Genomic DNA, 57,671 nt, shown 5'->3' on the forward strand with positions numbered 1-57,671 from the left:
GCTCCGGAAACGGCGGTTGTTCACTCTTCGTTCTACGCGATTCCGGACCACCTGTCACCACATGATGTGGTCCCGGACTCAAAGGGATAAGCCTCTCCCATCGAAATGCTTTTTGCAAAAATCAAGGCCGTTGTCCGAGCGATCGCACCTCGGGATTTCGATGCCCTCTGCAAGGCCCTGAAAGAAGCGCTCGACAAAGTTATGCCAACAGAGTGCAGCAGCTATATGCGGCATTCCGGCTATGGCCCAACTTGATCTCGGATTACTCTAGGGCACTGATCCAGACAAAAGATGCGGTCAGCATTCTTTTGTCTGGATCGAAAGTGCACTAGAGAAAATCCCGAGCGATCCGAACCGGATCGCGACGACGATTTGCTTTAAAAACAAAAACGCAGAGCGTTTTGGGTGAGTCCAAAATCACGCAACACGCTCTAAGAACAATGTCTTGTGCGGTGACGTCTGCCGTCAAGGATGATCTCCTTGACGGCGTTGCGGCACTGGGGCCGGGCACTGGTAACGATGGCGCCGTCAGGGGGGCACTCTTGACGGCGTCGGTCGCGGCGCGACGCGGTGAACATCGTGGCGGAGGCGGGCGACCCCGTCCGCCCGCGCCCTGGCGCGCGTCGATGATGTTGCCTCGGGTCAGGACGGCGTGAGGTCGGTCGGTCCAGACGAAGGGACACGGGGATGCGCGCCCTTTGTCTGGATCCGTATCCGGGAGCGGCCGGGACGATGGAAGACGCGCCCGCCACGCCCACATGCCGACGGCCGCCAAGAAGCACCGGGGCCGCCCCGGGGCCGCGTCACGGCCCCGGGTGACGGGGTCCGGGATCAGGTCGCCGCGTGCCGTGACCGGGCCGTGCTCCAGGCCGCCCGGCAGTGCGCGTAGCGCTCGGTCATCATCGCCTTGGCCTGGGTATCGTCGATCTCGCCGGCCAGCCAGGCCTTGGCCGCCGCCCCGAAGATCGTCCGGCCAATCGCGAAGCCCTTGCAGACCGGCTGCGCCGCCGCCCGTGCCACGGCGGCTTCCAACACGTCCATCGGCGTGTCCAGGCCCAGCAGCAGCACGCCCCGGCAGAAGGGATCGTGCGCCTCGATCACCCGGGCGATGGCCCGCCAGCCTTCCGTCGACTGATCGGCCAGCTTCCACCAGTCCGGCCGGATGTCGGCCGCGTAGATGTCCTGCAACGCCCGGGCCATGGTGTCCGGCGCGGCGGTGTCGTCGGGCTCGTGAACGATCTCCAGCAGCAGTTCCTTGCGGTTGCCGCGCGCGGCCATCAGCACACGCCGCATGCGCTTGATCAGCTCGGCCCGATGGTCCTCGGGCGCGTCGGGGTGATAGCGGACCAGGCACTTGACCACGTGGTCGTCGGGCCACTCCCGCAGCGCCACGCCCAGGCTGTCCCCGACCTCGAAGTCCAGCGGATCGACGCCCGGCGCCTCGACCGGGCGGCCGATCCACAGATGCGCCCGCGAGGCGTCGAACAGCGTGTCCTCCGCGTAGCGCCCGTCCAGCAGCATGCCCGGGGAGAAGGCGGGATCGGTGGTCTCGACCACGACTTCGAAGGCCAGCCGCTTGAAGGCGGGGATCCGCGCATGGTCCGCGCCCACGGCATCGGCCATGGCCTCCAGCTGGATCCGGTGATCGATGGCCAGGGTGGCGATGTCCTTCCAGACGTGCCGGCGCGTGGTCGCCCAGTGGACATGCTCCATCCAGCTGTCCTCGCGCACCCGGGGATTGACCACGCCGCGCTTCAGGAAGATCTCCAACTCCGTCCAGGTGGGGTAGGCGGGGGCGCAGCCATGCCGAGAGACCGCCAAGGCACCGCAGGCGTTGGCGAAGCGGCAGCACTCCTCCAGGGGCAGGTCGCGCAGGTAGCCGCGCAGGAAGCCGGCCATGAAGCCGTCTCCGGCACCGAGGACATTGAAGACCTCCACCGGGAAGCCCTCGGAGGACACGCCTTCCTCGATGGTCTCGGGGATGGCACCGGGGAACATCACGCAGCCCTTGGGACCGGCCTTGAAGACGATCAGGGCGTCCGTGTGGCGTCGAATGTTTTTCAGGGCGGTGATGGTGTCGGTGTCGCCGCCGGCGATATGCACCTCCTCGTCGGTGCCGACCACCACGTCGCAGTCCGGCAGGACCGATTGCAGATGGGCGGTGATGCTGGCGGACCGCACGAAGCGGTCATGGCCCTTGCCCATGCCCAGCAGGCCCCAGAAGCTGGGCCGGTAGTCGATGTCCAGGATGACCTTGCGGCCGTTCTCGCGGGCGACGCGGATGGCCTTGCGGCTGGCGGCGTCCAGGTTCGGCTTGGAGAAGTGGGTGCCCGTGACCACGACGGCCTTGGCCGAGGCGATGAACGCCGGGTCGATGTCGGCCTCTTCCAGGCCCGCGTCGGCGCAGTCGGTGCGCACGAACAGCAGTGGGAAGGACGTCCGGTCCTCCAGGCCCAGGATCGCCAGCGCCGTGAGGCGCTTGGGGTCGGTTTTCAGGAAGCGGGTGTCCACGCCTTCCCGGTCCAGGGTCTCGCGGATGAAGCGTCCGAACTGCTCGTCCCCGACGCCGCTGATCAACCCGACCTTCAGGCCCAGGCGCGCGGCACCCGTGGCGATGTTGGTCGGGCATCCGCCGATGTACTTGGAGAAGCTGAGGGCGTCCTCCAGGCGGCATCCCACTTGATCGGCATAGAGATCGACGCAACTCCGGCCAATGGTGATCGCATCAAGCGTCGGCGCGGTGGGGGAAGGTTCGGCGGACATGGTCGTTTCCTTGATGAACCGTGAAGGCCTTGGTCGCAGATGGCCCGTCATGGCGGCGGGGTGCCCCATGACCGACCCGGGGCGCGTGGCGTCAGCGGGTCCCGTCCGGCGCGTGGCCCTCGCGAAGCTGGCCCACGCGCAGTGCCAGGATCAGGGCCAGGGACATGGTCACGTTCAGCGATCGAAAGTCCGTCACGCTGGCTTCCGCGACCTCGAACAGGATGTCGGCCTCGTTGAACGGGGCCCGGGGAGCGTCGGTGATCACCACCGTGCGCGCGCCGCGCTTCAGCGCGACGTCCATGGCCAGGCGGCTTTCGGGGGCGCTCGGCTGGAAGGAAATGGCGACCAGCACGTCCTCCGGCCCCACCAGGGTGAGTTGCTGCTCCATGGTGCCGCCGACGCCGTCCAGCAGGTTCGCCGGAACCTCCAGGCGGTTCAGGTTGTAGGCGAGGTAGAAGGCCGCCGGGAACGTCCGGCGGCTGGCCACCAGGTGGGTGATCCGGGCACCGGCCATCAGGGTGGCGGCCTGTTCCAGCGCCGCGTGAGGCAGCGACTCGCGCAGGTGGCGCAGGGCCTCGATGGCGGCGTCCGTGAACAGCGCTCCCAGGGCTTCCGGTCCGGCCCCGCCGCCGGTTTCGGCGGCGGTGAGGTGGCGGATCCGGTCCCGATAGCTGGGCGCCATGTCCGACAGGCGCGCCTGGAAGACCCCCTGAAGCTCCGAGAAGCCACTGTATCCCAGGGTCTGGGCGAACCGGATCAGGGCCGAGGGCGCCGTTCCGCACGCCTTGGCCACGTCCGCCGCCGTGTGGAAGGCAAAGTCGTTGGGATGCGTCATGGCGTGGTCGGCGATCTGCCGGAGCCGCCGGCTGTAGCCCTCATAGTCCCGCGTGATCCGGGCCTTCAGGTCCTCGAAGGTCGCGGGGGGCTTGAAGGCGTCATCCCGATCCTCCCGGTCGATCATGGGCGATCCTGGTCGGTCTTGGGTGGTGATCCTGATCGCGGATTTTAGAACAAGAATTTCATTCTTGCAACATCGTGGATGACGTGTTCTAATTTCTGCCAACAAAGATCGAAAAACGCTGGGATCGGGAGTGGAACGCCATGCGCGCCTGTGTCTTGCATGCTGCGGGGGATCTCCGCATTGAGGACTGGCCCGAGGCCGGTCTGGCCCCGGACGAGGTGCGCCTCACGTTCGGTCACGGCGGCATCTGCGGATCCGATCTCCACTATTTCGCCCACGGGCGGGTCGGCGACTCCATCGTCCGCGATCCCATGATCCTGGGTCACGAGTTCACCGGGACCGTGCTGGAAACCGGACCGGCGGTGACCGACGTGACGCCCGGCGACGTGGTCGTGGTGAATCCCTCGCGACCCTGCGGCGACTGCGCCTATTGCCGCGACGGTCGCGTCAATCTCTGCCTCAACATGCGCTACATGGGGTCGGCCGCGAAACGGCCCCATGAGCACGGGGGCTTCGTCGAACGCCCGGTGGTGCGCCGCGCCAACTGCGTGGTGCTGCCGCCCGGCACCGACACGCGTCTGGCCGCCGTCGCCGAGCCCTACGCCATTGCCCTGCATGCCCTCTCCCGCGCCGGCGATGTGACCGGTCAGACGGTCCTGGTGACCGGCGCGGGCACCATCGGTGCCCTTTGTGCCGTCGCCGCCCGTCGCCGGGGCGCGGCCCGCGTCATCGCCACCGACGTGGAGGACGCGACCCTTGCCCGCGTCAAGACCCTGGGCGTGGACCGCTGCATCAACGTCGCCACCGACCCCGAGTCGGTGGCCAGCCTGATCGCCGAACAGTCGGTGGCCGCCGTGCTGGAATGCTCGGGGGCGGCCAGGGCCCTCGAGCTGGCGGTCCAGGCCGTTCGTCCCGCCGGACGCATCGTCCAGGTCGGGTTCCTGCCGATCGACCAGGGTCTGTCGATCAATGCCCTGCTGACCAAGGAACTGGCGATTGTCGGGTCCTACCGGTTCGTCGACGAGTTCGAGACCGCCGTCTCCGACATCGTCGACCGCCGGGTCGACCTGTCGGGCGTGGTGACCGCGGTCCATGGGATCAACGCCCTGGACCTGGCGTTCGCCGAGGCCGCCGACCGGCGCCGAAGCCTTAAGGTCCTGGTTCACTTCTAGACCACGGGAGACGAGGATCATGACGCGCCAGCGGGGGATCCTCGATCCCGGCTACGATCCCGACAAGCTGTCCATCGGCGTTCTTCACCTGGGCGTGGGCGCGTTCCACCGGGGGCACCAGGCGGTGTACCTGGACGATCTCGCCCGCCAGGGCGAAACCGGGTGGGGCATCCTGGGCGTGAACGTGACCGCCCCCGACTGGACGGATGCCTTCGCCGCCACCGGCGGGCGGTACACCGTCCTGGAGGGCGAGGGCCAGGGCTGGAGCGCGCGGCGCATCGGCGCCATGCGCGGGTTCCTGTATCGCGATGGCGGGGAGACGGGACTGGACCTGCTGGCCGATCCGGCCCTTCGGCTGGTTACGCTGACCATCACCGAAAAAGGCTACTGCCATTCTCTCGGCACGCGAAGCCTCGACGAGGACGGCCCCATCGCCGGGGACCTTGACCAACCCCGCGACCCCCGCACGGCCATCGGCTATCTGGTGGAGGCCCTGCGCCGCCGCCGGGCCGCCGGCCTGCCGGGCCTGACCGTGGCCAGCTGCGACAACATTCCGGACAACGGCCGCCTGCTGGCGGGGGTGGTCCTGGACTACGCCCGCCGTGTGGATCCGGCCCTGGCCGACTGGATCGCGGACGCCGTGGCCTTCCCGGTCTCCATGGTCGATCGCATCGTACCGGCGGTGGACGACGCGGCCCGGATCCTGATCGCGGCGGAGACCGGGCTGGATGAGCCCCCCGGCCACGCCATGGGCATCGTGACCGAGACCTTCCGCCAATGGGTGATCGAGGACCGCTTCGCCGGTCCCCGTCCGCCCCTGGAGTCGGTCGGGGTGACCGTCACGCGCGACGTGACGGTGTTCGAGCACATGAAACACCGGATCCTGAACGGCGCCCAGACGGCGCTGGCCCATCTCGGGCATCTGTCGGGGTTTTCCACCACGGCCGCCTGCATGGCCGATCCGGTGATGGCCACCTTCGCCCGCCGCTTCATGGAGCGCCAGGCGGCCGTGACCACCGAGCCGCCCGGCGAGAGCCTGGCGGCCTACGTGGACCGCAGCGTCGCGCGCTTGACCAACCCGGGCATCCACCATCCCCTGCCTCAGATCGGCACCGATTCCGCGTTCAAGATCGGCCAGCGGATCGGCGGGGCGACCGCCGACCTTTTGGTGCGGGGCGGGCCGATGGACTTGCATGCCTTGATGATCGCCGGCTGGATCCAATACGTTTGCGGGCGAGGTCGTGACGGCCGGCCCATCCCCGTCAACGAGCCCGGCGCCGTCCGCTTCGCCGCGCTGGGTGCGCTGACGGCGAGTTCCCCCCGGGATCGGGCCCTGGCCTTCCTGGCGCTGGACCCCTTCCCCCGGGCGTTGGCCGCCGACGACGGCTTCGTGGTGCTGGTCGAGGATATGGTGCGGCGGCTTTCGGCGCGAACGCCCCGGGCGATCCTGGTCGACCTGCTGGCGACCCGGGGACAGGAAGGAGCCGTCGCATGATGGGTTGGGTCAAGACCCGCACGCCCGAGGAGTGGATCGCCGCCCTGTTGATGACCCTGGTGGTGGCGCTGCTCGGTTGGCAGGTGTTCTTGCGGTTCGCCTTCGGGGACACGCTCTCCTGGCTGGAGGAAACGGCGCGGTTCGCCTTCGTGTGGGCGGTCTATTTCGGCTTCATCATCGCCGCCGAGAAAGATCGGCACATCCGCGTGTCCCTGCACATCATGATGATGCCGCCACTGGCCAAGAAGGTCATCATGACGATTGCCGATCTTATCTGGTTGTTCTTCAATGGCATTGTCATCTGGTATGGCACGACGTTCGTCGCCTCCATGTTCAAGTTTCCCTACATCTCGCAGACGACGGGGATCAACCTGGTCTGGATTCAGATGATTGTGCCCATCGGGTTCGTGTTGATGTCGATCCGCATTCTCCAGGTCGTGGTGCGACGCTGGCGCGCGCCCGAGCCGCTGGTGGTTGACGGCCGGGTAGACGATTAGGGAGACGGCAACCATGGATCCGACCCTTGCCCTGACCCTGGTGTTTGTCGGTGCCCTGCTTCTGGGCGTGCCGGTCGCTATCGCCATCGGCCTCGCCGCCGTGACCGGCATGACCCTCTCGGGCCTGCCCATGTCCTATCTCGCCCAGACCGCCTACACGGCGGTGGACGAGTTCACCATCATCGCCGTGCCCATGTTCATCCTGGCCGGGGCGCTGATGGAAAAGGGCGGCCTCACCGAACGGCTCATCGGCTTCTCGCGCAGTCTGGTCGGTCCGGCGCCGGGCGGGCTGGCGAGCGTGACCATCATCGCCTGTACCCTGTTCGCCGCCATCTCCGGATCCGGCCCGGCCACCACGGCGGCCATCGGCTCGATCATGATCCCGGCCATGCTGCGCGACAACTATGGACGCGGCTTCGCCTGTGCCGTGCCCTCGTCGGCGGGCGGCATCGGCGTGGTCATCCCGCCGTCGATCCCCATGATCATCTACGGCATCACCTCGGAAACCTCGATCACCGGCCTGTTCGTCGGCGGCGTCGTGCCCGGCATCCTGCTTGCCCTGGCCCTGTACCTGACCGTGCGCGTGATCGCCCGGCGCAAGGGGTTCTCGTCGCTGGACGGGCAGACGCGCACCACCCGGGACATCCTGGCCAAGGCGCGCGAGGCCAAGTGGGCGCTGGCGGCGCCGGTCATCATCCTGGGCGGGATCTACATGGGGGTCTTTACCGTCACCGAGGCTTCGGTGGTGGCGGTGTTCTATGCGCTTTTCGTGGGTATCTTCATTTACAAGGCCATCCGCCTGCCGACCTTCGTCGACGCCGTGGTCTACGCGGTGCGCATCACCGGCACGGTGATGCTGGTGCTGGTCACCGGCCGGATCATCGGCCGGCTGTTGTCCATCTATCAGATTCCGCAGCAGGTCTCCGCGTTCCTCATCGGCGCGGTGGGCGACCCCACGATGCTGATCCTGGTCATCGTCCTGATGCTGATCTTCATCGGTATGTGGATGGAAACCCTGACCCAGATCATCATTCTCACGCCGCTGCTGTTGCCGGTGGCGATCAGTTGCGGCCTCGATCCCATTCAGTTCGGCATCATGTTCGTCATCGCCTGCGAGATCGGTTACTCGACGCCGCCTCTGGGCGTTAACCTTTTCGTTGCCAGCGAGATAGGAAACTCCTCGGTGGAAGAGGTCAGCAAGGCGTCTTTACCTTTCATCTTCGCCGAGACGACCGTGCTTCTTATGGTTGCCTTTATTCCTCAGCTCACCATGACATTACCCCGGTGGCTGGGATTCGTGGGGTAGGGTCCGTCCCTATCCCATTCCGCGAGACGGAACGAACGACGGGAGAGTTCGATGCTAAAGAAAACCCTTTTGGCCAGCGTGGCCCTGGGCATGTTGGTGATGGCGCCGGCGGCGTCCTGGGCGGCGGACTACACCATCCGCCTGTCTCACGGCGACAACGAGAACAATCCCACCCACTTCGGCGCCCAGAAGTTCGAGGAGCTGGCGGAAAAGTACACGGACGGGCGCGTCGATGTTCAGATCTTCCCGGCCAACCAGCTGGGGACCGAGCAGGAAGTCGCCCAGGCCCTGCGCATGGGCGCGATCGAGGCGGAGATCCTGTACACGGGCAACCTGGTGCCGCTGGCGCCGTCGGTCGGCGTGATGATGCTGCCCTATGCCTTCACCAGCAACGAGGAAGTCTGGGCGGCCATGGACGCCCTGAAGGAGCCCCTGAACGGGCGGCTGACGGAAGAGGCCGGCGTCCGGGTGCTCGGCTACTTCGAGAAAGGGTTTCGCGTCCTGACCAACTCCCAGCGCCCGGTCGAGACCATGGAAGACCTGGACGGGCTGAAGATCCGCGTGTCCAAGAACAACATCGCCATCGAGACCTTCAAGGCGTGGGGCCTGAATCCCATTCCCATGGCCTGGGCCGAGGTGTTCCCGGCGCTCCAGCAGGGGGTGATCGACGGCCAGGAGAATCCGTACACGACCTCCATTTCCTCGAAGTTCTACGAGGTGCAGAAGTACATCACCGAGATCCACTACATGATCTGGTCGGGTCCGTTGATCATCAGCGAACAGTTCTATCAGGAATTGCCGCCGGACATTCAGGAAGCCCTGAATCGCGCCGGCGAGGAGGCCGCCGACTATCAGCGGATCGTCTCCGGCGACCTGACCGAGGAAGCCAAGACCAAGCTGGTCGAACTGGGCATGGTGCTCTCCGGTCCGCCGAAGGACGAGGAGAAGTGGCAGGCGGCCGCCCAGGCCATCTGGCCGCAGTTCTATGACGACATCGGTGGCGAGGCCTGGGTGACGGAAGCCCAGGCGGTCATGCAGCAGGCCATCCAGGGGAACTGAGGGTTCGTTCCCGTCCTTGACGCTGTTTGCCCCCGAACCACCCCGCCGTCGACCTCCGGCCGGGGTGGCTCAGGCCCTGGCCCGCCTTTCCTCCCCCTCCGGAAAGGCGGGCCCTTTTTTTGCCGCCCCTTTTTTTGCCGCTGTCCGGGGGCGTCACGGCGCCCCCTCCGCCGACGGCGCCGGGGTCTCGTCGATGAACAGGCGCCGTTCCTCCCGGAAGCGCCGGGCGAGGTAGGTCCGGCAGAAAGCCACCCGCGCCAGCGCGTGGGTGTCGCGATGGCTGAGCAGGTGGTACGCGCGACGGAAGGTCACGGCCGGCAGGATGCGCACCAGGCCCGGGATCCCGCGCGCCACGAAGTCATGCAGGATGCCGATCCCCACCCCCGCCTGGACGGCCTCGATCTGGCCGGCGACGCTGGCGCAGCGGAAGTGCCGGCGGGTCCACCGGGCGAGCGCCCGCGCGTAGTCCAGCGAGGACGTGTAGGCATAGTCGTCAACGCCCGTCACCAGCACATGGGTGGCGAGATCCTCGTCTCGTGCCGGCGTGCCCCAGGCCGCCAGGTAGGCGCCGGCGGCATAGACGCCCAGCGTGTAGTCGGTCAGGCGCGAGACCAGGAGCTTTCCCTCCTTGGGCGGATCCAGGCAGACGGCCAGGTCGGCCTCCCGTCTGGAGAGGGAGAACACGCGCGGCAGGGGCACCAGTTCGATCACCAGATCCGGATGGTCCTGTTGCAGGCGGCCCAGTTCGGCGGCGAGGAAGTAGGTGCCCAGTCCGTCCGGCGCGCCGATCCGCACGGTGCCCGCCAGCCGGGCGCCCCGGGCGCGGGTGTCCTCGGTGATTTCCAGGATCTCGGTCTCGATCCGCTCGGCGACCTCGACCAGCCGCTCGCCCGCCTCCGTCGGGATGGATCCGGATGGCCGCCGCTCGAACAGGGGGACGCCCATCGCCGCCTCCAGCGCGTCGAGCCGGCGCGCCACGGTGGCGTGGTTGAGGCCGAGCGCCTGCGCGGCCGCCAGAATCTGGCCCCGCCGGGCGACGGCGAGAAAAACCCGCAGATGATCCCAGTTCATGACGACCGAGTCCGCACGACAGGTTCCGCGCAGCATTTTCCGCACAATGGTTCCTCGAACACTATCGTTTCTGTGCGGAACTTCATAGGAGACAGTGGGACCCTGATCCGTTCATCCGAAGGGAAGCCCCATGGTCCACGCCATCCAGCACTTCATCAACGGCCGTCTCGTTCCCGGCACCGGGACCCGCACCGCCTCCGTGTTCAATCCGGCGACCGGCGAGCAGACCGGCGCCGTGGCCCTGGCCAACGCGGCGGATGTGCGCGCCGCCGTCGATGCGGCCCAGGCGGCCGCCCCCGGCTGGGCCGAGACCACGCCGCTGCGCCGCGCCCGGATCCTCAACGGCTTCCTGCGCCTTCTGGAAGAGCGGATCGACGATCTGGCCGCCGTCATCACCGCCGAACACGGCAAGGTGCTCTCCGACGCCAAGGGCGAGGTCCAGCGGGGCATGGAGGTGGTGGAGTTCGCCACCGGCGCGCCCCACATCTTGAAAAGCGAGTTCACCGAGACCGTGGGCACCGGCGTGGACAGCCACGCCGTGCGCCAGCCGCTGGGCGTGGTGGCGGGCATCACGCCGTTCAACTTCCCGGCCATGGTGCCGATGTGGATGTTCCCGGTGGCGCTCGCCTGCGGCAACACCTTCATCCTCAAGCCCTCGGAGCGCGATCCCTCCGCCGCCCTGCTGCTCGCGGCATGGCTCAAGGAAGCGGGCCTGCCGGACGGCGTTTTCAACGTCGTGCAGGGCGATAAGGACGCCGTCGACGCCCTCCTCGATGCTCCCGCCGTCCAGGCCGTCAGCTTCGTCGGCTCGACACCCATCGCCCGGTACATCTATCAGACCGCCACCGCCAACGGAAAGCGGTGCCAGGCCCTGGGCGGGGCCAAGAACCACATGATCATCCTGCCGGATGCCGACCTGGACCAGGCCGTGGACGCGCTGATGGGCGCCGCCTACGGGTCGGCCGGCGAGCGCTGCATGGCCGTCTCGGTGGCCGTGCCGGTGGGCCAGGACACCGCCGACGCCCTGATCTCCAGGCTGACGCCCAAGATTCGGGCCCTCAAGGTCGGTCCCGGCACCGATCCGGAGTCGGAGATGGGGCCGCTCGTGACCGCGCCGCACCGCGACAAGGTGCATGGCTACATCGACCGGGGCGTGGCCGACGGCGCGACGCTGGTGGTGGACGGCCGGGGCCTGCGTCTTCAGGGGTACGAGAACGGCTACTTCCTGGGGCCCACCCTGTTCGACAACGTCACCACCGACATGACGATCTACCAGGAGGAGATCTTCGGTCCGGTGCTGTCCGTGGCGCGGGCCAACACCTACGCCGAGGCCGTCGACTGGATCAACGCGCATCCGTACGGCAATGGGACCGCCATCTTCACCCGCGACGGCGACGCCGCGCGCGACTTCGCGCACCGCATCCAGGCCGGCATGGTCGGGATCAACGTGCCCATTCCGGTGCCCATGGCATTCCACTCGTTCGGCGGCTGGAAGGACTCGCTGTTCGGCGACCACCATATGCATGGTCCCGAGGGCGTGCGCTTCTACACCCGCCTGAAGACCATCACCACCCGCTGGCCGACCGGCATTCGCGCCGGCGCGGAGTTTGCCATGCCCACCATGGCATAGCGCCGACGGTCCTTGCGACGGATCGGGGCCGCCGATCCCTCGGGTTGCCGCCGGCCGGAGGATGAATCCCGCGTCCTCCGGTCCTGGCGGGCGACGAAGCCCCAGGAACCCCGGCGCCCTCAGGGCTTGGAAAACAGGGTGTCCAGGAGCGGCGACACCGTGGCCTCCAGCGCGAACCGTTCGGAGAACGCGGCGCGCGCGCGCTGGCCCAGGGCGGTCGCCGTGTCCCGGTCCTCCAGCAGGTCGGCGAGGGCGCGGGCCAGCCGGGGCACCTGCCGGGGCGGAACCAGCCGGCCGGTCTGGCCGTCGATCACCGCTTCCCGGCATCCGTCGGCGTCGGTGGCGACGATCGGCAGGCCGCAGGCCATGGCGCCGAGCAGCGCCAGCGGCAGGCATTCCATGATCGACGTCTGCGCATAGATCTCGGCGTCCCGGTAATGGACGTCCAGCTTGTCCGGTTCCACCGTGCCCACCAGTCGCACCGCGCCCCTCAGGTCGTCCTCGCTGACCCGGCGCAGCAGGTCCCGGGAAAAGGCGTTCCAGGACGGCGGATGGCAGCCGACGATGCGCAACTCCACGTCGGCGGGGATCCAGCCGTCCCGGCGTCCCAGGGCGAAGGCCTCCAACAGGGTCCAGGTGCCCTTGCGGGTGCCCGTGGCCTGAACCGAGAGGATGACCCGGCGGGGCTTGTCGGCCGTCGCGGGGACCGCCGGGGCCTGCGGCCGGGGCATCCCGCTCCAGTACCGCACGATGCCGTCGAAGCCGGCGTCGGCCCAGACCGCGCGGGTGGCGTCCGACCCGAACAGCAAGGTCACCGCGCCGGTGGTCACCAGGGACTGGAACCGCTGATAGTACTTGGGGGAGCGCATCAGGATGCGCGGATCGTAGGTCTCGTGGATGTACCAGTACGCGGGCACGTCCCGGCAGCGGTCCAGGAGGTCCGCCGCGACCGACCAGGAGGCGAAGGAATTGATCAGGATGGGCCCGCGAACGGTCCGCGCGTAGGCGCGCAGGCGCAGGCGGCGCAGCCGGTTTTCGGCGACCAGGCCGATGCGCGCGCCCAGGCGCAGGATCCGGCGGGCGATGGACGGAATCCGGCCGTCGTGGCTGAGATGCGCGAGGAAGCGTCCGCTCCGGCCCATGAAGATCGACAGCCCGCCCTCGCTCATCACCGCGCATCCGATGTCGGTGAACTCCTTGGCCAGGGGGCCGGTCCGCAGGCTGATGACATTACTGGTCACGCCGTCCCGCCGCATGGCCAGGGCCACGTCGCGCAGCAGCACCGGCGCGCCGGAGTAGCTGAGTTCATGGCTGACCAGGGTGACGTGCCGCCCGTCGGCGGGCGGCAGGGTCGGCACCGGTCGCGGCGTCCGTGGGCGCGAGACCGGCGCGGGCTGGCCGGGCTCGCTGGCCACCAGCCGATCCACGGCGCGGGCCAGATGGGGCAGCCAGGGTGTCGACGACAGGCTGAAGGTCCAGCGGTCGAGACTGGGCGCGAAGACGTTGCGCGGGGGGGCGCTCAGGGTCTTGCTCAGGTACCGGTAGACGATTTCCTCGTATTCCTCGCCGATCTTCTGGTCGTTCTCGGAGATCGTGTTGTCCCCGTGGAAGCGGTAGAGATACAGCCGCTCGCGCAACAGGACCGGTTCCTCGATCAGGCTCGCGCGCAACAGGAAATCGACATCGTGGGCGTAGCGGAAGTCGTCGAAGGGACCGACCTCCTCCAGCAGGCTCCGATGGAACACGAAGTTTCCGGTGGACACCCCGATGTTGTAGTGGAGCAGCAGGGACGACAGGGACGGCGCCAGGTCCAGCTCCTTGAGGATGACGTCGCCATACCAGTGCCGCCACGGATGCCCCACATCCAGGGGACGGCCGTCGCCGTCCACCGGCTCCACATGCGAGAAGACCAGCCGGGCGTCATGCTCGCCGGCCGCCGCCAGGCAGCGCGCCAGCCGGTCGGGGTGGTACGCGTCGTCGGAATTGAGGATCGCCATGTAGGCGCCGGTGGCCCGCGCCAGTCCCTCGTTGAGGGTGGCGTGGGCGCCCTTGTTCGGACGGGACTCGAACTGGACGGTGACGCCCTCGGGTGGTGGCGTGGCGGCCAGGTGCTCGCGAACCGTTCGCGCGCTCCGGTCGGTCGAGCCGTCGTCGATGATCACGAACTCGATCGGCCAGTGCGTCTGGGCGAAGACGGACTCGATGGCCTCGACCACATACCGTTCATGGTTGTAGACCGGCATGATGACCGAGACGAGAGGGCTGTTCCGCATGCGTTTGTGTCCAGGGCTCCGATGCCGGGGGAGCGCGGACGCCGCCGGGGGCGGACCGTTCCACGCCGGTTCCGACGGGTCAATCGGGGAAGAGGGTCGAGAAGGTGTCGCGGCCGGCGCGCAGGTCGTCCAGCATCCGGGCGCAGCCGTCGGCGAACCCGAGGCGGGGCGCCCATCCCAGGACCTCGCGGGCCGTGCGGATGTCGAGGACGCTGGCGGGCACGTCGAAGGGACGGCCGGGCAGGGTGCGGACCCTGGGGGCGAGGCCCAGGCGGTCGCGCAGCGTGTCCAGGATCTCGTTCAGCGATACGCCGGCGCCGCTGCCCAGGTTGTGGACGGGCAGATCCGTCTGCCCGGTGGGGGGGGCCTCGGCCAGGGCGATCAGGCCGCGGGTCAGGTCGGCCACGTGGATGTAGTCGCGAACCACGCTGCCGTCGCCCCAGATGGTGATTTCCTCGCCGTCCAGGGCCTTGAACAGGAAGGCGCTGACGGCGCCCTGCTGCTTGCGGCGCGCATCCTGGCCGGCGCCGAAGGGGTTGGAGATGCGGGCGACCCGGCAGTCCAGGCCGTGATGGGCCCGGTAGAAACCCAGATACAGCTCCACGGCGGCCTTGGAGACGCCATAGGCGGTGATCGGCGCCAGGGGGTGGTCTTCCGGCGCCGGAACCTGCCTCAGGCGCCCGTAGACGGTGCCGCCGGAACTGGAAAAGATGAGCCGGGAGCCCGCCCGATGGCGCAGCGCCTCCAGCAGGCCCAGGGTGGCCCGGACGTTGTCGTCCAGGTCGCCGAGGGGATTGTCGTTGGCCGTTTGTGGAATGGTCGACCATGCATAGTGATGGATCACCGTGTGATCGGCGATTAGCGCCTCCCAGTCGATCCGTCCCGGGGTCACCGCCGCGTAGCCCACGGACAGGTCCGCCAGCGCGGCGGGGGGCGGCGCCAGGTCGGCGATGGTCACGCGCGCGCCCCGGCGGGCCAGGCCCAGGGCCACGTGGCGTCCGATGAAGCCGCTTCCGCCGAGAATGAGATGCTGGGTCATGAGGGCTCTGCGTCCGGGGGGTCAGCGGGTCACGCCAGGCAGGTGCGTGGTGGCGAAGGACAGGCCCGCCTGCTCGGCCGCGACGGGAATCAGGCGTTCCAGCGCATGCAAGAGGGTGCCGTCCACGGGGGCCGGTTCCTCGGGGTAGTCCTCCCAGTCGAACCCCAGGGCGAACAGGGGCGCCAGCGCCTCGCGGCGCGCCCAGAACATGGTGCCGTTGGGCCAGTCCGGGAACCGGGGCAGCGGGGCGTCCCGGCCCATGCGTCGCGCCACGTTCCGGGCGATGTCGTGGTTCAGGTCCCAGCCGCACAGGTTGGGATCATCCGGGAACAGCAGGCCCAGGGTGGGGTCGGCCAGCAGCGCGGATACGGCCGCGCTGGCGGCCGGGCGTTGCCCACCGACCAGATGTTCCCACAGGAAATGGCGCCAGGTGTCGCCGCCCTGCCCGACGTGGGTGCTCTTCTTGCCGTGCACGTGGCCGATGACGTGATAGTCGCTGGCGGCCATGTCCGACAGGCCGGTGAGCAACGCGCCGATGTCGCGCCCCCGGTTGGGGACCACGCGAACGCCGTCCCGGGCGTTGCCCCGGGGCGCCAGCAAGCGGCGCAGGGCGATGGCCCGGTCCTCGTCCGTGGTGGTCAGGATCAGGTCGCAGGCCAGGCCGTCGCCCGCCAGCCGGTCGAGGAAGTCCTGGACCAGGTCCACGTAGTGGAAATGGGCATGCAGCAACACCCTGGCGTCCGGGGGGACGGTGGCGTCGGCGTGCTCCAGGTTCAGCACCGGATACAGCCAGGGTCCGGGCGGGCGCCCCGCCTCCAGCCAGTGGGCCAGCGGATCGCGCGCGCCGTCCAGGCCGGAGACGGCCTCGGCATAGGCCAGGGGATTGAACCCGGGGAACGGGCGGCGCAGGCCGACGCGCGCGTCATTGCCGGACCCCGGTCCGGCGAGGCGGTTGCGCAAGAGATAGGCCGAGAGGGCGGTCCCGTCTTCGTCTTTGCCTCGGTCGCCAGTCTCCGTCTCGTCCAGGGTCTCGCTCGCCGGCTGGAAGAAGGCGGCGTCAAAGACGCCCGAAGCGGCGATGAGGTCCTGGTCCCGGGCCATGGCCGCCACCTCGTCCCGGGCCGCCAGGCCCAGGCCGTCCAGGGTGTCGACATAGCGGTCCATGTCGAAGCGTTCGGCCGCCAGGGTTCGCGCGGCCGCCGACAGGCGCGCGCGGCGGGCGGGGTCGTCCCGAAGCGCCAGGACGGTTTCGGCCATCGCGGCGGTGTCCAGGTAGGGCACCACCAGATCGCGGGTGTCCGGGTGTCCGGACAGGACCTCGGCGATGCCGCTGGCCTGGTCGAAGCAGACCACGGGCAGGCCCAGGCTCAGGGCCTCGATGCAGGTGTTGGGCATGGGATCCAGCCGCGAGGTCATGACCATCACGTCGGCCGTGGCGTGGACCCGGGAAAGATCGTCGACCTCGCCGGCCAGCACCAGGTGATCGCCGAGCCCGACGCGGGTGATCTGGTCGGTCAGGTAGGTGGGGAACTCGGTCCAGTCGTCGGGCGAGTAGCCGTCGCCGACCCAGGCGAAGCGGATGCGCGCCTCCGGCCGGTCGCGCAGGATACGGGCGGCCATGGACAGGAACAGATCCACGCCCTTGCGGAACTGCACCCGGCCCATGCCGACCACCAGGAAGTCGTCCTCGTGGCCGGGGGGCCGCAGCCGGGCGAGAACGGTGTCGTCGGGGCCGTCGTCCCATGCGGGGCGGCGCGGCGGGACCGGAAGCCCCTGGGGCAGGATGTCGCGGCGGCGCTGACGCAGATACGGATATTCGGCGACAAACGAGTCCGAGACCAGGCGCGCCGGAAACACCAGGCGGTGGGTCCAGACCAGAAGATCGTGAACGTGGTTCGGGGGGCGGACGCTGGCCGAGAACTCGTGAATCAGGGCCAGGACGGCGACGCCGGCCCGGGACAGCGGGCCCATGAGGTCGCGGGTCTCGGCGCTGTTGGCGATGACGTAGGCCGGGCGCACGGCCGCCACCAGCCGTTCGGCGACGGCCTCCATGTCGCGGCGGAACAGAACGGCGTCGGCGGGCATCTCGACCACGGGCACGCCGACGGCGTCGAAGGCGGCGCGCAAGGGGCCGCCCTTCTTCAGGAACACCACGACGTCGTGGTGCTCGCGCAGGCGCTGGACCAGATCCCAGCCCAGGATCGGGGCCCCGGTGCGGGAGGCTTCGTGCAGGATCACGATCACCCGGTCCCGATCGGTCTCGTCCAGGTCGGGTAGATCCATCCGTGTGGCGGGCGACAGACCGTCCCGGCCCTCGTGGCGGCCGAACAGCGCGTAGTGGCGCAGCAGGCCCAGGCCCGATCCCCGGACATCGGGATAGCGGCGGGCATAGTAGTCGGGCTCGAACCGGTCGGACGGCGCCACGCCCAGCGCCTCGCCCACCTCCAGGTAGTGTTCCAGGGGATCCTGTCCCCGCGCCAGGGCGTCGGGTGTCAGGGCGTAGACCGTCTCGTCGAACAGGCCGCTCTCGCGCAGGGGATCGAGAGGGCGGACCACGGGCTCGTCCGGCGGCGATGGCGGCGGGGCGGGACGGAACCTGGACAGCACCCGCCGGTTCACCGCGTTGATGAACCGTGTCCGGTCAACGAGCATGTAGCCGCTGGTCGGGTTCTGGCTCAGGCGGATGAACAGGCGGCGCAGGATGTCCCGGTCCCGCAGGGCCTCCGGGTTGTCGGCGTTGTACAGCCGACGCAATACGTTGGCGAGGTCGTCCAGGTCGACCCCCAGGCCGTCCCGGCAATGAAGGGACAGATCCTCCCACTGGTCGGCCAGGGATGCCCGCGCGCGCAGCACGTCGCGCTCTTGCCTGAGGGCGCGTCGATCGGCCTCGATGGCGCCGACGTCGTCCCGCATGGCGGCCCACTCCCGCCGGGCCTCGGCCCAGTCCCGCCGGGTCTCGATCAGGTGAAAGCGGGTCAGGCACCCGTCGCCCAGGGACGCGAAATAGCGCCGGATGGCGTCGCGGTCCCCGCCGTCTCCGGCGGCGAAGAGCGCCTCCAGGTCCGGGTCGGGGATCGGCCGGGTCCCCACATAGGCCACGCCCAGGCCGTTGCTGTGGTCGAACGCGAAGGTCGGATAGCGGGCGGCGATCTCCTCCCAGAACTTCCAGACCCCGAAGTCACCGGTCCGCACCGTGGTGTCGTGAAACAGCACGATCCCGCGATCGCTCATCTTGTCGCGCCAGGTCTCGAAGTCCTCGCGCACGGCCTCGTAGGTGTGCAGGCCGTCGATATGCAGCAGGTCCACCGATCCATCGGCCGCATGGGCGCGGCCATCGGCGAAGCTCATGCGCAGCAGGGTCGAGACCCCGCCGTAAAGGGGATCGTGATGGGCGCGCAACGCGGCCAGGACGTCCTCGCCATAGAATCCGGCCTGGGGGTCGCCCAGCCAGTGGTCGATGCCCAGGCACGTCGTCTCCAGGCCCAGGTGCGCCACCGCCTGATTGAAGGCGCAATAGGAGTTCCCGGTGTGCACGCCCAGTTCCACGATCCGCCGGGGACGATGGGCTCCCACGATCCAGAAGGCGAAGGGGATGTGGCCGACCCAGGACTCCGGCGGCACCAGGCGGCGGGGTGTCATGGTCTCCATGACCGCCGTCCGCCAGACGGGCGTGGCGAGGGCGGGGGCTGTCGGACGCGGGGAGGAAGCGGTCATGGATGTGCTCGCGCGGTGGGGACATCGGGGGGCGCGGTCTGGCGCGTGTCCGGCACACCCGGGGTCGGCCGGTTCCGGGGCTCCCGATCCGCGGTTCGATCCGGGCTCGGACGGGATGAGTCCGGTCTTTTACCGAGAGACACGCCGCCCGGGCAAGGTCGATGCCGCGCCCGGGTGGCCGATCCGGTCACGGGGCCGATCCCGGGGCCAGCGCGGCGGCCGACCCCGTGGCCGTTGTGGCGTGGCACTCCAGTGTCACCTCGAACATGGGAATGCCGACCAGGCCCGCCGAGGAATGGGTGGCATGGGACTTGAACATCAGCGCGTCATGCAGCCAGTGATGCTGGACGTGCTCGGTCTGGGTGCCGTTGGCTACCGCCACCGCCACCGTGTAGGTTCCCGGCGGCAGGTAGGGCATGGGGAAGCGGAAGCTGGCCTCCAGGACCTGACCGGGTGACGCGGGGCAGGCGAGCCGCTTGTTGTTCAGGAACGTGTTGTCGCCGAACAGGGTCTGGCCCAGGCGATCCTTGACGAAGAACCCGACGATCGGCGCGTCCAGGGGCTCCAGCACGGCGATCCGCGCCCGCAGGCGCACCGGTTCGCCGCCGACGATCCACGAATAGGGCGTGCCCGCCTCGTCGGTCAGGCGCACGTCCTCGATACGGGCGCCGCCGGCGCCGAAGTCGCCGCCCGTCGGGTCGAAGGCGAACACCTCCAGGTCGTTGCGCAAGGTGGACTCGTTGATCCAGGCGCGCCGGCCATCCACCCAGTCCTCGGCCGGGACCGGACCGCGCGGCGGAGAGCCCCCGGTGGCGTCGGGCGTGTCCGTGGCCGGGGCCGGGGCCGGGGCGGGGACCGCGTCGGGCGCCGCCCCATTGGCCTCGCTGTCCTCGGGGGCACGGCCATTCGCGCCCACGGCGCCGAAGAGGTGGCCGTAGTAGCGCTCGCAGACGGTCTTGGCGTCTCCCTCGGCGACGACCGTGCCGTGATTCAGCCAGATGGCGCGGTCGCACAGGGCGGTGACGGCCGCCGTGTCGTGACTGACGAACAGAACCGTCCCGGTCTTCTGAAACCGGCGCAGGAAGCGCATGCACTTCTGGCCGAAGGCGGCGTCGCCGACGGCCAGCGCCTCGTCGATCACCAGGATGTCCGCGTCCACATGGGCGATCACCGCGAAGGCCAGGCGCACGAACATGCCGCTGGAATAGGTCTTCACCGGGTTGTCGATGAAGTCGCCGATGTCGGCGAAGGCCAGGATGTCGTCCATGCGCGCCTCGATCTCGGCGGGGCTCAGGCCGAGCAGACTGGCGTTCATGGACACGTTTTCGCGCCCCGAGAAGTCCGGATTGAACCCGGCGCCCAGCTCCAGCAGGGCCGCCACCCGTCCGGAGAGGTGGATGGTGCCCGCCGTGGGGTGCAGGGTGCCGCAGATGAGCTGGAGCAGGGTGGACTTGCCCGAGCCGTTCTCGCCGATGATCCCGACCGCCTGTCCCTTGGCGACGGTGAGGGAGATATCGCTCAGGGCATGGAATTCCCGGTAGTACTTGCGGGTCCGGCCGCCGAACAGCAGTTGCTGGATGCGCTGGCGCGGCCGGTCGTAGAGACGGAACACCTTGCTCAGGCCCTGGACAGAGATGGCCGGCTCGTCCATCGACGCGCCCTCGGGCTGGAGATCAGAGCACATCGGCGAACCCCTTGCGCATCGCCATGAAGGCCCGGTGCCCCAGGACGGCCACCACCAGGGCGACGCCGGTGTAGACGAGCAGTCCCCACCAGTCGGGACCCAGGCCATGGAAGATCACGGCGCGCGATTCCTCGATCACGAAGGTCAGCGGGTTCAGGGTGAACAGGGGCCGCAGGTTCTCCGGCAACATGGAAGCCGGATACAAGACCGGAGAGAGGAACAGCAGGACGGTGACGCCGAGGTTCATGATCTGGATCACGTCGCGGTAGTAGACGCCGGCGGCGGCGACGAACCAGCTCAGCCCCACCGTCAGGATGGTGAACGGAGCCAGGATCAGGGGCAGCCACAGGATGGTCGGATGAATGGTCTGCTTGACGACGACGTAGAAGGTGATGAAGACGCCCAGGCTGATCACGAAGTGGAACAGGGCCGACATCACGATCATCACCGGCAGGAGATCAAGGGGAAAGACCACCCGTTTCACATAGTTCACATGGCTGAGAATGATGCCGGCGGACCGCGTGAGGCTTTCCGCGAGCAGGGAGTGGTTCATCAGCCCGATGAACAGCAGGAGGGCGAAATCGAGGGTGCTGGTGGCGCCGTCTTCCGCGCCGCGCCCGCTCCATCGCGCCTGAAAGATCTCGCCGAAGACGAAGGTGTAGATGCCCAGCATCATCAACGGCACCAGGAACGACCACAGCAGGCCCATGGCCGAGCCCCGGTAGCGTCCGAGGATGTCGCGCTTGATGAGCACGTAGGCCAGATCGATCCTCGCGGCCCGCGCGGGGCGGGGGAGGGGGGATGAACCGTTCATCGGAGTCCTGATCCCATGGCTGGAGCGCGTTCCGAAACGGGAGACCCTCGTGTCGGATACATGCCCCCCAAAAGCAAGGGCTTGAAGCGGATGCGGTGAGTCCGGACTCGCGTGGTCCCTCCACGGTTCCCGTCCGGGTGGCCCGCACACGACCCGCCCATGGCCCGGCGTTCACGGACCGGCGCGCCCGGCCTCGCGGTGGTCCGGGGGCGACCCCGGGGCGTCCGACAGGACGGGTCGGGCGTGGGACGCCATGAACCCGGGGCGGGGAGGCAGCGCCGGCCCTGGCCAGGGCATGCGTCCCACAAGGGCGACGGGGCGGCCGAGGCCGACACGATCGCCGTCCAAGGCTCGATGGTCCCGCGAGGTCCGGCCGCCTTCACCGCATCCCCATTCGGTCGCGGTCTGGTCATCAAACCGGACCCACGGGGCGGGGCGACCCTCGTCATCGCGCGGTGACGCCATCGGCGGCGTCGCGACGGCGGTCCCGGACCGCCGCACACCCTGCTGAAGGCGGGACGCTGAAGCCAGGGCTCGATCGCGTCGGACCTATGGAATACGGCGGCATCGTCCGTTCCGGCGACGCCTCAGGACACGGGCCTGACGGACTTTTCCAACTCATCGGCGTGCTGGCGCATCAGGCCCGCCGCATGTTCCGCGCCAATGCTTTGGGACAAACACATAGCATAGGCGTTGGCCATGGCATTGATGACGTCAATAATCCGCGCGCCCTTGTCTTCCAGAGATGTCTTGATGGCCTGTGCCAGCGCCGGCATGAAGATTTCCTCATACAGACTGTTGGCCAGTTCGGGGTTGGAGGGGATTTTCTCGGTCATGCCAGGACGTCCTTGGTCGAAGGGAGTCGGAGGGAAGTCGCGCAAGCTACCACGGTTACCCGGCCGCTTGGCAATGGCGAAAGACCGTAGCCGGCCGGGGCGAACGCCTCGGCGGACGGTCTGGATCATGGAATGGTGCGGGGTGTCTCGCGGGGCCGGTTTGATCCCGTCGGGTCGGCGTCGGGTCCGTGGCCGTGGCCGCGTGGAGGGGGCGTTGCCGTCGGTCCTCCTCGACCAACCGGCCAAGGACGCGACGTCCCATGTCGGACGGGTCCCGGGCCGTGAGGGGGACACCACAGACCTCGGCGCCGGCCGCCTGGAGCAGACCGGAGGGGGAGCGCGACCTGGAGGGGTCCGGTCCCAACGACCGCGCGGCGGTCGTTGGGCACTGACACAAACAACGGACGCACTCCGCGCTTCGTCGTTTGTGTCGAAGGCGCCCTGAGTCTTGCGGGAGACGACGCGCGGGCCGCCTGACGCGGTCGCGGGTCTTACCCGACGGCGGCGAGATCGGACATGGTGACGCCGATCAGTGTGATCGAGTTGTCCGCATCGAAGCGCAAGATGATGCTGCCGTCGACCGCCTGAACCATTTCCGCCGCCGAGGTCCCGAAGGTCTCGCCGACCAGGATGGAATCGACCCCGACCTGATAGCCGAGGAAAGCGACGTTTCCGCCATTGAAGTAGATGGCTTCCGTGACGTCGTCGGAGAGGTCGACACTGTCCCCGGTAATCCTGACCATGATCGGGGACAGACTGCCCTCGTTGGTCTCGACGTCGGCTTCCTGCGTCTGGGGCTGGTCGCCGGCGGTGTCCGGCGTCGCGTCGATCTCCTCCGTCACCAGGGCGGACGGCTCCTCGCCGTCGTCGTCGGTGAGGGACTTGGTGATGAGATCCGCGTCCTTGAAGTCGAGCGTACCTCCCGAAAGGGACACCTTCAGGACCGATTCGTCCTTGATCTCCGTTTGCTGAGTCTCCCAGGAGGAGAGATCCTGGTCCGTCGTGGATACCGTGGACGCAGTGTCCACGTCGTCTTCTTCGGCGTCATCCTCGACCGTGGCGCGCGTCGCCGTCGTCTGTGTTTTCGACGGCGACGGGTCCGAGGGACGAGCCACGGTTTTCGTGGTGGACGACGTCGGCGCCTCGGCGCCCTGGGCGCGGCCGTGTTCCTCGATCAGCCCGGCAAACGCCATGATCGCCTGATGGTCATGGAGCGCCTCAAGCGCGTTGGCCGGACTTCCCGCCTTGGCGGCGACCAGGAACGCGCCTCCGGCCTCTCCCGGGGAAATGGCCTGACCGCCCTGGTCCAGTGACGGGAGGGCGGGCGTCTGCCCCATGACGCCGGCCAGGGATGGAGCCCCCGGGGCGCCGGGCCCGTCGTCCGTGCCGGACGCCATGGTCACCGTGGTGCGTCCGTCTTGGTCATTCCGCAACTGTGTGTCGTCTTGCTCACGGGGAGCGTGGGACGATGCATCCTCGACCGTCCGACGCGTGTCGACCGATCCGCTGTCGGCGTCCCGGGCCACGGCCTCGGTCAGACCCAGTTCGGTCATCAGGGCGTTATCAGTCCGCGCGGCGGCGATCACCAGCGCCATGGCGGAGGCCATGCTCGCGGCATGGAACAGGAAGCCGCTTGAGCCTCCGGACATGCCGGAGGTCGCGTCCGTCGCAAGACCTGGTTCGCCCGGGCGCGTCGCCGCGGCGCCCCGGGCCTCGGTCCCGTCCTTCGCGCCGCCCTCCGCTCCGTGGTCGGCGGTGTCCGCCAGACCCTTGCGGCTGTGGAGCAGGGCCGTGGCGACAAAGGCGGTCAGCACCACGGCCGGGTGAAGGAACAGCGTGCGCACGGTCTTGCCCTGCCCCGGGGTGGTCGTGTCCGACCGGGGGAAAACCAGGGGCTGGCGTTCCGATATCTTGTCGATCAACTCGCGAAAGTTGCGCCCCCACAGGGTCGTTCCCGCCGTCGTGGCCGCCGCCACGAACAGCCCGTCGATTCGCGCGAAATGGGCGATGACGTCGCCGCTGTCCGGCTGGAAGAAAACGAACCAGGGGTCGCCCTCGTCGGACACACCGGAATCGGTTCCGACGGACAGCCCGGAGCGTTGCAGCAGATCGGTGATGCGATAGAGTTCGGCCCGTTCCTGATTGGTCCAGTCGGCCGGTTGCCTCGACTCCCGAAAGCGTCGGTCACGGCCGAGGAAAACAACGGACGTCGGCATGGACGAAATCCCGCTTACCTGAGAGCCTGTTCAACTCGGGACGCGAACCGGTCAACCCTTGGCGGACTTCGATTCGAACAGCAGACCGTAGGTCACCGGGTCGTAAAAGCTCATCATCGTCTTGACGAAGTCGACAACGTCCATATTCAGGGCTTCGGCCCACGCCGCATAGCGATCAGGCGGCACGCGGCCGCGTCCCGATTCAACCTGGGAGATGAACGTGTAATAGTCCAGATGAATGCGCCGCGCGAGCTCACGCTGGGAAAGGCCCTGAGCCTCCCGTGCGGCTTTCAGCCAATGTCCGGCTTCCTGGCGCAGTTTCAGCGCTTCGGCGCCGGCACCCTGTTGCGGGTGGGAATACATCACGCGTTGCTCCACCTGACCACGGTCGTCGACCGCCCTTCCGGCACCTCTATGTCCGGCCCTTCCCAGATCGAGCATGATAGTTTCTGTATGGCGGGATGTCGAGTCCCAACCCGGGGCCGGCGGGCGGCCGCCTACTCCTCCGTCATGCCGCGGAACATGGCGTCTTCCAGGGGTTTGAGGAAGTAGTTGAGAACGGTGCGCTCCCCGGTCTTGATCATCACCTCGGCGGGCATGCCCGCGCGCAGCTTCAGCGTTCCCAGCTTGGCCAGTTCCTCGTCGGACACCTCCACCCGGGCCTCGTAGTAGACGTTGTTGGGGTTGTGTTCGTCGACGATTCGGTCCGGGGAGACCTGCACCAGGCTGCCGTCGATGATCGGCAGGTTGCGCGACGTGAAGGCGGAGAACCGCACCTCCGTCTCCATGCCCGGAGAGACGTTGTCCACGTCCCGGGGGGAGACCTGGGCCTCGATGATCAGCCGGTCCTCCTCGGGCACGATCTCCATCAGGGTTTCTCCGGGCCGGACCACGCCGCCGATGGTATGGACCATCAGGTTCTGGACGATGCCCTCGCGCGGCGCGCGGATGTCGGTGCGCGACAGGATGTCGGTGGCCACGGTGCTGCGCTCGCGCAGTTCGGAGAGCTGGGTCTGAACCTCGCGCAACTGGCCGACCACGTCTTCGCGGAACTGCTGGTGGGTCTGGATCATCTGCAACTCGGCCTCGCCGATGGCCTGCTGGGCGCGGGCGATGGAGGCGGTGTCGGCGCCGATCTCGCCTTCCAGGCGGGCCATTTCCCGCTGCATGGCGAGGATGCGGGTGCGGGGCGCGTGCCCCTGCTCGAACAGCTCCCGCAGGCCGACCAGCTCGTCCTTGAAAATCTCCAGCTGGCGTCGCTTGGAGGTCCGCTGCACCTCCAGGCCCTCGATTTCCTCGCGGTTCTGGTCCACGCGCTTTTCGAGGATGGAGATCTGCCCCTCGACGGACTTGCGGCGCTCCTCGAACTGCTGGCGCTGGGCGTCCAGGATCGCCCGGACCTCGGCGTTGACGGAGGCGGTGACCCGCAGATCCTCGGGAAAGACGATGGTGTCGCGGCCGTCGCGCTCGGCGATCAGCCGCGCCTCCAGCGCCTGGTGGGTCTCGAACTGGTTGGTCACCACGGCGGCGCTGGCCATGGCCTGGGTGGGCTCCAGGCGGACCAGGACGTCGCCCCGCCGCACCGTGTCGCCCTCGCGCACCAGGATCTCCTCGACGATGCCGCCCTCCAGGTGCTGCACGGACTTGCGGTTGCTTTCCACCACGATGGTCCCGGGCGCCACCACGGCGGCGGCCAGGGGCGCGGTGGCCGCCCAGCCCCCCAGGCCCCCGAAGGCGGCCAGCACCACCAGCCAGCCGGCGAGGATGGTCTTGCGGGAATCGCCGGACGCCACGGGCACGGCCCGCATGCCCTCGGTCCAGCGGACCGGGACGGTGCCCGGGCGTGTCTTGGCCGGCAGGGTGGTGGACTCGGCGGTCATCGGTGGACTTCCCTCGCAAGCGGACTGGGGTAGGACTCAAAGACGAGACAAAGCGGATCGGAACGACGGCGGGGCCGTGTCGGCGGGCGGCGCCAGGGGCGCGGCGTCAGGGAGGCGTGGCGGCGATCTGGCCGACCGGTCCCGCCCCCCCCGCCACCGCCTGCGGCCGGGCGAACTTGGACAGCACCTCGGCGCGCGGGCCCTTCATCTCGATCAGGCCGCCCTTCAGCACCAGCACCGTGTCCACCACGGTCAGCAGGCTCGGCTTGTGGGTGATCACCACCACCGTCTGGCCGGCCGCCTTCATGTCCTTGATGGCGGTCATCAGGGCCGCCTCGCCGTCGTTGTCCAGGCTGGCGTTGGGCTCGTCCATGACCACCAGCACCGGGTCGTCGTACAGCGCCCGGGCCAGGGCGATGCGCTGGCGCTGGCCGCCGGACAGCGCCTGGCCGCCGACGCCGATGCGGGTGTCGTAGCCCTCCACCAGCTTCTGGATCATCTCGTGCACGCCGGCCTTGCGGGCGGCGGTGATCACCTTGTCGGACTCGACGTCGCCGAAGCGGGCGATGTTCTCGGCCACGGTGCCGTCGAACAGCTCCACGTCCTGGGGCAGGTAGCCCAGGTGCGGGCCGATGTCCTCCGCCCGCCACTGGCGCAGGTCGTTGCCGTCCAGGCGCACGATGCCCTGGTGCGGCCACCACACGCCCATCAGGGTCCGGGCCAGGGTGGACTTGCCGGCGGCGCTGGGGCCGATGACCCCCAGCACCTCGCCGGGGACCAAATCCAGGCTGATGCCGCGCAGCGCCGGCTGGGTGCTGCCCGGCGGCACCACGACCACCTGCTGCAGCGACACCCGCCCCTCGGGGCGCGGCAGGGCCATGGTGTCCTTGTCCAGCTCGCCGTTGGCCAGCAGGTCGGTGAGGCGCTCGTGGGCGGTGCGCGCGGCCACGAACCCCTTCCACTGGCCCACGGCCATCTCCACCGGCGACAGCGCGCGGCCCATGACGATCGAGGCGGCGATCATCATGCCGGGCGAGATCTCGCCGTGGATGGCCAGATAGGCGCCGACCCCCAGGATGGCCACCTGCAGCGCCATGCGGAACGCCTTGGAGATGGCCAGGATGGTCGCCGCCCGGTCGGAGGCCTTGGCCTGCAGGCCGAGCACGGCGGCGTGCCGCTCGGCCCAGCGCCGCTGCACGTTCTCCATCATCCCCATGGCCTCCAGCACCTCGGCGTTGCGCAGGCTGGAGCTCACGTAGTTGCCGGCATGGACCGAGACCGCGCCCGCGTCCTTCAGCAGGGCGCGCGTGCCGATGTTGTTGATGATGGCCAGCGCGAAGATGGCCAGCGCCCCCCCCAGCGCCACCAGCCCCAGCATGGGGTGCATGATGAAGCAGACGGCGATGAACAGCGGCGCCCAGGGCGCGTCGCAGAAGGCGATCAGGCCGGAGCCGGTGAGGAACTCGCGCAGCGTGTCCAGGTCGCGCAGCGCCTGCGCGTAGCCGCTGGAGGGGCGCCGCACCGTCTGCTGGAACACCGACTTGAAGACCCGTCCGTTCAACTCCTGGTCGATCAGCACGCCGGTGCGCACCAGGATGCGCGAGCGCACCATCTCGATCAGCGCCAGCACCACCAGGGCGCCGAGGGCGGCGATGGTCAGTATGACCAGGGTGGCCGTGGAGCGGCTGGTCAGCACCCGGTCGTAGACCTGGAGCATGTACAGCGGCCCGACGAACAGCAGCAGGTTGATGAAGAAGCTGAAGGCCACCGTGGCGAGGAACCCGCCCCGGGCCTTCTTCAGGGCCTCCTGCAGTTCGGTGACGACCTTCTTCTGGGCGGGCGTCTGCCCGGGTCGTCCGGTGTGGGGAATCCGTGCCACCTGCGTTGGTCTCCGCCGTCCTGAAAAGGGGGGTGTCGTGGTCAGGTGCGCGCCGGGGGCGCGCGCCGGGCCGACACTACCCCCGCCCGAAACGGGCCGGCAAGAGCCGGAGCGCTCCGGCGGCGCGCGGTCCTCACGCGCCGGGTCAAGATCCGGCCGTAACCCCTTCCCCAACCGCCAGACCATGCCGGAAGAAAGGCCCTTGCCATGGCCCGGCGCATCGGGCACCGTACACCCGCACACGATACGGCACTTCCGCGCCCGGTTCCAGGGCGCAGGTCGGGGGCGGCCGCTCCCGGTGTGTCATCAAAAGGTCGCGGCGACCCCCGAAAAAGCCTTTGAGTACCCGGCCGGTGTGTGTTAGTCACTGTACATCCCGAGCGTCCCGGTCTGGTGATCGACAGTGTCGTCCGCGCCGGACGCTGGCCGTCTCGCGGCCCGGGGGCCTCGCCCCCGCCGCGCGAAACGGTCAAGAGAAGCGAGAAAAGCCACGGCGGGGGTCTTGATCGGGCCTTCGTCTCGTTGAGACGTCTCATCCTTGCTGCCTTTGGAGGTTACCACATGGCCGGTCTCACGTTTGACGCCAGCTACTATCTGGCCACTTACCCCGATGTCGCGACGGCGGTGTCGCAGGGGGTGTTCGCCAGTGCCGAGCAGCACTACGAGCTCCACGGCGCCACCGAGCTGCGCAACCCCAACAGCATCTTCAATGCGCTGGAGTACGCGGCCCAGAACCCCGACGTGGTGAACGCCGTGTCGGCCGGCACCATGCCCAGCGTTTGGTTCCACTTCGTGACGCACGGCGCCGGCGAGGGTCGCGCCCCGTCGACGGCGTTCGCGACGTTCGATGCCGCCGGCTATCTGGCCGCCAACCCGGATGTGCAGGCCGCCGTGGACGCCGGCACCATGCCGTCCGCCCTCTTCCACTTCCTGGCGCATGGCATCGACGAGTCTCGGCCGGGGTCGGGTGTGACGATCACCGACGGTCAGACCTTCACGCTCACCACTGGCGTGGATGTCACGGATAATACAGCGGGCAACGACACTTTCATCGGGTACATCAACACGACAACCGCCACTGTGGGTCAGACGACGCTGACGGGTGTGGATGTGATCGACGGTGGCGCCGGTACGGACGCGCTTAATCTTACGGTTGAGGGGGCCAATGGCACGGGCTCGCTGCCCGGCGCGACGTATACCAGCATCGAGAACTTCTTTATTCGCGACCTGAATACAAACGGTGCCTCGACCTACGACTTTAACCCCGTCACGGGTGAGAGTCAGGTTTGGAGCGATCGGTCCACCCAGGGCGTTACCTTCAACAATCTGGCGGCCGGCACGACGGTTGGCGTGAAGGGCGATGGCAGCACGACCAACGGCGCTGTCACGGCGAACTACGTCGCGGGTGCCACTGAAGGTGTTCTGGCCGTCGATAGCGGAACGACCGCAGGCGCCGTGGCTGTGAACGGCACGGGGCTGACCTCTCTCGCCATCACGTCCACCGGCGCGACCAACGTTTTGGGCGGTATTTCTACGACCGCTACGCCGACCGCGGTGACGATCAACGCGACCACGGCTCTGAACACGGGCGGCGTTACGGTCGGCACCAATGCGTCGTCCCAGACCCTGACCGTTTCCGGCTCGGCGTCGAACATCGCTGCCGCCGCAACGACCGCTGCTACGGGTGCGGTTGTTCTCGGTACTCTCGATACCGATTTTGCGACGGTTGATGCCTCCGGGCTGACGAAGGGCGGTATCTCCGCGACCCTCGGTTCCGCCACGCAAACCGTGACCGGCGGCACTGGCAGCGACCTTATTTCCACTGGGGGTCAGGTGCTCACCACTGGGTCCGTCAATGCCGGTGATGGTACTGACACCCTGACCGTCACGGCTTCCGCTGATCTGGCGACGTCGACGCTTGGTGGGAAGTACACCAACTTCGAGACCCTTGGTCTGGCCAATGGTGTCGCCGTTGACCTCGACAACATTTCCGGTATCACGGCTGTCGAGTTGAATGACGGGGCGGGGACGACGGCTGCGACCAATCTGTCTGCGACCCAGGCGGGTGCCGTTACGCTGCTTGGCCTCAATGGTGCCGCGACGATCGGTGTGAAGGGTGCTAGTGCCGTTGGTCAGCAGGATACCGTGTCCATCACCGTGAGCGATGGTAACACGACCACCAGCGAGGCGAACACGACGGCCGGTGACCTGACCATCACGGATGTAGAGACGATCAACTTCAACGTCGTCGATGATCTCGCGCTGGTGACCATCGGCAATATGAATGAGTTCACCTCCAGCACGATCACCGGTGCCGGCGATGTGGGCATCTACACCGGCAACACCGCCGTCGCTCTGAACTCCTCGTTCAACGCCGCAGGCTCGACCGGCACCGTGAAGCTGTCCGCCGCGCAAGCGACTACGAACGGCATGGCTCTGACCGGTGGCTCCGAGGCTGACCAGATTATCGGCTCGGCCCAGGTGGACAACCTGACCGGCAACGCCGGCAACGATGTTCTGCTTGGCAACGGCGGCGACGACGTGCTTAGCGGCGGCGCTGGCGATGACGTCATTGACGGTGGTGCTGGCGCGGACACCATGACCGGTGGCGACGGCGCCGACAACTTTGGCGTGACAACCAATGGAACAACCACCATTGACGTCATTACCGATCTGGTTCTGGGCACGGACAACATCATCGTGACGGCCGCTCCGGCGACTGTGTCGGGTAATGTCGTGACGGCCAATGGTGCCGACCTCGCGGCGGCGACCGCCAATGCCGGGGCCGCCATCGGCGCGAACACCGCTGGTATCTTCACGTACAATTCGGATAGTTACCTGCTGATCAATGACGGGACCGCTGGCACCATTGCGGCCACCGATACCGTCGTGAAGATCACCGGCTACACCGGCACGCTGGGGACCGGCGACTTCGTTACCACCGGTGCTACGCTGACCACCACAGCAAACGGCACCGAGACTGTGGCTGGTACATCTGGCGCTGACACGATCACGGACGGGACCGGCGCCGACACCATCACGGGTGGAGCTGGCGACGACACCATCAGCCTTGGTAATGGCGGAAACGATACGGTTGCGGTGGCTTTTGGCGGTGAAGGAGAGGACACCATCACCTCGTTCACAAGTGGGGCCGCTGCAGACTCGTTCGACTTCACTGGGACGACGGATGTGACGGGAACTGGCATCACGGCCGGTAACTTCGTGCTCCAGGCTAACGCCGACAATGCAAACACGGCGCTGTCGGGCGGACTTACAGTGATCGACAACAACGACGGAACGAACGTCAACGCCACCTCGTTGAGTGCTGCTGATGTTGCTACGTACCTGGCGGATACGGATGGTGCTGGCGCCAATACCGACGCAATCGTCTTCGCCAATGCTGATAACGTCGCTTACATTATCGTCTCCGATGGCACGGACTCCGCGCTGTTCAAGGCGGATGACACCAATGGCGACACTGTGATCGACGCCGCCGATCTGACCAAGCTTGTCACGTTTACCGGTATCGCTGATGCCGGAACGTTCGTCGCGGCTAATTTCGCAGACTTCACCTAATCCTCTCCTTCGGAGTGGAAGCAACTGGGGTGATCCTTCGGGATCACCCCTTTTATTTTATGCTCAAAGGTTAGCCACACTCTGGACTTCGATCTGTCCGGGTTGACAGTAACCCCAAGGTACCGCACACAGGCTTTCGCATCCGACCCCAGTCGGGGCGATTTTTGACGGGGATTTGTTAAACCTTCCCCCTGTGCGGTTCTGGTGGAATCAGTTACTCTTGGTTTAATGGCGAGGATGGTGACCACAGAGCGTCCCGATCCCTTCGGGGCCAGTTCGTCAGCCTAGCCACGCAAAGAAAATGTTTCATTAGTCGGTGGACTAAAATGCAAGACGTTACTCCGATTGTTGCTAAGCAATATACGCAGTATTCTTATCCGGAACCAATTGCTGACATGAAGCGGGCTATAAGGGAGGGCTTTCATGAAAGATTCTCACCCAATTTGCTTTGGCCTATGATGTGGCCGTCGGGGAAGAGTTTTAAGCAGCTTAAGATTTTGGTCGCAGGTTGTGGCACGAATCAGGCCGCTTACACCGCCGCCATAATGCCGGATGCCCACGTTCTTGGTATTGATCTCTCAATCACCAGCCTGCAGCATAGTCAGTTTCTAAAAGAAAAACATGGGCTTGATAATTTAAGTCTACGACAAATGAATTTATTGAACCTTTGTTGTTTGGAAGATAAGTATGACTACATTGTTTGTACTGGCGTTCTTCACCATTTATCAAATCCAGATGCTGGTTTGCGTGCTTTAAAGGGCGTGTTAGCTAGTGATGGCGTGATGTATATCATGGTGTATGGTCGGTACAATCGGATTGGAGTGTATATGCTTCAACGTGCTTTTCGGCTGCTGAGATGCGAGAGTCAATCTTCGGAAGATTTGATGCTCGTGAAGTCGACGCTTGATTTTGTTGACCCTGATCATGCTGTGAAGAGATACCTAAAAGTTGCTTCGGATGTTAACTATGACGCCGGCTTGATTGATACTTTCCTTCATCCTCAGGATCGAGCATATGATGTGCCCGAGGTTCTTGCGTTTTCTGAAAACAATGCTCTGGGGTTCATTGATTGGACTGACCGCTTGCCCTATACGTTTAGCGCGGCTATCCCACCACAACACCCTCTGGCGCGTAGATTAAAAAACTTAAGTATTGCTGAGAAGTGGACTGTCATGGAGTTGTTGTTTCAAAATCGAGGAACTCACGCATTTTTGCTCGGTCATCCAGAGTATGTTCGGAGTATGCCTAGGGTTGACTTTAGACAGGGAGATCAGTGGCGCAAGTGGTATCCGAGTGTTCGGGCTGGGTTCCACCTTGTTGAAAAAGCTAATTCAGCCAAAGGTACTAAGGCTAAGTATTTGCGCGAAGGTCACACGGTCATAATTGAACCAGATTACGAGCCGATTATCGAAAGTATAAGTGGACGGAGGTCGTGTGACGAGGTGATTAAGAGGGCGCAGTCTAAAAGTCCACATCTTTCTGATGAGCAGGCGCGGCTGTTTTTCGGGCAGTTGCACGAGTGGCACCACCTTCTTTTTAGTGAAGTTCCTTATGGAAGTTGCTGATTTAACCCGCTTTCTGGGGTGAAGTGGAAAAGGCCGGTCAAAGGCTGGCTGCCCCCGTCATCCACCCCACACGGCCCGGCTGACAAGGCCGGGCGGGGCCTGTATCCTTCGGGGGTGTCCGTGGCCGTCCGCTGGGGGGAAGCCGGCCCGGCGCCCCCTGTCGGACCTCGCGCCCGAGCATGGTGCGTGAGTCCGGGCTCACGGACCATGCTCTCAGACTCTGATGTTTAAGCAAATCATCGTCGCGATCCGGTTCGGATCGCTCGGGATTTGCTCCAGGAAACGGAACGCCCCATGGCCGATCTCGCCGCATTCTTCAACGAAGGGTTCTATCTTCGCACCAACGAGGACGTCCGCGCGGGGGTCGCGACCGGCACGTTCTCCTCGGCCTACGAGCACTTCCTGATTCATGGCATGGCGGAGGGCCGCAGCCCGAACCGCTACTTCGACACCGACTACTACCTGTCCCGGAACGAGGACGTGGCGGCGGCGGTCGAGGCCGGCAGCATCACCGCCTACGCGCACTTCGTGAATCACGGCAACATGGAGCTGCGCAGCCCCACCGCCTTCTTCGACGTGGACTGGTACCTGACCAACAACAACGACGTGGCGGTCAAGGTCTACCGGGGGGAGCTGACCGCCTACGGCCACTTCTACGCCAACGGCACCGGGGAACTGCGCGAGGTCTCGCCGTTCTTCTCCCCCACCGCCTATCTGGCCGCCAACCCGGACGTGACCGGGCCGCCCCTGGAGCACTTCGCCGAGTTCGGCATCGCCGAGACCCGCGACCTGGGCAACGGCATCACCATGGGGCTGTTCGCGCAGGACTCCACCTTCACCGACGCCCTGTTCACCGGGGACTTCGCCGGCGCCTTCGCCCGGGTGACGGCCGTGGCGCCCTTCCTGTCCACGTTCGAGGCCCCGGCCGGCTACGTCTATCCCTCCACCCTGACGGCGCCCGAGGGCTTCACCTCCAGTGCCGTGACCCTGGTCCGGCCCGCCGGGTTGAGCGAGGTGACGGTGCCCGACACCTTCTCCCAACTGGTCGTCGGCCAGGACCCCGCGACCGGGACCCTCACCCTGGGCGGCACCGGGGACAGCGCCGGCGTGACCGTGGACCTGACCGTGCCCCGGATCGTCGACGGCGACGACGCGCTGCCCTTGCGGAGTGGCTTCACCCCCCGGACCGTGGACGCGTCGGCCATGGAGGCCGCCGCCCTGACCGTGGTGGGCGGCGACGCGGCCGAGACCGTCACCGGCACCGCCCAGGCCGATACCCTGTCCGGCAACGGGGGCGACGACGTCCTGGCGGGCGGCGCCGGCACCGACACCCTGACGGGCGGTGACGGCGCGGACGTGTTCGTGCTCGCCTCGGCCGCCGCCGAGGACGCCGACACCATCACCGACTTCGCGACCGGCACCGATAAGGTCCGGCTGAGCGACGCGGTGTTCACCCTGACCGGCGCCGCCGGGGATGCGCTCGCCGCGGGCGATTATGCGGAGGCCACGGACGCGACCGCCCTCGGGACCCTGGAGGCGACGACCCAGGCCGAGGAGATCATCGTCCTGCTCGACAGCGGCCGCATCTACCACAACCCGGACGGCGCCGACGCCGGCGGCCTGGTGCTCATCGGCGTGCTGACCCTGAACGGCGCCGCCGTGGACCCCGCCCTTGCGGATTTCGTGTTGGGATAAGCTCCCGGCCGTCCCATATCTCCGGCGTTCACCCCGCGACCAGCCCTCCAGGAGGTTCCCGATGCGTGGTCTTCTCATCGCCGGTCTCGTGACCGCCACCCTCGCCCTGCCGGCCGCCGCCGCCGAGCCCGCGCCGCCCCCGGCCGACGGATCGTCGCCGGCCGCCGTCGCCTCCCAGCCGCGCCAGGAACCCGGCTATCGCCTGGAGGGCAACACCCTCCATTTCCCCGGGGGCGGCACCCATGCCATCCGCGACACCGACCGGGAGACGGCGGAAAAGCTGCTCCGCGACGCCTACGGGCTGGTGGGGCCGCGCGACGCGCTGGTCCGGACCCGCTGGTAAGGCGCCCCATCCGCCGGCCGTGACCCGCGCGCGCCGGTCGCGCGCGCGGCTCTTGCATTTGCGTCTGTTATCGATAACATGTCGGGGCCATGGGGCGTCGCGACGACAGGGGGTCCGCCCGCGATCCCACCGGCGCCCTTGCGGAGACCCGGCGTGCCGAAGCCCGACATATTGCAACTCGGTCCCTATCCGGCCTGGGACCTCCCGGCGCTGGAGGCGCGCTTCAGCCTGCATCGCGCCTTCGAGGCCGCCGATACGGCCGCCTTCGTCCGTGCCCGCGCGGACCGCCTGCGCGGCATCGCCACGCGCGGCGAAGTGGGCGCCGGGCGCGCCCTGATCGACGCCCTGCCCAACCTGGAGATCATCGCCGTCTACGGCGTGGGCACCGACGCCGTGGACCTGGACGCCGCCCGGGCGCGCGGCATTCGGGTGACCAACACACCCGGCGTGCTGACCAAGGACGTGGCCGACTTCGGCGTGGCCCTGATGCTGGCCGCCGCGCGCGGTCTGGTCGGCGGTGACGCCTGGGTGCGCTCCGGAGCCTGGGCGGCGCGGGGCCTGTTTCCGCTTCAGACCCGGGTGCACGGCAAGGCCGTGGGCATCCTGGGCCTGGGCCGCATCGGCGCCGAGGTCGCCCGCCGCTGCGCCGCCTTCGACATGGACATCGCCTACACCGACCTGGCGCCGCGCGACGATGTCCCGGACTGGACCTTCGTGCGGGATCCGGTGGCGCTGGCCGCGCGTTCGGATGTTCTGTTCGTCACCCTGACCGGGGGCGCGGCGACGCGCGGCATCGTCGGCCGTCGGGTGATCGCGGCGCTGGGGCCGCGCGGCCTGCTCGTCAACATCGCCCGCGCCTCGACGGTGAACGAGGCGGCCTTGCTGGACGCGCTGGAATCCGGGGCTCTCGGAGGCGCCGCGCTGGACGTGTTCGAGGGTGAACCGGCCCTGAACCCCCGCTTCCTGGCCCTGGATACCGTGTTGCTGCAACCACATCAGGCCAGCGGCACCGAGGAGACCCGCAAGGCCATGGGCCGGCTGGTCCACGACAACCTGGTGGCCCATTTCGAGGGTCGCCCCCTGCCGACGCCGGTGATCTAGAGCAAATCCCGAGCGATCCGAACCGGATCGCGACGACGATTTGCTTAAAAAACAAAAACGTAGAGCGCTTTGGGTGAGTCCAAAATGGCGCAACACGCTCTAGGATCTGGTTGGAGGCGGGGGTGGTGCGCCGCTCAGGTGATGCCGTGGTCCTGCAGCTTGTACAGCAGGGCCCGGCGGCTGATGCCCAGCTGCACCGCCGTGCGCGCCCGGTTGCCGCCATTGTGCGCCAGGGCGCGGCGAATGACCTGGGATTCGAACGCGCTGACCGCCTCGCGAAGCGGGCGGATGGGCTCGTTCTCGGCCAGCGGGCGCGGCTCGAACACCGGCTGTTGCCCGCAGGCGATGGTCTCCGGCAGGTCCTCGGGCAGGATGACGCTGGTGGTGCTCATGACCACGGCGCGCTCGACGGCGTTGGCCAGTTCGCGGACGTTGCCGGGCCAGGCGTAGGCCAGCAGGCAGTCCATGGCCGCCGGGTCGAAGCCGCGCATGGTGACGTCGTTGTCGGCGGCGAAGCGCTCCAGGAAGTGGTTGGCGAGCAGGAGGATGTCCTCCGGCCGCTCGCGCAGGGGAATGGTCTTCAGCGAGACCACGTTGAGGCGGAAATAGAGATCCTGGCGGAAGGTGCCGGCGCGCACCATGCCCTCCAGGTCCCGGTTGGTAGCCACGACCACGCGCACGTCGGCGCGGATCGGGTCGGTGCCGCCGACCCGCTCGAACTCCCGCTCCTGCAGTACCCGCAGCAGCTTGACCTGCAGGCCCTGGGACATCTCGCCGATCTCGTCCAGGAACAGGGTGCCGCCCTCCGCCTGCTCGAAGCGGCCGCGCCGGCGGGCCGTCGCCCCGGTGAAGGCGCCCTTCTCATGACCGAAGAACTCGCTTTCCAGCAGGCCCTCGGGGATGGCGGCACAGTTCACGCGCACCAGGGGGCCGGTGGCGCGCGGGCTGCCGTAGTGCACGGCCGCCGCCACCAGTTCCTTGCCGGTGCCGCTCTCGCCCTGGATCAGCACGGTGGCCTGACTGCGCGCGACCTTGGCGATGGTCTGGCGCAGCTCCAGCATGCGCGGGTTGTCCGTCAGGATCCCCTCGGCGCCGTAGCGGTCCGACAGTTCGCGGCGCAGCGAGACGATGTCGGCGCGCATGGCGCGGATTTCCAGGGCCCGCCGCACCAGCAGCCGGATTTCCTCCAGGTCGAACGGCTTGATCACATAGTCGAAGGCGCCGTCCTTGATAGCCTGCACGGCGGTGGCCACCTCGGCGAACGCGGTGACCAGGATGACGGCCGCCCTGCGGTCGATCTCCAGGATCGCCTTCAAGGCCTTCAGGCCGTTCATGCGGGGCATGCGGATGTCCATCAGCACCACGTCGGCATGATGCTTCTGAAAGCTTTCCAGGGCCTCCAGGCCGTTGGTGGCGGTGGTCACCTGGAGGCTCTCCTGGGACAGCACCGCGCTCAGCATGTGCCGGATGGCCTCGTCGTCGTCGACCACCAGGGCGGTGGGCAGGGCGGTGGGCAGGGTCGCGGTGTCCGTCATGCGGGGGCCTCCGTCCGGGGGCGCTCGATCGGGAGCAGAAGAGTGACCACGGTCCCTTTCCCTTCCTGGCTGTCCAGCGTGATCTCGCCGTTGTGGACGTTGACGATGCGGTGAACCATGGCCAGCCCCAGGCCGGTTCCGGCCGCCTTGGTGGAGAAGAACGGATCGAAGACCTTCTTCAGGTGCTTCGGGTCCAGGCCGACGCCGGTGTCGCTGACCCGGATCATGACCCGGTCGGCGTCGTGGCGGCGGGTGGCGATGGTCACGCTGCGTCCGGCGTCTGCGTCGGCGTCCATGCTCGGTCGCTCCTCGATCGCCTGGAGCGCGTTGATGATCAGGTTCAGCAGGGCCTGTTTCAGCGCCTCGCCGTCGGCGTCGATCTCCGGCACGTCCGCGTCCAGGTCCAGGTCGATCCGCGCGTCGGACTTGCCACGCGCCAGGAACGCCATCTCCTCGGCGATGCGGTTGACGAGCACCTTGCCGATACACGGCGGGCGCGGCCGCCCGAAGGCCAGCAACTCGCCGATGATGTGGTTCAGGCTGTCGACCTGGCGGATGATCAGCGGTCCGTACTCTTTCCAGTCGTCGATGGTCCGGCACTCGGACAGATACTGCATGAAGCCGCGAATGGAGGTCAGGGGATTGCGGATCTCGTGGGCGATGCCGGCGGTCAGTTCGCCCAGCGCCGCCAGCCGGTCGGCCTGCATCACCTGTTCCATCAGGCGGTCGCGTTCGCTGACGTCCTTGAGGACCACGACGGCGCCGATCCGCTGTCCGTCGCCGTCGCGCAACACGCTGGATGAGGCCGTGATCTTCAGCGCCGGGTCGGTGCGGGGAATGGTCAGGGTCACCCCGATGTGGGTCCGTCCCGTCTCCAGGGTGTCCAGCAAGACGCTGACCATGTCGGTGCCGTCGACGAAGAGGGCGTGGTAGGGCTGACCGATGACCGCCTCGGCGCGGACGGCGTAGAGGGCTTCGGCGGCGGGATTGAAGGCGGCGATGTTGCCGTCCACGTCGATGGCGATGATGCCGTCCGCCACGCTGGCCATGATGTTTTCCGTCAGCGAGCGGGCGTCCAGCAACTCCTTGGCCATGGCATTGATGGCGTCGACGATGGCCCCCAGTTCGTCGCGCAGGGCGGGGATGGGCGTGTGCAGGTCCCGTTTCATCGCCTTGAGGCCGTTGACGATCACGCCGACGTCGTTGGACAGGCTGCGGGACGTGAACTGGATGAGCATCAAGGCGACCACGATGCCGCCGATGCTGCTGTAGATCACGGCCTGATCGATCACGCCCTGCTGGCGCTGGACGTCCTTGGTGAACTCGTTGGCCCAGATGTAGCCGATGACCTCTCCCTCGCGCTTCACGGGGAGCATGGCGTTCAGCACCGGCCCGCGCACCAGGCTGCCGAACTCGATGTCCGGTTCCCCGGTGGCCATGACGCGCCGGCCGGGATGGTCGGCGTCGATCGACCGGCCGACCGTTCCACCGTACAGGTCGCTCGGGCCATAGGTGAGGATGGCGTCCAGACGGCGGGCATAGTAGCCGACGCCCACACCGCTGTCGGCCTGCGCGACCCGGTCGGTCAGATGGGCCAGCTTGGCGTTGAGGTGGGCGATGGCGGCCTCGCGATCCCGCCAGCCGGTGGGCAGATCCGCCAGCAGGGCATCGAAGCCGGGACCCAGTTCTCCGTCGAGGATGCGGGCCAGCGCGAACAGCTTGCTCTGCTTCTCCGTGATCAGCGCCTGCCGCCCCTGGTACTCAAGCACCATGCCGACGATGGCGATGGGCAGCGCGACCACGACCAGCGACGTGAGGATGAGGCGGTGACGCAGGCTGCGCACGGGCAACCTGGAAAACAGCTTGGCGAAGCGCACGGTGGACCTCTGGCGTTCCGCTCCCTCGGGCGAGGCTGCTCGACGTCGGGAGAATGATCGGCGGTGTCACGACGGGAGAGCGGCCGTGTCCAGGAACCCGGGAAAGACGGGACAACCGCGCCGGCGGGATCTTCAAAAGGGAAGCGCCCTGTCCCGAGCGTCCGCGGGACGCGATGGGCGGCCTTTGGAGCGCCGAGCCCCCGTGGATCGTCGTCCCGAGGTCCAGGCCGCACGGGCTTCTGATCCTCTTGACCCGGCGGACTATACGGTGTCCTTGGGCAAGACTCTAGCGGTGCCGTCGATCGCACAAAACTTTGCGCACATGCGCAATTTTATTCACACTCTCACAAGTTGTTTTGGTGGTGCTTCCCATTTCTACTGCGCAGATATTTGCGCAGGTGCGAAGTCTCTTGCTCTGCCGGGGTGGCGCTGTCGCGGTCATGCGGTCCCCACTTTTTCTGTATCCTGTTGTTATATAAGGACCTTCAGATTAACCGGACGTCTGGCATGGCCTTTGCCAAGGCATGGCCGTCACTTCACCCCAGGGTGACGGGCCTGGCACGCACGTCCTTGTTCACACCGACAGAGCCGGCTGACCCGATCGCCCTGGACGTATCCCTCAAACGAGGAAACGCCATGTTCAAGGTTAGCTGTCTGTCCGCCGCCGTGGAGCAGATCCCGGATGGTGCGTCCCTGATGGTCGGTGGGTTCATGGGGATCGGTTCTCCGCACCGTCTGATCGATGAACTCGTGCGTCAGGGCAAGCGGGACCTGACGGTCATCACCAACGACACCGCGCGCCCCGGCTGCGCCGTCGGCAAGCTGGTGGACGCCAAGGCCCTTCGTCGGCTGGTCACCTCCCACATCGGCCTCAACCCGGAAACCCAGAAGCAGATGATCGCCGGGGACATCGAGGTGGACCTGGTGCCCCAGGGCACCCTGGCCGAGCGTATCCGCGCCGGCGGGACCGGCCTGGGCGGCGTGCTGACCCGCACCGGCGTCGGCACCGTGGTCGCGGACGGCAAGCGGACCGTGGACGTGGACGGCGAAACCTTCCTGCTGGAACGGCCGCTGGTGGCGGATGTCTCGCTCATCCACGCCTGGCGCGCCGATCACCTCGGCAATCTTCAATACGAGCTGACCGCCCGCAACTTCAACCCGGCGATGGCCATGGCCGGGGGCCTGGTGATCGCCGAGGCCGGCGAGATCGTGCCGGTCGGCGTGATTCCTCCGGATCACGTGGAAACCGTCAGCGTCGTGGTCGACATCCTCGTGTCCCGGGAGTCCTAAGTCATGGATACCAAGCAGCTTATCGCCCAGCGCGTCGCCCAGGAACTGAAGGCCGGCGACCTCGTCAACCTGGGCATCGGCCTGCCGACCCTGGTGGCCTCCTACCTGCCCGAGGGCACGCGGGTCTTCTTCCAGTCCGAGAACGGCGTCATCGGCATGCAGCCGCTGGTCGATCCCACCACCGCCTCGGACGCCCTGACCGACGCCGGCGGCATGCCGACCAGCATCATCCCCGGCGCCGCCGCGTTCGACAGCGTCGCCTCGTTCGGGTTCATTCGTGGCGGTCACCTGGACGTCACGGTGCTGGGCGGCTTGCAGGTCGACGAGGCCGGCCAACTCGCCAACTGGATGGTGCCGGGCAAGATGGTGCCGGGCATGGGCGGCGCCATGGACCTGGTTTCCGGCGCGCGGCGCGTGATCGTCGCCATGACCCACACGGCCAAGGGCGCGCCGAAGATCCTGAAGGCCTGCACCCTGCCGCTGACCTCGGTCCGCCGCATCGACCTGATCGTCACCGAAATGGCGGTGATCGAGCCGACCGACGACGGTCTGGTCTTGCGCGAGGTCGCGCCCGGGGTCTCGGTCGAGGCCGTCGTCGCCGCCACCGAAGCCCATCTGATCGTCGCCGATGACGTTCCCGTCATGAGCCTCGCCGCCTGAGGCGTCCCGCGCACGCGGTTCTCCTCCACGGAGCAGTTATAATGCCAACCGATGTTTCAACAGCCGCGGTGACCGGCAAGTCCCTGAACGATCAGCAGGACACCGGGGAGTCCCAGGGCGGCCTCGCGCGTCTGGCCTACGGCTTCACCCAGTGGGCCGAGAAGTGGTTCCCGGACGCCTTCGTGTTCGTCATCCTGACCACCCTGGTGGTCACCATCGCCGACCTGGCCATTGGCGCCGCGCCCCTGGAGATCGCCTCCGGCTTCGGGTCCGGGTTCTGGTCGCTGATTCCCTTCACGCTGCAGATGGCCATGGTGGCCATCACCGGCTACGTGGTGGCCTCCTCGCCGCCCTGCACCCGCCTGATCGCCAAGCTGGCGAGCGTTCCCGCCAGTGGTCCGCAGGCCGTGGCCTGGGTCGCCTTCGTCTCCATGGGGGCGTCGTACCTGAACTGGGCGCTGAGCCTGGTGCTCGGTGGCCTGCTGGTGCGGGCGCTGGCCCGGCGCGTGGATCTGCACATGGACTACCGGGCCGCCAGCGCCGCCGCCTACCTGGGGCTTGGCTCCACCTGGGCGCTCGGCCTCAGTTCGTCGGCCGCCATGTTGCAGGCCAATCCGCTGTCGCTGCCCAAGTCCATTTCCGACATCAGCGGGGTGATTCCGCTCAGCGACACCATTTTCCTGTGGCAGTCCGTGGTCCTGTACTTCGCCCTGATGATCATGTCGATCCTGGTCTTCTACTTCGCCGCCCCCAGGGGCCGGCACGTCAAGACCGCCGCCGACATGGGCGTCGACGTCACCAGTGAACTCACGACCGATCAGAAGCCGACCCGTCCGGGCGACTGGTTCGAGTTCACGCCCGTGCTGCCGATCCTGATCGTGCTGCTGGCGGTGGGGTACTTCTGGAGCCAGTTCGCCGAAAAGGGCCTGCTGGCCACGGTCTCCAGCCTCAACAACTACAACTTCTTCTTCCTGATGCTCGGCCTGCTGCTGCATCGCAACATCCGTAGCTTCCTGGTCGCGGTCAGCAAGGCCGTGCCCACCGCCACCGGTGTGCTGATCCAGTTCCCCTTCTATGGCGCCATCGCCGCGATGCTGACGCATGTCGTCGGCTCCGACGGAGTCTCCATCTCACACCATCTGTCGGCGCTGTTCGTCAGCATCGCCAATGGCGACACCTTCCCGGTGGTGATCGGCATCTACTCGGCGGTGCTCGGCTTCCTGGTGCCCTCCGGGGGCGGCAAGTGGATCATCGAGGCGCCCTATGTGCTTCAGGCGGCCCAGGACATGCAGGCCCACATGGGCTGGGCGGTTCAGGTCTACAACGCGGCCGAGGCCCTGCCGAACCTGATCAACCCGTTCTGGATGCTGCCCCTGCTGGGCATCGTGAAGCTCCAGGCCCGCGACATCGTCGGCTTCACCTTCACCCAGCTTCTCTTCAGCGCGCCCGTCGTGATGTTCCTGTTGTGGTTCTTCGCGCAAACGCTGAGTCCCTGAGCACACCGTAACCGGGGAGGGGCGGCCCATCCGCCGGCCCCTCCACCCGGGCTCCGTCCCCTCCCGTCACTCCACTCCCTTTTCTCCCCGCTTCGTCCGGACGCGCGCGCCGTGTCGGCCGTGCCCTGGCGCGTGCCCGGACCCCACCGAGACAAGAGGTTTGTCATGACTTCCATCGTCATCGCCGGCGCCGCCCGCACCCCCGTCGGCGCCTTCAACGGCGCGCTGGCCACCGTTCCCGCGCACGTCCTGGGCGAAACCGTGATCCGCGAGGTTCTGCGGCGCGCCAAGACCGAGGCGGCCGAGGTCGACGAGGTGGTGCTGGGCCAGATCCTGAGCGCCGGCCAGGGGCAGAACCCGGCTCGCCAGGCCGCCCTGAACGCCGGCGTGCCCCAGGAAAAGACCGCCTACGGCATCAACCAGTTGTGCGGGTCGGGCCTGCGCGCCGTGGCCCTGGGCATGCAGTCCATCACCCTGGGCGAGACCGGCGTGGTGGTCGCCGGTGGTCAGGAAAGCATGAGCATGGCGCCGCACTGCGCGCACCTGCGCGGCGGCACCAAGATGGGCGGCCTGGAGTTGGCCGATACCATGATCCGGGACGGTCTGACGGACGCGTTCCACGGCTACCACATGGGCGTCACCGCCGAGAACATCGCCCGCAGGTTCGAGATCAGCCGCGAGGACCAGGACGCCTTCGCCGCCGGCTCCCAGCAGAAGGCGGAAGCGGCGATGGCCGCCGGCCGGTTCAAGGACGAGATCGTGCCGGTGACCCTCAAGACCCGCAAGGGCGAGACCGTCTTCGACACCGACGAGCATCCGAAGGCGGGCGTCACCGCCGGGGGGCTGGCGAAGCTGCGTCCGGCCTTCGCCAAGGACGGCACCGTGACCGCCGGCAATGCCTCCGGCATCAACGACGGTGCCGCCGCCGTGGTGCTCATGACCGAGGAGAACGCCGCCAGGCGCGGTGTCGCGCCGCTGGCGCGCATCGTCTCCTGGGCCACCCGGGGCGTCGATCCGGCGATCATGGGCACCGGCCCCATCCCGGCCTCGCGGGCCGCCCTGGAGGCCGCCGGCTGGAGCGTCGGTGACCTGGACCTGATCGAGGCCAACGAGGCCTTCGCCGCCCAGGCCCTGTCGGTGAACAGGGAGCTTGGCTGGGATACCGGCACGGTGAACGTCAACGGCGGCGCCATCGCCCTCGGCCACCCCGTCGGCGCGTCGGGTGCCCGCATCCTGGTCACGCTGCTGCACGAGATGATCCGTCGGGACGCCAGGAAGGGCCTGGCCACGCTGTGCATCGGCGGCGGCATGGGCATCGCGATGTGCGTCGAGCGCTGATCTGAACGGCCGGCGCCGCCCCCGCCATCCCGGTCGGGGTCGTGGGGGTGGCGCCGGCTTTTCCGTTTCCCGCCTTTCGAGGACTCAGCGCCATGCGTTCACGTCTGATCCTTGTGATCAACTGCGGATCGTCATCCCTGAAATGCGCCCTGTACGCGGCGGACAATCCGGAGCCGCTGTTGCGCGGGCTGGCCGAGTGTCTGGGCCGGCCCGAGGCCACGCTTCGCCTCACCACCGACCAGGGCCGTTACGAGGTGGCCATGCCCGATGCCACCCACGGGATCGCCCTGGACCATCTGCTGACCCATCTCGACAGGCTGGGTCTGCGGGACCGGATCGGCGCGGTCGGTCACCGCGTGGTGCATGGCGGCGAGCGGTTCACCGGATCCGTCGTGCTGACCCCGGCGGTGCTGGCCGACATCGAGGCCTGCGTGCCACTGGCCCCCTTGCACAATCCCGCCAACCTGACCGGCATCCGCTGCGCCAGGACGGCGTTGCCGGCGTTGCCCCAGGTCGCGGTGTTCGATACCGCGTTTCATCAAACCCTGCCGCCCGCCGCCTACCTGTATGCCCTGCCGCGAGAGCTGTACCGCGCCCTTGGGGTGCGCCGCTACGGCTTCCACGGCACCTCGCACCGCTATGTGGCGGGCGAGGCGGTCCGCGTGCTGGGGCTGGATCCCGACGACCACGGGCTGATCATCGCTCATCTGGGCAATGGCGCCTCGGCCGCCGCCATCCGCAATGGCCGCAGCGTCGACACCAGCATGGGCATGACCCCGCTGGAGGGACTGGTGATGGGCACGCGCGCCGGTGACGTGGATGTCGGGGCCCTGGCGCATGTGGCCCGGCGGCGCGGCTATACGGTCGATGACCTGGAACGCCTGCTGAACGAACAGAGCGGGCTGTTGGGCCTGTCCGGGCTGTCGGGGGACTGCCGCGATGTGCAGGCGGCCGCCGCCGAGGGCCATCAGGGCGCGATTGAGGCGCTGGAGGTGTTCGTGCACCGCCTGGCCCGGTACATCGGTGCCCTGGCCACCTCGCTGGACCGCCTGGACGCGCTGGTGTTCACCGGCGGCATCGGCGAGAACGCGCACACCCTGCGGACGGCGGTTCTCGATCGCCTGGCCCTGCTGGGCGTCCGGTCCCCGGACCCGGAGGACGCGGTTCGCGCCGCCAACGACGGTAGCGGCGCGCGCATCCTCAGCCGGGGCGCGGGACCGGTCGCCATGGTCATTCCCACCAACGAGGAATGGATGATCGCGCGCGACACGGCGGCCCTGACCGGTGTCGACGACCCCGCCCGGGACGTCCCGGCATCCGCGAAAAGGGGGGCGGCATGATGGACGCGGCGATGCCTCGGCGGACGGTGTTCGTGGTGCCCACGGTGGCGGACGATCCGGTCACGGCGGTGGCCCTGGGCGTGGTGCGGGCGTTCGAGCGCGCCGGGCTCGCGGTCGGGTACGTCCGGCCGGTCGAAAGCCCGAACGTGCCCGCCGGCTCCCGGGACCCGTCGCTGCGCATGGCGCGGCGGCACTGCGGCGCCCCGGTGGCCGATCCCATTCCCGCCGCCCGGGCGGAGCGGATGATCCGGGCCGGCGAGATGGCGGCCCTGATGGAAGCCATCGTGGATATGGTCGAACGGGTTCGGGGCACCCGGGACGTCATGGTCGTGGAGGGCCCGTTGCCGGCGTCCGGTCATCCCCTGGTGGCGGACCTGGATCGGGCGATGGGGCGCTGCCTGGCCGCCGAGGTCATGCCGGTGGTGCCCGGAGACCGGGGCACGGTGGACGCGGTGGTGGAGTCCGTCGCCGACGCCATCTACCGGTTCGGCGGCGACGCCGGTCAGGCGCCGGCGCGGGTGATCGTGTCGCCGGTTCCTGGCGCGGCGCGGGTGGCGGCCCTGCGCCGGGCGCTGACGGAGGCAGCCCTGTCCTGCCCCTGCCTTGTGGTGCCGCTTCCGGGGCCGTCCCTGTCGACAGGTCCGGACGGCGTGTCCCCCGCCGACATCGTGCCCGACCTCGCCGACCTGTGCCGGCTCCCTCGGGGCGTGGAGCGGGCGACCCGGCATGTCGAGCATCTGGCCGACGTGATCAGCCATGACGCGCTGCGGCCCCCCGCGCCGCGCGCGACCCCACGGCTGACACCGCCCATGTTCCGGTACCGGATGGTGGAGGCGGCGCGGGCCGCCAACCGCCGGATCGTGTTGCCCGAGGGCGACGATCCCCGGACCTTGCGCGCGGCGGTCATCTGCGCCGAAAAGGGGATCGCCCGTTGCGTGCTGCTGGGCCGGCCCGACCGGGTTCGGGCGGTGGCCGGGGACCAGGGCCTGTCGGTGCCCGGGACGCTTGACATCGTGGACCCCGAGTCGCTCCGCGCGGCCTATGTGGCGCCCCTGGTCGCCCTGCGCGGGCGCAAGGGGATGACGCCGGAGACCGCCGACGAGGCGTTGCGGGACCCGGTGATGCTCGGCACCATGATGCTGGCCATGGACGACGTCCATGGGCTGGTGTCGGGCGCCGTGCACACCACGGCGGACACGGTGCGTCCGGCCTTGCAGGTGATCCGTACGGCCCCCGGCGCAAGCCTGGTCTCCAGTGTCTTTTTCATGCTGATGCCCGATCAGGTGCTGGTCTACGGGGATTGCGCCATCAATCCCGACCCCACGGCCGAGCAGTTGGCGGATATCGCCATCCAGTCCGCCCGCAGCGCGGCGGCCTTCGGCATCGATCCCCGGGTGGCGATGATCTCGTATGCCACCGGATCGTCGGGCAGCGGCGACGACGTGGAGAAGGTGCGCCGGGCCACGGCCCTGGTGCGGCGGCAATGGCCCGACCTGCTGGTGGACGGCCCCCTGCAATACGATGCCGCCGCCGTGGCCAGCGTGGCGCGCAGCAAGGCGCCGGACAGCCCGGTGGCCGGGCGGGCGACCGTCTTCGTCTTTCCCGACCTGAACACCGGCAACTGTACCTACAAGGCGGTGCAGCGGTCGGCCAATGTGGTCAGCGTCGGCCCGATGCTTCAGGGCTTGCGCAAGCCGGTCAACGACCTGTCCCGGGGGGCGCTGGTGGACGACATCGTCTACACGATCGCCCTGACCGCCATCCAGGCCGACCAGGGCGGCCGGGACGAGCCCCTGGATCTGGCCGCCACCGGATAGGGGCACCTGCGGCGGTCGGCGGCCGAAAGACGGTAGGCCCGGGGTCTTACGGCCGGCGCCCTGGCCGACGTCGGGTGGTCCTTGACAATCGCGGGCGGGATGAACACGTGCTCCGTCGGGGACCCGGCCTCGGCCGATGATCCCTCCTGGTCAGGGCGGCCGTCACCGTGGTGTGACGTCGCGCGGCCGAGATCAGACGCGTGATCCCTGTCGCCGTGCGGCATCCAACGCTCTTGATTGTGGAGGGTGGTGGGAGCATCCTGTCTGACGTGTTGGATGGGGGCATGCATGACCATTTTCGGGGCCGATGACCGCGTCGAGATTCCAGGATCCGCGACCAGCACCAAGCCGTACAGTTCCTTCGCGCTGCTCCGGGCCACTTTCCCGGACGGAGCGCAGGCTTTTGGGTCCGGTGTCTTCGTTGGCCCCAATGATGTGCTCACCGCCGGTCATCTGGTCTATTCGCATGATCACGGTGGCTGGGGGAATATCACGGTCATTCCCGGGTACAGCAGGGGAAGCGAACCGTTCGGCCGGGAAGGCGCGGCCGACGTCGTTTCCGTCAAGGGCTGGGTGAATTCCAAAGCCACGGCCTACGACTATGCCTTGGTCGGCCTCGACGAGCCTTTGGGGGACACGGTCGGGTACTTTGACGTTCACCAAACGACGCTGTCCAGTCTGACCGGGACCTATGTGGAAAGCGTCGGCTACCCGGGCGATCTGGGGTATCCGCATGCACAGATGCTGTCGTCTGGTACGGTGGACGGCGGCGCCGGCGGGCTGCTTCTGTTCTTTGACGACATGGACCTGGTGGGCGGGCAAAGCGGCAGCCCCGTGATGATGACCCTGCCGTCGACGGGCGAGACGGTGATTATCGGGCTTCTCGTCGCGCATAACCCGAGCGTCAATGTAGGGGTACATTTTGATGGCCGGGACATCTCCTTCCTAACCAATGCCATCGCCGGAAACGATCATCTGATGGACAACTACCAGCCACCCGCGCCGGGGTCGAACGACGGGCCGATCATCGTCGAGTGGGGGGTCGAACTTCAGCGATTCATCGACGATGGGTACTATAATACCCAGTACCCAGACGTCCTGGTGGCGGGCATTGATCCGGATGTGCACTACGTCAGTCACGGTTGGCGGGAAGGGCGCGACCCCAACGCCTACTTCGACACCAGCCATTACCTGGGGACCTACGCCGACATCGCGGCGGCGGGCATCAATCCACTGACCCATTACATGGCTGTCGGCTGGACGGAAGGGCGCGATCCCGGACCGGCGTTCGACGCGAACGCCTATCGCGCGGCCAATCCCGACGTGGCGGCGGCGGGCATCAACCCCTTTGAGCACTGGCTCCTGCACGGCCAGTTCGAGGGGCGGGACATCGCCTGAGCAACGCCTCCGGTCCGCTCGTCCCACCGGCCCTTTCTGACGCTCTCCATCCCCGCCCGCGCGGCGGCTGGGTCGTGGCGGCGCCTCGGCCTGTCCGGCCGTCAGGGGCGCGACAGAACATCCTCGCCAACATCTCCTGAAGATCGTCTTGAAGTGGATCGATATCGGGCGTACATTAACGGTACCATATCATACCGTACCATTCAGGGAGGCGACGATGCCCCAAAACCCCATGTCTCCCGTCGTCCCATCGCCGCCATCCCGCCGCGCCCCCTCGGGGCGTTGCCTTGTGCTGGGGCTGCTGGGTCCGATGCTGGCGGCCTGTACCGAGCCCGCGCCCGAGATCGCCGTCGTCCCCCGACCGATCGCCTGGACCGAGGTGCGCGTCGCCACCGGCACCGAGTCCCGGCCGCTCTCCGGCGTGGTGCGGTCGGTCCAGCGCGCGCCCCTCTCCTTCGAGGTCCCCGGCCGCGTCGCCGCGCTGACCGTGGACGTGGGCGACCACATTGAGGCTGGCGCGGTCCTCGGTCGCCTGGACCAGCGCACCTACCGGCTGACGCGTCAGGAACGCGCCAGCGAGGTGGTGCAGGCCGAGGCGGCGGTCCGCGAGGCCACCCAGGAGCATGCCCGGCAACAAAAACTGCATGCGCAGGGGTGGGCGCCGGAAGCGGCCCTTGATTCCGCCCGGGCGGCGCTGGAAACCGCCCGGGGCTGGCTGGAGACCGCCCGCGCCCGACTGGACATCGCCGAGGAGAGCCTCGCCGACACGGTGCTGCGGGCTCCCTATGACGGGCTGGTCGCGCACCGGCGTGTCGAGCCCGCCCAGCAGGTCACGGCCGGCGAGACGGTCCTGGAGGTGCTGGGCAACGGTGGCGGCTTCGAAATCGCGATGGCGGTTCCGGAGACCCTGGTGGACAGCCTGACGCCCGGGGACATCCACCAGGTGACCTTCCCCGCCCGCCCGGGCGTGGTGGCGGCCGGCCGCGTGACCGAGATCGGCACGGAGGCCGGGCGCGGGGGCGCCTTTCCGGTCACCCTGCGGCTGGTGGCGCCGCGCGCCGGCCTGCGCGCCGGGCTGACGGCCGAGGTCGCCGTTGTCCTGCCCGGCCCGCGCGCCGCGGCGGCCGGTGAGTCGGCGGGCGACCAGGCTGGCGCGCCGCCCGTGGTCATCCCGGTGACCGCCTTCCTGGCCGGCGACGGCGCCGACAGCGTCGCCTTCGTGTTCAAGCCGGACGACGAGGCCGGACTCACCGGCATCCTGGAACGCCGCGCCGTCACCCTCGGCCCGGTGGAGACGGACCGGGCGCTGGTGACCGCCGGTCTCAGCCCGGGCGAGATCATCGCCACCCGGGGTCTTCCGTTCCTGCGCGCGGGCCAGGCCGTCAGCCGCCTGGGCGTCGGCCCGGCGCGATACGAGTAGGGCGCGCGACCATGACCCTGACCGAGACCGCCTTCCGCTTTCGTCCCGTGGTGGGGATGGTTCTCGTCGCCCTGATGGTGTTCGGCGTGGTGAGCTATGGGACCCTGCCGGCGCGCGAGGATCCCAAGCTCACCATCCGCGAGTCGGTCATCGTCACCGACCATCCGGGACTGTCGGCCGGGCGCGTGGAGCGGCTGATCACCCGGACGCTGGAGGAGGCCGTGCGCCGGGTGCCGGAGATCGAGGAGATCCACTCGATGTCCATGCCGGGGCGGTCGATCATCCACGCCGAGGTGTATGAGCGCTTCACCAAGCTGGACCAGATCTGGGACGACCTGCGCGACAAGGTCGTGGACGCGCGCGCCGGCCTGCCGGAGGGAACGCGGGACCCGGTCGTCAACACCGACTACGGGGATGTCGCCGTGGTCACCGCCGCGCTGATCGCCGAGGACTTCCCCTGGCGGGACCGCCTGGACATGGCCGAACACGTGCGCGACCGGCTGTACGCCGTGCCCGGCACCAAGCGCGTCGACCTGCTGGGCGCCCAGTCCGAGCGCATCTTCATCGAGACCCGCAACGCCCGGCTGGCCGAACTGGGCCTGAGCCCGGAGTCGCTTGCCGCCATGCTGCGCGACCAGAACGTGCTGACCACGGGCGGGGTGGTGGACACCGGTGCGCGCGGCTTCATGGTGGAGCCGACCGGCAGTTTCGACAGCGTCGACGAGATCGCGGAAGCTTTGGTGACCCTGCCGGACGGGCAGGGGGTCATGCCGTTGCGCGACATCGCGACGGTGCGGCGCGCCACCGTCGATCCGCCCCATCAGCCGGCCTATGTCAACGGCAGGCCGGCGATCGTGTTCGCCATCTCCATGCTCGACGACCGGCGGGTTCTGGACTACGGCCCGGCCGTGCGCCAGGCCCTGCGGGAGATCGAGGCGTCGCTGCCCGTCGGCTACGACCTGGAGATCATCACCTTCCAGGCCGACCAGGTCGCCCACGCGGTGTATGGCGTCACGGCGAACGTGCTGCAGACGCTGGCCATCGTCCTGGTGGTGGTCATTCTGTTCCTGGGCGTGCGGACCGGGCTGATCGTGGGATCCATCGTGCCGGCGGTCATGCTGGTGACGCTGGCGATCATGGGGATCTTCGAGATCACCCTGCAACGCGCCAGCCTGGCCACCCTGGTCATCGCGCTGGGCCTGCTGGTGGACAACGGCATCGTCATCGCCGAGGACTTCAAGCGACGCCTGGAGGACGGATGCAGCCGCGACGAGGCGTTGCGCCGGAGCGGACGGGAACTGGCAGTCCCGCTGCTGATCTCCACCCTGACCACCATCCTGGTGTTCGTGCCGCTGATGATGGCCGAACATCGGGCCGGTGAGTACACCCGTTCGATCTCGCTGGTGATCCTGATCTCGCTGATGACCTCCTGGGTGCTGGCCATGACGGTCACCCCCGCCCTGTGCCATCGCTTCGTCACGGTGCCGGCGCCTGGGGCGCGCGACGGCAACGGCAACGGCAACGGCCGGCGCGGCCTGTCCGACCGGGCCTTCCGCTGGATGACCGGCGGCTATGCCCTGATCCTGCGGGGCCTGCTGCGGGTCCGCTGGGGTGTGCTCGTGCTCATGCTGACGCTGCTGGCCGCCGCCGTCGCCGGTATCGCCCACGCGCCCAAGCGCTTCTTTCCCAGCAGCGACCGGTCTCAGGTGCTGGTGTACATCGACCTGCCCGCCGGGGTGACGTCGCGCACCACCGATGCCTCCGTGCGGCGCCTGTCCGACATCATCGCCACGCCCGACCGGGTCCGCAACATCGACAGCGTCGTCGCCTACGTGGGCAACGGCGGGCCGCGCTTCGTGCTGGCCCTGACGCCCGTGGACCCGGCGCCGAACCGGGCCTTCATGGTCGTCAACGTCACCGCGTTCGAGCATGTGGATCAGGTCATCCGCGATCTGCGCGCGCTGTTCCGCGACGAGGCCCCGGACCTGTCCGCCCGGGTCGCCCGGATGTTCCTGGGGCCGAGCGATTCCAGTGTCCTGCAGGTCCAGGTCAAGGGACCGGATCCCCGGGTGCTGTTCGCCACCGGGCGCCGCATCGAGGACGCGCTGCGGGCCATCCCGGGCGTCATCGACCTTCACTCGGACTGGGAGAACCGCGTGCCCAAGGTGGTCGTCGCCGTCGACCAGGCCCGCGCGCGGCGCGCCGGGGTGACCTCGGCCGACATCGCCGGGGCGCTGGACCGTGCCTTCGACGGGGCGACGGTCAGCGCCTTCCGCGAGGACGACGACATCTTTCCCATCGTGACCCGCGCGGTCGGGGCGGAGCGCGGGAGCCTGGCGCGCATCGGCGGCCTGAGCCTGCACGCCCGCGCCACCGGCGACACCATTCCCCTGATGCAGGTGGCCGATGTGATGCTGGTCAACGACGAGGCCCGGATCGCCCGCGAGGATCTGCAACGGACCCTGACCGTGGAGGCCCGGCATCTCCACAAGACGGCCGAGGACATGGCGCCGATGGTCGCCCCGGCCCTGGCCGCGCTGGAGGCCGGCTTGCCGCCCGGCCATGCCATCGAGTTCGACGGCGTGGTCACCGATTCCGGCGAGGCACGCGCGGCCCTGCGCGCCAACGTGCCTCTGTGCCTGACCCTCATCGTCGTTCTGCTGGTGGCGCAGTTCAACTCCTACCGCCGGCCGGCGATCATCGTCGCCACCATGCCGCTGCTGCTGATCGGGGCCTCGGCCGGGCTGGTCCTCATGGGCGCGACCTTCGGGTTCATGGTCATCCTCGGGCTGTTCTCGCTGGCCGGCATCCTCATCAACAACGCGATCGTGCTGATCGACCGCATCGACATCGAACGGGCGGAGCCGGGCGCCGACGCGTTCGAGGCCATCGTCACCGCCTCGGTGCGGCGTCTGCGGCCCATCCTCATGAGCACCATCACCACCGTTCTGGGGTTGATGCCGTTGATCGTGACGCGCGATCCGCTGTTTCATGGCATGGCCAGCGTGATTGCCTTTGGCCTGCTGTTGGGTACGGTGTTGACCTTGGGGGTGGTGCCCGTGCTCTACAGCCTGATGTTCGGCATCCGACCGCCGCGTCGCGCGCCCTCTCCCGCCCCGGTGACCGGGATCGGGACCCTCGCCGCCGACCAAGGAAAGGCATCGTCATGACATCCACCATGACATCCAGACCCGCGCCCCGAGCGCCCGCGCGGACCGGTCCGCCCAATCGCCAGGCGCGCGGCGAGGCGCGCCGTCAGGCCATGCTGGAGGCCGGCATCGCGGTCTTTCTGGAACACGGTTACGCGGGGGCGTCGCTGGACCTGGTGATCGCGCGGTCGGGCGGCTCGCGCCGCACGCTGTACGAGCATTTCGGGAATAAGGAAGGGCTCTTCCTGGCGGCCACCGAGGCCCTGTGCCGGCGCAACGTGGGCCACCTGTCGTCGCTTGAGTACGACGCGTCGGATCCGGAGGAGGCCCTTGTCACGGCCGCGCGCGCCTTCGTCTCCGCCCTGATCGAGCCGGAGATGCTGGCCGGTTTTCGTACCATCATGGGCGAGGTGACGCGCTTTCCGACCCTCATGGATACCTTCCTGCGCCAGGGGCCGGATCAGGCCTACGCGCAGGTGGCGGCCTGGCTGCGGCGTCAGGCCCGCGCCGGCACCCTCGCGGTGGGGGACGCGGACGTCGCGGCCCGGCACTTCATTGAACTGATCAAGGGCGACCTGCACCTGCGGGCGCTGCTGCGGCCGGATGTCCCGCCGAGCCCGGATCAGGTCGACGAGCATGTGCGCCAGGCGGTGCGGGTCTTCCTGTATGGCGTCGCGGGCGCGCCGGCCGACGGGCCCTGAAGACGACAGCTCGGGTGTCGGGACGGTCACGCCATGGACCGCGCGGTCGCGTCCTCGGCCCGAAGGCGGTCTTCCAGCGCCGGGCCGTCCGGCGCGTCGACGACGGCGTGGGCCACGCGGGCCGAGAACCCCTTGCGCGCGAGCGCGGCCAGGTCCCGGTCGCGGCGGAGGGCGCGCTCGTCCGGGTCCGTCCGGTAGGGTCCCAGGCGGCGGCGTCGGGCCAGGGTGACGGCGGCCGCCAGGTCCGGATCGGGGCCGGGGGCGTCCTCGGCCAGGGCGTCCAGGGTGGCGCGGATCGTCTCGGCGTCCACGCCGTCGGCGCGCAGGCGTCGGGCGACCATGGCCCGGGACTCCCCGCGCCGGGTCAGCGCGGCCGCGCGGGTCTCGGCGTGGCGGGCGTCATCCAGCAGGCCGGCGCGCCGCAAGCGCGCGATCACGGCCTCGATCCATGCCGTGGTCTCGTCCGGATCCAGGGCCTGGCCGGCCCGCGCGGCCCGATGAACGCGCCGCCGCAGCACGCGGCGCACCCCCTCGGCGCTGGCCGAGTAGCGTTGCAGGTAGAAGACGGCCGCGTTTTCAAGGCTTCGCGGGGTCAGCCGCCGGGGCGCCCCGCGCCGCGCGGGTCCGGTTGTCCGGTCCGCGCCGCGCTCTCGGGCGCGGCCTTGTCCGTGCTCTCCACCCCGAGGAGCCATTGTCCCTTGTTCGTCCGTCATGCCGGCCCAGATAGCATGGGACCTCGACCGTTCGCCAGGGCCGCGCGGGGGATCGTGCCGGCCCCCCGCGCGGCCGCGCGCGCCCCGATGATCTCTTGTGCCCCGCCGGCCCACGGCCTAATACCAGCGGTCATTGACCCTGACCGTTGACGTTCGTGGCCGGTGCGGGTTCGGCGCATCAGTCGGCCCCATCCTCGGGCGGCATCGGGCCGGCCGAGGACCTCGACGGTCCGTTTCAAGGGCCGTTGGGATAAGCCAAACCCTCGCCCCGCCAAAGGAGGCTTCCGTGCGCGACAGCGCAAAAGCCAGCACCGACGACTCCCTGCCCCCGCCCCGGCACATCGGTGCCGTCAACTGGCGCGGAGCGTGGGAGCTGTACGTCAAGGAGGTCCGCCGCTTCCTCAAGGTCTACCTGCAGACCATCGCGGCGCCCATCGTCACGACCCTGATCTTCCTGGCCATCTTCGCGCTGGCCCTGGGCCGGGACGTGAGCCGCCCGGTATCCGGGGTAAGCTTCACCGAGTTCCTGGTGCCCGGTCTGGTGATGATGGCGATGGTGCAGAACGCCTTCGCCAACACCTCATCCTCGGTCGTCATTTCCAAGGTCCAGGGCAGCATCGTCGACGTCCTGATGCCGCCCCTCAGCAGCGCCGAGATCCTCGCCGCCTATGCGCTGGGGGGCGTGACGCGCGGGATGGTGGTCGGCGCGGCGGTGCTGGCGACCATGGCTGCCTTCACCACCGTCCATATCCACGCCGTGGGCTACATCCTGTTCCACGCCGTGGCGGCCTCGATGATGCTGTCCTTGCTGGGAATCGTGGCCGGCATCTGGGCCGACAAGTTCGACCACATGGCGGCGGTGACCAATTTCATCATCACGCCGCTGTCGTTCCTGTCCGGGACCTTCTATTCCATTGACCGGCTACCCGAAAACTTGCAGATCATCGCCCACGCGAATCCGTTCTTTTATATGATCGACGGCTTCCGCTATGGCTTCCTGGGTCATGACGATGCCTTGCCGGTCACGGGCCTGGTGGTCGTGGGCCTGACCAACGCCGGGTTGCTGTGGCTCTCTTACCGGATGCTCAAGTCCGGCTACAAACTGAAGGCGTGATTGTCGTGCTTCCCCTCCTGTCGCTGTCTGTCCTGCCCGCGCTGGCGCTGCCCTTCCCGATGGTCGATCCGGTGGCGGTGGAGATCGGGCCCGTGGTGGTGCGCTGGTATGCCCTGGCCTACATCGTCGGCCTGCTGCTGGGCTGGATGTACGTGCGGCGCCTGGGGCGCCGGCCCCCCGCCGGCTTCCAGGGGGAGGAGGCCGACGACTTCCTGGTCTGGGCCACGCTGGGCGTGATTCTCGGCGGCCGCCTGGGCTACGTGCTGTTCTACAACCTGCCCTATTACCTGGAGAACCCGGCCCAGATCCTCATGGTCTGGCAGGGCGGCATGGCCTTTCATGGCGGCCTGCTGGGGGTGGTGGTCGCGCTGCTGGTGTTCTGCCGGCGGCGCGGCATCAATCCCCTGGTGATGGGCGACGTGGTCGCCTGCGCCGCGCCCATCGGCCTGTTCTTCGGGCGCATCGCCAACTTCATCAATGCGGAGCTGTACGGGCGGCCGGCCCCTGACCTGGCCTGGGCCATGGTCTTTCCCACCGACCCGCTGGCGGTGCCCCGCCATCCCAGCCAGCTTTACGAGGCGGCGCTGGAGGGCTTGGTGCTGTTCGTCCTGCTGGCCGGCCTGTGGCGGCTCTGGGCGGTGCGCGGCCGGCCCGGCGCCCTGGTCGGCGTGTTCCTGACCGGCTATGGCTTGGCGCGGGCGCTGGTCGAGGTCGTGCGCGAGCCGGACGCGCACCTGGGGCCGGTGCTCGGCGCGATCACCATGGGGCAGGTGCTGTCCCTGCCGATGATCCTGACCGGCCTGGCCGTCCTGGTCTGGGCGTGGCGGCGTCCGCCCCTGGAGAGACCGACCCAGGCATGACCACGCCCCTTGAGGACAGCCTCCGTGCCCGCATCGCCGCCGAGGGGCCGGTGCCCCTGGAAACGGTCATGGCCGAGGCCAACGCCGTCTATTACGCCCGCGACGACGTGCTGGGCGCGGCCGGCGACTTCATCACCGCGCCCGAGATCAGCCAGGTGTTCGGCGAACTGATCGGCCTGTGGATGGCCGTGGTCTGGCAGATGATGGGCGCGCCCGATCGGGTGTGCCTGGTGGAGTGTGGTCCCGGGCGCGGAACCCTGATGGCAGACGCCCTGCGGGCGCTGGCGCCGGTGCCGGCGTTCCGCCGGGCGCTGGCCGTCCATCTGGTGGAGACCAGTCCGACGCTGCGCGCGCGCCAGCGGCGGACCCTGGGCGACACGGCCGCCACCTGGCA

Annotated in this window: 40 protein-coding genes (1 of these 40 running past the window's edge); 24 read left to right on the forward strand and 16 right to left on the reverse strand. The window is 68.2% G+C overall.

What is annotated here, in order from left to right; genetic code table 11:
• Positions 1-831: 831 nt before the first annotated feature.
• Positions 832-2,763, reverse strand: a complete 1,932-nt coding sequence (locus GGD89_RS13345) for a bifunctional 5-dehydro-2-deoxygluconokinase/5-dehydro-2-deoxyphosphogluconate aldolase (RefSeq protein ID WP_184046074.1) — start codon at positions 2,761-2,763, stop codon at positions 832-834.
• 91 nt (positions 2,764-2,854) lie between these two features.
• Positions 2,855-3,724 carry a MurR/RpiR family transcriptional regulator gene (locus GGD89_RS13350; RefSeq protein WP_184046076.1) on the reverse strand — a complete coding sequence of 290 codons (870 nt, stop codon included), beginning with the start codon at positions 3,722-3,724 and terminating at the stop codon, positions 2,855-2,857.
• A 140-nt stretch (positions 3,725-3,864) separates the two neighbouring features.
• Between GGD89_RS13350 and GGD89_RS13355 the strand changes: the two genes are divergently transcribed.
• From GGD89_RS13355 to GGD89_RS13375, 5 genes are read left to right on the forward strand one after another with little or no spacing between them, the layout of a single operon-like run.
• Positions 3,865-4,896, forward strand: a complete 1,032-nt coding sequence (locus tag GGD89_RS13355) for an L-idonate 5-dehydrogenase (protein WP_184046078.1) — start codon at positions 3,865-3,867, stop codon at positions 4,894-4,896.
• A 19-nt stretch (positions 4,897-4,915) separates the two neighbouring features.
• On the forward strand, positions 4,916-6,391 hold the full coding sequence (locus tag GGD89_RS13360; RefSeq protein WP_184046080.1) for a mannitol dehydrogenase family protein: 1,476 nt from the start codon (positions 4,916-4,918) through the stop codon (positions 6,389-6,391).
• Complete coding sequence (locus GGD89_RS13365; RefSeq protein WP_221238461.1) at positions 6,388-6,888, forward strand: TRAP transporter small permease; 501 nt, start codon at positions 6,388-6,390, stop codon at positions 6,886-6,888. Before GGD89_RS13360 ends, GGD89_RS13365 begins: the two co-directional genes overlap by 4 nt.
• 13 nt (positions 6,889-6,901) lie before the next feature.
• A complete protein-coding gene (locus GGD89_RS13370; protein ID WP_184046082.1) occupies positions 6,902-8,194 on the forward strand; it encodes a TRAP transporter large permease in 1,293 nt (430 codons plus the stop codon).
• Between the two features lie 51 nt (positions 8,195-8,245).
• The gene (locus GGD89_RS13375) at positions 8,246-9,253 is read left to right on the forward strand and encodes a TRAP transporter substrate-binding protein (RefSeq protein ID WP_184046084.1); all 1,008 of its coding nucleotides are present in this window, start codon (positions 8,246-8,248) and stop codon (positions 9,251-9,253) included.
• Between the two features lie 153 nt (positions 9,254-9,406).
• Here the strand turns inward: GGD89_RS13375 and GGD89_RS13380 are convergent, their stop codons facing one another.
• The gene (locus GGD89_RS13380; protein ID WP_184046086.1) at positions 9,407-10,324 is read right to left on the reverse strand and encodes a LysR family transcriptional regulator; all 918 of its coding nucleotides are present in this window, start codon (positions 10,322-10,324) and stop codon (positions 9,407-9,409) included.
• A 130-nt stretch (positions 10,325-10,454) separates the two neighbouring features.
• Here GGD89_RS13380 and GGD89_RS13385 point away from each other — a divergent pair, with 130 nt between their 5' ends.
• Positions 10,455-11,954: a CoA-acylating methylmalonate-semialdehyde dehydrogenase gene (locus GGD89_RS13385; RefSeq protein WP_184046088.1), complete on the forward strand. Its 1,500-nt coding sequence runs from the start codon at positions 10,455-10,457 to the stop codon at positions 11,952-11,954.
• A gap of 119 nt (positions 11,955-12,073) precedes the next feature.
• Here GGD89_RS13385 and GGD89_RS13390 read toward each other — a convergent pair whose 3' ends face one another.
• From GGD89_RS13390 to GGD89_RS13435, 10 genes are all read right to left on the reverse strand, one after another.
• A complete protein-coding gene (locus tag GGD89_RS13390; RefSeq protein ID WP_184046090.1) occupies positions 12,074-14,227 on the reverse strand; it encodes a glycosyltransferase in 2,154 nt (717 codons plus the stop codon).
• A 79-nt stretch (positions 14,228-14,306) separates the two neighbouring features.
• A complete protein-coding gene (locus GGD89_RS13395; protein WP_184046092.1) occupies positions 14,307-15,266 on the reverse strand; it encodes an NAD-dependent epimerase/dehydratase family protein in 960 nt (319 codons plus the stop codon).
• 21 nt (positions 15,267-15,287) lie between these two features.
• Positions 15,288-18,980: a rhamnan synthesis F family protein gene (locus GGD89_RS13400; protein ID WP_184046094.1), complete on the reverse strand. Its 3,693-nt coding sequence runs from the start codon at positions 18,978-18,980 to the stop codon at positions 15,288-15,290.
• A 187-nt stretch (positions 18,981-19,167) separates the two neighbouring features.
• Positions 19,168-20,664 carry an ABC transporter ATP-binding protein gene (locus GGD89_RS13405; protein WP_246423106.1) on the reverse strand — a complete coding sequence of 499 codons (1,497 nt, stop codon included), beginning with the start codon at positions 20,662-20,664 and terminating at the stop codon, positions 19,168-19,170.
• A complete protein-coding gene (locus GGD89_RS13410; protein WP_184046096.1) occupies positions 20,654-21,478 on the reverse strand; it encodes an ABC transporter permease in 825 nt (274 codons plus the stop codon). The genes GGD89_RS13405 and GGD89_RS13410 overlap by 11 nt, the downstream gene beginning before the upstream one ends.
• Before the next feature lie 587 nt (positions 21,479-22,065).
• Positions 22,066-22,314, reverse strand: coding sequence for a hypothetical protein (locus GGD89_RS13415; RefSeq protein WP_184046098.1), 249 nt, complete (start codon positions 22,312-22,314; stop codon positions 22,066-22,068).
• Positions 22,315-22,805: 491 nt separating this feature from the next.
• Positions 22,806-24,530: a hypothetical protein gene (locus tag GGD89_RS13420; RefSeq protein WP_184046100.1), complete on the reverse strand. Its 1,725-nt coding sequence runs from the start codon at positions 24,528-24,530 to the stop codon at positions 22,806-22,808.
• Positions 24,531-24,581: 51 nt separating this feature from the next.
• Positions 24,582-24,971 carry a helix-turn-helix domain-containing protein gene (locus GGD89_RS13425; RefSeq protein WP_246423107.1) on the reverse strand — a complete coding sequence of 130 codons (390 nt, stop codon included), beginning with the start codon at positions 24,969-24,971 and terminating at the stop codon, positions 24,582-24,584.
• 56 nt (positions 24,972-25,027) lie between these two features.
• Positions 25,028-26,410: an HlyD family type I secretion periplasmic adaptor subunit gene (locus tag GGD89_RS13430; RefSeq protein ID WP_184046102.1), complete on the reverse strand. Its 1,383-nt coding sequence runs from the start codon at positions 26,408-26,410 to the stop codon at positions 25,028-25,030.
• 106 nt (positions 26,411-26,516) lie between these two features.
• On the reverse strand, positions 26,517-28,289 hold the full coding sequence (locus GGD89_RS13435) for a type I secretion system permease/ATPase (protein WP_343058605.1): 1,773 nt from the start codon (positions 28,287-28,289) through the stop codon (positions 26,517-26,519).
• Between the two features lie 561 nt (positions 28,290-28,850).
• On the opposite strand from GGD89_RS13435, the gene GGD89_RS13440 reads away from it, so the two are divergent.
• The 5 genes from GGD89_RS13440 (at position 28,851) to GGD89_RS13460 (ending at position 36,569) form a co-directional block, all read left to right on the forward strand.
• Positions 28,851-31,865, forward strand: a complete 3,015-nt coding sequence (locus GGD89_RS13440; protein ID WP_184046104.1) for a beta strand repeat-containing protein — start codon at positions 28,851-28,853, stop codon at positions 31,863-31,865.
• Between the two features lie 326 nt (positions 31,866-32,191).
• Complete coding sequence (locus GGD89_RS13445; RefSeq protein ID WP_184046106.1) at positions 32,192-33,430, forward strand: class I SAM-dependent methyltransferase; 1,239 nt, start codon at positions 32,192-32,194, stop codon at positions 33,428-33,430.
• 294 nt (positions 33,431-33,724) lie between these two features.
• A complete protein-coding gene (locus GGD89_RS20400) occupies positions 33,725-35,125 on the forward strand; it encodes a calcium-binding protein (protein WP_184046108.1) in 1,401 nt (466 codons plus the stop codon).
• Positions 35,126-35,186: 61 nt separating this feature from the next.
• The gene (locus GGD89_RS13455; RefSeq protein WP_184046110.1) at positions 35,187-35,468 is read left to right on the forward strand and encodes a hypothetical protein; all 282 of its coding nucleotides are present in this window, start codon (positions 35,187-35,189) and stop codon (positions 35,466-35,468) included.
• Between the two features lie 153 nt (positions 35,469-35,621).
• The gene (locus GGD89_RS13460) at positions 35,622-36,569 is read left to right on the forward strand and encodes an NAD(P)-dependent oxidoreductase (protein ID WP_184046112.1); all 948 of its coding nucleotides are present in this window, start codon (positions 35,622-35,624) and stop codon (positions 36,567-36,569) included.
• Between the two features lie 134 nt (positions 36,570-36,703).
• On the opposite strand, the gene atoC is transcribed toward GGD89_RS13460, so the two are convergent.
• Entirely contained in the window at positions 36,704-38,104 is a 1,401-nt protein-coding gene (gene atoC, locus GGD89_RS13465; RefSeq protein WP_184046114.1) for an acetoacetate metabolism transcriptional regulator AtoC, read from the reverse strand.
• On the reverse strand, positions 38,101-39,981 hold the full coding sequence (gene atoS / locus GGD89_RS13470; protein WP_184046116.1) for a two-component system sensor histidine kinase AtoS: 1,881 nt from the start codon (positions 39,979-39,981) through the stop codon (positions 38,101-38,103). The genes atoC and atoS overlap by 4 nt, the downstream gene beginning before the upstream one ends.
• A 636-nt stretch (positions 39,982-40,617) precedes the next feature.
• Between atoS and GGD89_RS13475 the strand changes: the two genes are divergently transcribed.
• The 10 genes from GGD89_RS13475 to GGD89_RS13520 all read left to right on the forward strand — a co-directional run bounded on the left by GGD89_RS13475 (position 40,618) and on the right by GGD89_RS13520 (position 54,590).
• The gene (locus GGD89_RS13475) at positions 40,618-41,271 is read left to right on the forward strand and encodes a CoA transferase subunit A (protein ID WP_184046118.1); all 654 of its coding nucleotides are present in this window, start codon (positions 40,618-40,620) and stop codon (positions 41,269-41,271) included.
• Positions 41,272-41,274: 3 nt separating this feature from the next.
• Positions 41,275-41,931, forward strand: a complete 657-nt coding sequence (locus GGD89_RS13480; RefSeq protein WP_184046120.1) for a 3-oxoacid CoA-transferase subunit B — start codon at positions 41,275-41,277, stop codon at positions 41,929-41,931.
• Between the two features lie 41 nt (positions 41,932-41,972).
• Positions 41,973-43,427 carry a short-chain fatty acid transporter gene (locus tag GGD89_RS13485; RefSeq protein WP_184046122.1) on the forward strand — a complete coding sequence of 485 codons (1,455 nt, stop codon included), beginning with the start codon at positions 41,973-41,975 and terminating at the stop codon, positions 43,425-43,427.
• 165 nt (positions 43,428-43,592) lie between these two features.
• Entirely contained in the window at positions 43,593-44,765 is a 1,173-nt protein-coding gene (locus GGD89_RS13490; protein WP_184046124.1) for an acetyl-CoA C-acetyltransferase, read from the forward strand.
• 92 nt (positions 44,766-44,857) lie between these two features.
• Entirely contained in the window at positions 44,858-46,105 is a 1,248-nt protein-coding gene (locus GGD89_RS13495; protein WP_184046126.1) for an acetate/propionate family kinase, read from the forward strand.
• Between the two features lie 11 nt (positions 46,106-46,116).
• Positions 46,117-47,922 carry a phosphate acetyltransferase gene (pta, locus tag GGD89_RS13500; protein ID WP_184046128.1) on the forward strand — a complete coding sequence of 602 codons (1,806 nt, stop codon included), beginning with the start codon at positions 46,117-46,119 and terminating at the stop codon, positions 47,920-47,922.
• Positions 47,923-48,210: 288 nt separating this feature from the next.
• On the forward strand, positions 48,211-49,320 hold the full coding sequence (locus GGD89_RS13505; protein WP_184046130.1) for a trypsin-like serine peptidase: 1,110 nt from the start codon (positions 48,211-48,213) through the stop codon (positions 49,318-49,320).
• Between the two features lie 232 nt (positions 49,321-49,552).
• On the forward strand, positions 49,553-50,740 hold the full coding sequence (locus GGD89_RS13510; RefSeq protein WP_184046133.1) for an efflux RND transporter periplasmic adaptor subunit: 1,188 nt from the start codon (positions 49,553-49,555) through the stop codon (positions 50,738-50,740).
• An 11-nt stretch (positions 50,741-50,751) separates the two neighbouring features.
• The gene (locus GGD89_RS13515; RefSeq protein ID WP_184046135.1) at positions 50,752-53,910 is read left to right on the forward strand and encodes an efflux RND transporter permease subunit; all 3,159 of its coding nucleotides are present in this window, start codon (positions 50,752-50,754) and stop codon (positions 53,908-53,910) included.
• An 8-nt stretch (positions 53,911-53,918) separates the two neighbouring features.
• Positions 53,919-54,590 (forward strand): TetR/AcrR family transcriptional regulator, encoded by a 672-nt coding sequence (locus GGD89_RS13520; protein WP_184046137.1) that lies wholly within the window; start codon positions 53,919-53,921, stop codon positions 54,588-54,590.
• Between the two features lie 26 nt (positions 54,591-54,616).
• Here GGD89_RS13520 and GGD89_RS13525 read toward each other — a convergent pair whose 3' ends face one another.
• A complete protein-coding gene (locus tag GGD89_RS13525; protein ID WP_184046139.1) occupies positions 54,617-55,282 on the reverse strand; it encodes a regulatory protein RecX in 666 nt (221 codons plus the stop codon).
• A 307-nt stretch (positions 55,283-55,589) separates the two neighbouring features.
• Here GGD89_RS13525 and GGD89_RS13530 point away from each other — a divergent pair, with 307 nt between their 5' ends.
• The 3 genes in view from GGD89_RS13530 to GGD89_RS13540 are tightly spaced (at most 59 nt apart) and all read left to right on the forward strand, a layout consistent with a single transcriptional unit that may run on beyond the window.
• Positions 55,590-56,417 (forward strand): ABC transporter permease, encoded by an 828-nt coding sequence (locus GGD89_RS13530; protein ID WP_343058606.1) that lies wholly within the window; start codon positions 55,590-55,592, stop codon positions 56,415-56,417.
• Between the two features lie 59 nt (positions 56,418-56,476).
• Positions 56,477-57,277, forward strand: coding sequence for a prolipoprotein diacylglyceryl transferase (gene lgt, locus GGD89_RS13535; RefSeq protein ID WP_184046219.1), 801 nt, complete (start codon positions 56,477-56,479; stop codon positions 57,275-57,277).
• Positions 57,274-57,671 carry the beginning of a class I SAM-dependent methyltransferase gene (locus tag GGD89_RS13540; protein WP_184046141.1) on the forward strand. It continues 682 nt past the right edge of the window, so 398 of the gene's 1,080 nt are visible here — the first part of the coding sequence; the start codon lies at positions 57,274-57,276; the stop codon falls past the right edge of the window. The genes lgt and GGD89_RS13540 overlap by 4 nt, the downstream gene beginning before the upstream one ends.

This window comes from Roseospira visakhapatnamensis (genome assembly GCF_014197915.1).
In the GTDB taxonomy this organism is placed as follows: domain Bacteria; phylum Pseudomonadota; class Alphaproteobacteria; order Rhodospirillales; family Rhodospirillaceae; genus Rhodospira; species Rhodospira visakhapatnamensis.

Bases quoted from the DNA above. Each gene is read 5' to 3' on its own strand.
- GGD89_RS13345 (WP_184046074.1), bottom strand. From the start codon at position 2,763: ATGTCCGCCGAACCTTCCCCCACCGCGCCGACGCTTGATGCGATCACC.
- GGD89_RS13350 (WP_184046076.1), bottom strand. From the start codon at position 3,724: ATGATCGACCGGGAGGATCGGGATGACGCCTTCAAGCCCCCCGCGACC.
- GGD89_RS13355 (WP_184046078.1), top strand. From the start codon at position 3,865: ATGCGCGCCTGTGTCTTGCATGCTGCGGGGGATCTCCGCATTGAGGAC.
- GGD89_RS13360 (WP_184046080.1), top strand. From the start codon at position 4,916: ATGACGCGCCAGCGGGGGATCCTCGATCCCGGCTACGATCCCGACAAG.
- GGD89_RS13365 (WP_221238461.1), top strand. From the start codon at position 6,388: ATGATGGGTTGGGTCAAGACCCGCACGCCCGAGGAGTGGATCGCCGCC.
- GGD89_RS13370 (WP_184046082.1), top strand. From the start codon at position 6,902: ATGGATCCGACCCTTGCCCTGACCCTGGTGTTTGTCGGTGCCCTGCTT.
- GGD89_RS13375 (WP_184046084.1), top strand. From the start codon at position 8,246: ATGCTAAAGAAAACCCTTTTGGCCAGCGTGGCCCTGGGCATGTTGGTG.
- GGD89_RS13380 (WP_184046086.1), bottom strand. From the start codon at position 10,324: ATGAACTGGGATCATCTGCGGGTTTTTCTCGCCGTCGCCCGGCGGGGC.
- GGD89_RS13385 (WP_184046088.1), top strand. From the start codon at position 10,455: ATGGTCCACGCCATCCAGCACTTCATCAACGGCCGTCTCGTTCCCGGC.
- GGD89_RS13390 (WP_184046090.1), bottom strand. From the start codon at position 14,227: ATGCGGAACAGCCCTCTCGTCTCGGTCATCATGCCGGTCTACAACCAT.
- GGD89_RS13395 (WP_184046092.1), bottom strand. From the start codon at position 15,266: ATGACCCAGCATCTCATTCTCGGCGGAAGCGGCTTCATCGGACGCCAC.
- GGD89_RS13400 (WP_184046094.1), bottom strand. From the start codon at position 18,980: ATGACCGCTTCCTCCCCGCGTCCGACAGCCCCCGCCCTCGCCACGCCC.
- GGD89_RS13405 (WP_246423106.1), bottom strand. From the start codon at position 20,664: ATGTGCTCTGATCTCCAGCCCGAGGGCGCGTCGATGGACGAGCCGGCC.
- GGD89_RS13410 (WP_184046096.1), bottom strand. From the start codon at position 21,478: ATGAACGGTTCATCCCCCCTCCCCCGCCCCGCGCGGGCCGCGAGGATC.
- GGD89_RS13415 (WP_184046098.1), bottom strand. From the start codon at position 22,314: ATGACCGAGAAAATCCCCTCCAACCCCGAACTGGCCAACAGTCTGTAT.
- GGD89_RS13420 (WP_184046100.1), bottom strand. From the start codon at position 24,530: ATGCCGACGTCCGTTGTTTTCCTCGGCCGTGACCGACGCTTTCGGGAG.
- GGD89_RS13425 (WP_246423107.1), bottom strand. From the start codon at position 24,971: ATGCTCGATCTGGGAAGGGCCGGACATAGAGGTGCCGGAAGGGCGGTC.
- GGD89_RS13430 (WP_184046102.1), bottom strand. From the start codon at position 26,410: ATGACCGCCGAGTCCACCACCCTGCCGGCCAAGACACGCCCGGGCACC.
- GGD89_RS13440 (WP_184046104.1), top strand. From the start codon at position 28,851: ATGGCCGGTCTCACGTTTGACGCCAGCTACTATCTGGCCACTTACCCC.
- GGD89_RS13445 (WP_184046106.1), top strand. From the start codon at position 32,192: ATGCAAGACGTTACTCCGATTGTTGCTAAGCAATATACGCAGTATTCT.
- GGD89_RS20400 (WP_184046108.1), top strand. From the start codon at position 33,725: ATGGCCGATCTCGCCGCATTCTTCAACGAAGGGTTCTATCTTCGCACC.
- GGD89_RS13455 (WP_184046110.1), top strand. From the start codon at position 35,187: ATGCGTGGTCTTCTCATCGCCGGTCTCGTGACCGCCACCCTCGCCCTG.
- atoC (WP_184046114.1), bottom strand. From the start codon at position 38,104: ATGACGGACACCGCGACCCTGCCCACCGCCCTGCCCACCGCCCTGGTG.
- GGD89_RS13475 (WP_184046118.1), top strand. From the start codon at position 40,618: ATGTTCAAGGTTAGCTGTCTGTCCGCCGCCGTGGAGCAGATCCCGGAT.
- GGD89_RS13480 (WP_184046120.1), top strand. From the start codon at position 41,275: ATGGATACCAAGCAGCTTATCGCCCAGCGCGTCGCCCAGGAACTGAAG.
- GGD89_RS13485 (WP_184046122.1), top strand. From the start codon at position 41,973: ATGCCAACCGATGTTTCAACAGCCGCGGTGACCGGCAAGTCCCTGAAC.
- GGD89_RS13490 (WP_184046124.1), top strand. From the start codon at position 43,593: ATGACTTCCATCGTCATCGCCGGCGCCGCCCGCACCCCCGTCGGCGCC.
- GGD89_RS13495 (WP_184046126.1), top strand. From the start codon at position 44,858: ATGCGTTCACGTCTGATCCTTGTGATCAACTGCGGATCGTCATCCCTG.
- pta (WP_184046128.1), top strand. From the start codon at position 46,117: ATGCCTCGGCGGACGGTGTTCGTGGTGCCCACGGTGGCGGACGATCCG.
- GGD89_RS13505 (WP_184046130.1), top strand. From the start codon at position 48,211: ATGACCATTTTCGGGGCCGATGACCGCGTCGAGATTCCAGGATCCGCG.
- GGD89_RS13510 (WP_184046133.1), top strand. From the start codon at position 49,553: ATGTCTCCCGTCGTCCCATCGCCGCCATCCCGCCGCGCCCCCTCGGGG.
- GGD89_RS13515 (WP_184046135.1), top strand. From the start codon at position 50,752: ATGACCCTGACCGAGACCGCCTTCCGCTTTCGTCCCGTGGTGGGGATG.
- GGD89_RS13520 (WP_184046137.1), top strand. From the start codon at position 53,919: ATGACATCCAGACCCGCGCCCCGAGCGCCCGCGCGGACCGGTCCGCCC.
- GGD89_RS13525 (WP_184046139.1), bottom strand. From the start codon at position 55,282: ATGGCTCCTCGGGGTGGAGAGCACGGACAAGGCCGCGCCCGAGAGCGC.
- lgt (WP_184046219.1), top strand. From the start codon at position 56,477: ATGGTCGATCCGGTGGCGGTGGAGATCGGGCCCGTGGTGGTGCGCTGG.